The 55,103-nt window shown below is 63.4% G+C and carries 57 protein-coding genes and 1 tRNA gene (2 of these 58 cut by a window edge); 29 read left to right on the top strand and 29 right to left on the bottom strand.

Translation table 11 applies throughout. The annotated features are described in order from the left end of the window. A protein-coding gene (gene purE, locus UP09_RS17290) for a 5-(carboxyamino)imidazole ribonucleotide mutase (RefSeq protein WP_044539449.1) crosses the window boundary here: on the bottom strand, nt 1-265 show its 5' portion. Its footprint begins 224 nt before the window's first position; only the first 265 of its 489 coding nucleotides appear in the window; its start codon is at nt 263-265; its stop codon lies off the left edge, out of view. A 145-nt stretch (nt 266-410) separates the two neighbouring features. Here purE and UP09_RS17285 point away from each other — a divergent pair, with 145 nt between their 5' ends. Further along, the gene (locus UP09_RS17285; protein WP_044539448.1) at nt 411-1,103 is read left to right on the top strand and encodes a GGDEF domain-containing protein; all 693 of its coding nucleotides are present in this window, start codon (nt 411-413) and stop codon (nt 1,101-1,103) included. On the opposite strand, the gene UP09_RS17280 is transcribed toward UP09_RS17285, so the two are convergent. From UP09_RS17280 to UP09_RS17270, 3 genes are all read right to left on the bottom strand, one after another. Further along, the gene (locus UP09_RS17280) at nt 1,100-1,351 is read right to left on the bottom strand and encodes a hypothetical protein (RefSeq protein WP_044539447.1); all 252 of its coding nucleotides are present in this window, start codon (nt 1,349-1,351) and stop codon (nt 1,100-1,102) included. The genes UP09_RS17285 and UP09_RS17280 overlap by 4 nt on opposite strands. Nucleotides 1,352-1,378: 27 nt before the next feature. Beyond that, the gene (locus UP09_RS17275) at nt 1,379-1,588 is read right to left on the bottom strand and encodes a hypothetical protein (protein WP_044539446.1); all 210 of its coding nucleotides are present in this window, start codon (nt 1,586-1,588) and stop codon (nt 1,379-1,381) included. A 190-nt stretch (nt 1,589-1,778) separates the two neighbouring features. Next, complete coding sequence (locus UP09_RS17270) at nt 1,779-1,985, bottom strand: YdcH family protein (RefSeq protein ID WP_029085523.1); 207 nt, start codon at nt 1,983-1,985, stop codon at nt 1,779-1,781. A gap of 241 nt (nt 1,986-2,226) precedes the next feature. Between UP09_RS17270 and UP09_RS37050 the strand changes: the two genes are divergently transcribed. After that, on the top strand, nt 2,227-2,412 hold the full coding sequence (locus UP09_RS37050) for a YdcH family protein (RefSeq protein ID WP_044590242.1): 186 nt from the start codon (nt 2,227-2,229) through the stop codon (nt 2,410-2,412). Between the two features lie 87 nt (nt 2,413-2,499). Here the strand turns inward: UP09_RS37050 and UP09_RS17260 are convergent, their stop codons facing one another. Beyond that, nucleotides 2,500-3,603: an NAD(P)/FAD-dependent oxidoreductase gene (locus UP09_RS17260; protein WP_044539496.1), complete on the bottom strand. Its 1,104-nt coding sequence runs from the start codon at nt 3,601-3,603 to the stop codon at nt 2,500-2,502. 262 nt (nt 3,604-3,865) lie between these two features. On the opposite strand from UP09_RS17260, the gene UP09_RS17255 reads away from it, so the two are divergent. The 3 genes from UP09_RS17255 to UP09_RS17245 all read left to right on the top strand — a co-directional run bounded on the left by UP09_RS17255 (nt 3,866) and on the right by UP09_RS17245 (nt 10,277). Beyond that, nucleotides 3,866-6,556 (top strand): sensor domain-containing protein, encoded by a 2,691-nt coding sequence (locus UP09_RS17255; RefSeq protein WP_044539444.1) that lies wholly within the window; start codon nt 3,866-3,868, stop codon nt 6,554-6,556. 379 nt (nt 6,557-6,935) lie between these two features. Beyond that, nucleotides 6,936-8,459 carry an ABC-F family ATP-binding cassette domain-containing protein gene (locus UP09_RS17250; RefSeq protein WP_044539443.1) on the top strand — a complete coding sequence of 508 codons (1,524 nt, stop codon included), beginning with the start codon at nt 6,936-6,938 and terminating at the stop codon, nt 8,457-8,459. 351 nt (nt 8,460-8,810) lie between these two features. Next, the gene (locus UP09_RS17245) at nt 8,811-10,277 is read left to right on the top strand and encodes a glycerol-3-phosphate dehydrogenase (RefSeq protein WP_044539442.1); all 1,467 of its coding nucleotides are present in this window, start codon (nt 8,811-8,813) and stop codon (nt 10,275-10,277) included. A gap of 6 nt (nt 10,278-10,283) precedes the next feature. On the opposite strand, the gene UP09_RS17240 is transcribed toward UP09_RS17245, so the two are convergent. After that, nucleotides 10,284-11,513 (bottom strand): tetratricopeptide repeat protein, encoded by a 1,230-nt coding sequence (locus UP09_RS17240; protein ID WP_082070178.1) that lies wholly within the window; start codon nt 11,511-11,513, stop codon nt 10,284-10,286. A gap of 294 nt (nt 11,514-11,807) precedes the next feature. On the opposite strand from UP09_RS17240, the gene UP09_RS17235 reads away from it, so the two are divergent. Genes UP09_RS17235 through UP09_RS17220 form a run of 4 tightly spaced genes read left to right on the top strand, consistent with a single transcriptional unit; the run spans nt 11,808 to nt 15,153 of the window. Next, nucleotides 11,808-12,908 carry an ABC transporter ATP-binding protein gene (locus tag UP09_RS17235; protein WP_245302034.1) on the top strand — a complete coding sequence of 367 codons (1,101 nt, stop codon included), beginning with the start codon at nt 11,808-11,810 and terminating at the stop codon, nt 12,906-12,908. Further along, the gene (locus UP09_RS17230; protein WP_044539440.1) at nt 12,905-13,819 is read left to right on the top strand and encodes an ABC transporter permease; all 915 of its coding nucleotides are present in this window, start codon (nt 12,905-12,907) and stop codon (nt 13,817-13,819) included. Before UP09_RS17235 ends, UP09_RS17230 begins: the two co-directional genes overlap by 4 nt. Then, complete coding sequence (locus tag UP09_RS17225) at nt 13,819-14,634, top strand: ABC transporter permease (protein WP_044539439.1); 816 nt, start codon at nt 13,819-13,821, stop codon at nt 14,632-14,634. The genes UP09_RS17230 and UP09_RS17225 overlap by 1 nt, the downstream gene beginning before the upstream one ends. A gap of 15 nt (nt 14,635-14,649) precedes the next feature. Further along, nucleotides 14,650-15,153, top strand: a complete 504-nt coding sequence (locus tag UP09_RS17220) for a DUF6622 family protein (RefSeq protein WP_044539438.1) — start codon at nt 14,650-14,652, stop codon at nt 15,151-15,153. A 12-nt stretch (nt 15,154-15,165) separates the two neighbouring features. Here UP09_RS17220 and UP09_RS17215 read toward each other — a convergent pair whose 3' ends face one another. The 5 genes from UP09_RS17215 to UP09_RS17195 all read right to left on the bottom strand — a co-directional run bounded on the left by UP09_RS17215 (nt 15,166) and on the right by UP09_RS17195 (nt 21,657). After that, nucleotides 15,166-16,155: a hypothetical protein gene (locus UP09_RS17215; RefSeq protein WP_044539437.1), complete on the bottom strand. Its 990-nt coding sequence runs from the start codon at nt 16,153-16,155 to the stop codon at nt 15,166-15,168. Nucleotides 16,156-16,253: 98 nt separating this feature from the next. Beyond that, the gene (locus UP09_RS17210) at nt 16,254-17,105 is read right to left on the bottom strand and encodes a carbohydrate ABC transporter permease (RefSeq protein WP_044539436.1); all 852 of its coding nucleotides are present in this window, start codon (nt 17,103-17,105) and stop codon (nt 16,254-16,256) included. Then, nucleotides 17,102-17,971, bottom strand: a complete 870-nt coding sequence (locus UP09_RS17205; protein ID WP_044539435.1) for a carbohydrate ABC transporter permease — start codon at nt 17,969-17,971, stop codon at nt 17,102-17,104. The genes UP09_RS17210 and UP09_RS17205 overlap by 4 nt, the downstream gene beginning before the upstream one ends. Before the next feature lie 183 nt (nt 17,972-18,154). Beyond that, the gene (locus UP09_RS17200) at nt 18,155-19,540 is read right to left on the bottom strand and encodes an ABC transporter substrate-binding protein (protein ID WP_044539434.1); all 1,386 of its coding nucleotides are present in this window, start codon (nt 19,538-19,540) and stop codon (nt 18,155-18,157) included. A 161-nt stretch (nt 19,541-19,701) separates the two neighbouring features. Then, nucleotides 19,702-21,657: an AsmA family protein gene (locus UP09_RS17195; protein ID WP_044539494.1), complete on the bottom strand. Its 1,956-nt coding sequence runs from the start codon at nt 21,655-21,657 to the stop codon at nt 19,702-19,704. Nucleotides 21,658-21,899: 242 nt separating this feature from the next. Here UP09_RS17195 and UP09_RS17185 point away from each other — a divergent pair, with 242 nt between their 5' ends. From UP09_RS17185 to UP09_RS17175, 3 genes are read left to right on the top strand one after another with little or no spacing between them, the layout of a single operon-like run. Next, nucleotides 21,900-22,607, top strand: a complete 708-nt coding sequence (locus UP09_RS17185) for a CoA transferase subunit A (RefSeq protein ID WP_044539432.1) — start codon at nt 21,900-21,902, stop codon at nt 22,605-22,607. 24 nt (nt 22,608-22,631) lie between these two features. Next, the gene (locus UP09_RS17180) at nt 22,632-23,282 is read left to right on the top strand and encodes a 3-oxoacid CoA-transferase subunit B (protein WP_044539431.1); all 651 of its coding nucleotides are present in this window, start codon (nt 22,632-22,634) and stop codon (nt 23,280-23,282) included. Between the two features lies 1 nt (nt 23,283). Beyond that, nucleotides 23,284-23,928 carry a GNAT family N-acetyltransferase gene (locus tag UP09_RS17175; RefSeq protein ID WP_044539430.1) on the top strand — a complete coding sequence of 215 codons (645 nt, stop codon included), beginning with the start codon at nt 23,284-23,286 and terminating at the stop codon, nt 23,926-23,928. 299 nt (nt 23,929-24,227) lie between these two features. Here UP09_RS17175 and UP09_RS17170 read toward each other — a convergent pair whose 3' ends face one another. Beyond that, on the bottom strand, nt 24,228-25,166 hold the full coding sequence (locus tag UP09_RS17170; RefSeq protein WP_156164641.1) for a threonine/serine dehydratase: 939 nt from the start codon (nt 25,164-25,166) through the stop codon (nt 24,228-24,230). 61 nt (nt 25,167-25,227) lie between these two features. On the opposite strand from UP09_RS17170, the gene UP09_RS17165 reads away from it, so the two are divergent. Then, complete coding sequence (locus UP09_RS17165) at nt 25,228-25,545, top strand: ArsR/SmtB family transcription factor (protein ID WP_044539428.1); 318 nt, start codon at nt 25,228-25,230, stop codon at nt 25,543-25,545. 405 nt (nt 25,546-25,950) lie between these two features. Beyond that, on the top strand, nt 25,951-27,651 hold the full coding sequence (locus tag UP09_RS17160; RefSeq protein ID WP_044539427.1) for a vWA domain-containing protein: 1,701 nt from the start codon (nt 25,951-25,953) through the stop codon (nt 27,649-27,651). Nucleotides 27,652-27,955: 304 nt separating this feature from the next. Here the strand turns inward: UP09_RS17160 and UP09_RS17155 are convergent, their stop codons facing one another. Then, nucleotides 27,956-31,627 carry a PAS domain-containing protein gene (locus tag UP09_RS17155; RefSeq protein WP_044539426.1) on the bottom strand — a complete coding sequence of 1,224 codons (3,672 nt, stop codon included), beginning with the start codon at nt 31,625-31,627 and terminating at the stop codon, nt 27,956-27,958. A 313-nt stretch (nt 31,628-31,940) separates the two neighbouring features. On the opposite strand from UP09_RS17155, the gene UP09_RS17150 reads away from it, so the two are divergent. The 8 genes from UP09_RS17150 (at nt 31,941) to UP09_RS17115 (ending at nt 37,630) form a co-directional block, all read left to right on the top strand. Beyond that, the gene (locus UP09_RS17150) at nt 31,941-32,339 is read left to right on the top strand and encodes a phasin family protein (RefSeq protein ID WP_044539425.1); all 399 of its coding nucleotides are present in this window, start codon (nt 31,941-31,943) and stop codon (nt 32,337-32,339) included. 307 nt (nt 32,340-32,646) lie between these two features. Beyond that, nucleotides 32,647-33,081, top strand: a complete 435-nt coding sequence (locus UP09_RS17145; RefSeq protein ID WP_044539424.1) for a phasin — start codon at nt 32,647-32,649, stop codon at nt 33,079-33,081. A gap of 244 nt (nt 33,082-33,325) precedes the next feature. Further along, nucleotides 33,326-33,402: transfer RNA gene (locus UP09_RS17140), tRNA-His, on the top strand. 315 nt (nt 33,403-33,717) lie between these two features. Then, nucleotides 33,718-34,422, top strand: a complete 705-nt coding sequence (locus tag UP09_RS17135) for a hypothetical protein (protein ID WP_044539423.1) — start codon at nt 33,718-33,720, stop codon at nt 34,420-34,422. A 669-nt stretch (nt 34,423-35,091) separates the two neighbouring features. Continuing rightward, nucleotides 35,092-35,826 carry a hypothetical protein gene (locus tag UP09_RS17130; RefSeq protein ID WP_044539422.1) on the top strand — a complete coding sequence of 245 codons (735 nt, stop codon included), beginning with the start codon at nt 35,092-35,094 and terminating at the stop codon, nt 35,824-35,826. Nucleotides 35,827-35,937: 111 nt separating this feature from the next. Then, nucleotides 35,938-36,285 carry a hypothetical protein gene (locus tag UP09_RS17125; RefSeq protein WP_044539421.1) on the top strand — a complete coding sequence of 116 codons (348 nt, stop codon included), beginning with the start codon at nt 35,938-35,940 and terminating at the stop codon, nt 36,283-36,285. A gap of 168 nt (nt 36,286-36,453) precedes the next feature. Then, nucleotides 36,454-36,774: a hypothetical protein gene (locus UP09_RS17120; RefSeq protein ID WP_044539420.1), complete on the top strand. Its 321-nt coding sequence runs from the start codon at nt 36,454-36,456 to the stop codon at nt 36,772-36,774. A 175-nt stretch (nt 36,775-36,949) separates the two neighbouring features. Further along, nucleotides 36,950-37,630 (top strand): AAA family ATPase, encoded by a 681-nt coding sequence (locus UP09_RS17115; RefSeq protein WP_044539419.1) that lies wholly within the window; start codon nt 36,950-36,952, stop codon nt 37,628-37,630. 192 nt (nt 37,631-37,822) lie between these two features. Here UP09_RS17115 and UP09_RS37680 read toward each other — a convergent pair whose 3' ends face one another. From UP09_RS37680 to UP09_RS17110, 3 genes are all read right to left on the bottom strand, one after another. Further along, entirely contained in the window at nt 37,823-37,975 is a 153-nt protein-coding gene (locus UP09_RS37680; protein ID WP_156164640.1) for a hypothetical protein, read from the bottom strand. A 135-nt stretch (nt 37,976-38,110) separates the two neighbouring features. Beyond that, a complete protein-coding gene (locus tag UP09_RS37675) occupies nt 38,111-38,260 on the bottom strand; it encodes a hypothetical protein (protein WP_156164639.1) in 150 nt (49 codons plus the stop codon). A 115-nt stretch (nt 38,261-38,375) separates the two neighbouring features. Beyond that, complete coding sequence (locus UP09_RS17110; protein WP_044539418.1) at nt 38,376-38,669, bottom strand: DUF4282 domain-containing protein; 294 nt, start codon at nt 38,667-38,669, stop codon at nt 38,376-38,378. A gap of 240 nt (nt 38,670-38,909) precedes the next feature. Between UP09_RS17110 and UP09_RS17105 the strand changes: the two genes are divergently transcribed. The 3 genes from UP09_RS17105 to UP09_RS38160 all read left to right on the top strand — a co-directional run bounded on the left by UP09_RS17105 (nt 38,910) and on the right by UP09_RS38160 (nt 40,179). Further along, entirely contained in the window at nt 38,910-39,368 is a 459-nt protein-coding gene (locus UP09_RS17105; protein ID WP_044539417.1) for a MaoC family dehydratase, read from the top strand. Nucleotides 39,369-39,376: 8 nt separating this feature from the next. Next, nucleotides 39,377-39,859, top strand: coding sequence for a MaoC family dehydratase (locus tag UP09_RS17100; protein ID WP_044539416.1), 483 nt, complete (start codon nt 39,377-39,379; stop codon nt 39,857-39,859). A 176-nt stretch (nt 39,860-40,035) separates the two neighbouring features. Continuing rightward, nucleotides 40,036-40,179 carry a hypothetical protein gene (locus tag UP09_RS38160; RefSeq protein ID WP_044539415.1) on the top strand — a complete coding sequence of 48 codons (144 nt, stop codon included), beginning with the start codon at nt 40,036-40,038 and terminating at the stop codon, nt 40,177-40,179. A 48-nt stretch (nt 40,180-40,227) separates the two neighbouring features. On the opposite strand, the gene UP09_RS38155 is transcribed toward UP09_RS38160, so the two are convergent. The 6 genes from UP09_RS38155 to UP09_RS17070 form a co-directional block, all read right to left on the bottom strand. Then, complete coding sequence (locus UP09_RS38155) at nt 40,228-40,365, bottom strand: hypothetical protein (protein WP_197082685.1); 138 nt, start codon at nt 40,363-40,365, stop codon at nt 40,228-40,230. A 320-nt stretch (nt 40,366-40,685) separates the two neighbouring features. Further along, complete coding sequence (locus tag UP09_RS17090) at nt 40,686-41,105, bottom strand: hypothetical protein (RefSeq protein ID WP_044539414.1); 420 nt, start codon at nt 41,103-41,105, stop codon at nt 40,686-40,688. A 151-nt stretch (nt 41,106-41,256) separates the two neighbouring features. After that, nucleotides 41,257-42,135 carry a hypothetical protein gene (locus tag UP09_RS17085; RefSeq protein WP_044539413.1) on the bottom strand — a complete coding sequence of 293 codons (879 nt, stop codon included), beginning with the start codon at nt 42,133-42,135 and terminating at the stop codon, nt 41,257-41,259. Between the two features lie 289 nt (nt 42,136-42,424). Next, complete coding sequence (locus tag UP09_RS17080; RefSeq protein ID WP_044539412.1) at nt 42,425-42,859, bottom strand: nuclear transport factor 2 family protein; 435 nt, start codon at nt 42,857-42,859, stop codon at nt 42,425-42,427. 198 nt (nt 42,860-43,057) lie between these two features. Beyond that, nucleotides 43,058-43,324 carry a hypothetical protein gene (locus UP09_RS17075; protein ID WP_044539411.1) on the bottom strand — a complete coding sequence of 89 codons (267 nt, stop codon included), beginning with the start codon at nt 43,322-43,324 and terminating at the stop codon, nt 43,058-43,060. Nucleotides 43,325-43,415: 91 nt separating this feature from the next. After that, nucleotides 43,416-43,865 carry a nuclear transport factor 2 family protein gene (locus UP09_RS17070; protein WP_044539410.1) on the bottom strand — a complete coding sequence of 150 codons (450 nt, stop codon included), beginning with the start codon at nt 43,863-43,865 and terminating at the stop codon, nt 43,416-43,418. Nucleotides 43,866-44,176: 311 nt separating this feature from the next. Between UP09_RS17070 and UP09_RS17065 the strand changes: the two genes are divergently transcribed. The 3 genes from UP09_RS17065 (at nt 44,177) to UP09_RS17055 (ending at nt 46,948) form a co-directional block, all read left to right on the top strand. After that, nucleotides 44,177-45,298 carry an alpha/beta fold hydrolase gene (locus UP09_RS17065; protein ID WP_044539409.1) on the top strand — a complete coding sequence of 374 codons (1,122 nt, stop codon included), beginning with the start codon at nt 44,177-44,179 and terminating at the stop codon, nt 45,296-45,298. 73 nt (nt 45,299-45,371) lie between these two features. Next, nucleotides 45,372-45,614, top strand: a complete 243-nt coding sequence (locus tag UP09_RS17060) for a hypothetical protein (protein ID WP_044539408.1) — start codon at nt 45,372-45,374, stop codon at nt 45,612-45,614. A gap of 947 nt (nt 45,615-46,561) precedes the next feature. Next, a complete protein-coding gene (locus UP09_RS17055) occupies nt 46,562-46,948 on the top strand; it encodes a hypothetical protein (protein WP_044539407.1) in 387 nt (128 codons plus the stop codon). Between the two features lie 50 nt (nt 46,949-46,998). Here the strand turns inward: UP09_RS17055 and UP09_RS17050 are convergent, their stop codons facing one another. Both UP09_RS17050 and UP09_RS17045 read right to left on the bottom strand, forming a co-directional pair. Beyond that, nucleotides 46,999-47,280 (bottom strand): hypothetical protein, encoded by a 282-nt coding sequence (locus UP09_RS17050; protein ID WP_044539406.1) that lies wholly within the window; start codon nt 47,278-47,280, stop codon nt 46,999-47,001. A gap of 9 nt (nt 47,281-47,289) precedes the next feature. Next, entirely contained in the window at nt 47,290-48,090 is an 801-nt protein-coding gene (locus UP09_RS17045) for a DpnI domain-containing protein (RefSeq protein ID WP_245302019.1), read from the bottom strand. 36 nt (nt 48,091-48,126) lie between these two features. Here UP09_RS17045 and UP09_RS17040 point away from each other — a divergent pair, with 36 nt between their 5' ends. Continuing rightward, nucleotides 48,127-48,945 (top strand): hypothetical protein, encoded by an 819-nt coding sequence (locus tag UP09_RS17040; protein ID WP_044539405.1) that lies wholly within the window; start codon nt 48,127-48,129, stop codon nt 48,943-48,945. Between the two features lie 88 nt (nt 48,946-49,033). Here UP09_RS17040 and UP09_RS39010 read toward each other — a convergent pair whose 3' ends face one another. The 5 genes from UP09_RS39010 to UP09_RS17020 all read right to left on the bottom strand — a co-directional run. After that, nucleotides 49,034-49,324, bottom strand: coding sequence for an SH3 domain-containing protein (locus UP09_RS39010; RefSeq protein WP_502689060.1), 291 nt, complete (start codon nt 49,322-49,324; stop codon nt 49,034-49,036). A 310-nt stretch (nt 49,325-49,634) separates the two neighbouring features. Beyond that, the gene (gene uvrB, locus UP09_RS17035; RefSeq protein ID WP_044539404.1) at nt 49,635-52,547 is read right to left on the bottom strand and encodes an excinuclease ABC subunit UvrB; all 2,913 of its coding nucleotides are present in this window, start codon (nt 52,545-52,547) and stop codon (nt 49,635-49,637) included. A 305-nt stretch (nt 52,548-52,852) separates the two neighbouring features. Then, the gene (locus UP09_RS37035) at nt 52,853-53,089 is read right to left on the bottom strand and encodes a hypothetical protein (RefSeq protein WP_082070169.1); all 237 of its coding nucleotides are present in this window, start codon (nt 53,087-53,089) and stop codon (nt 52,853-52,855) included. Nucleotides 53,090-53,245: 156 nt separating this feature from the next. Continuing rightward, nucleotides 53,246-54,478: an NAD(P)-binding domain-containing protein gene (locus UP09_RS17025; protein ID WP_044539402.1), complete on the bottom strand. Its 1,233-nt coding sequence runs from the start codon at nt 54,476-54,478 to the stop codon at nt 53,246-53,248. Next, nucleotides 54,468-55,103, bottom strand: the 3' portion of a protein-coding gene (locus tag UP09_RS17020; protein ID WP_044539400.1) for a LysR substrate-binding domain-containing protein. The gene runs 270 nt beyond the window's last position; the window shows 636 of its 906 coding nt (coding positions 271-906); its start codon lies off the right edge, out of view; its stop codon occupies nt 54,468-54,470. Before UP09_RS17020 ends, UP09_RS17025 begins: the two co-directional genes overlap by 11 nt.

Raw genomic sequence — 55,103 nt, 5'->3', positions numbered from 1 at the left:
CGACGGGAACCCCGAACACCGGAAGCTCGGTCAGCGCGGCCGTCATCCCCGGCAGATGCGCAGCGCCGCCGGCGCCGGCGATGATCACCTTGTGGCCGGCGGCCTTGGCCCCCTTGGCGAAGGCATAGAGCCGGTCAGGGGTACGGTGGGCGGAAACGATCCGGGTTTCGCAGGCGACGCCGAGGGCCGCCAGCGTGTCGGCGGCATGGCGCATGGTCTCCCAATCGGACTGGCTTCCCATGATAATGGCGATCGGGGCGGTCATCTCGTCAATTCTGTGCAGGAATCCAAAAACATAGGCCAATTATAGGGGCGGCCCGGGCTTCATCCAAGGCGTGGCAAGGGAGTTAGAATGGACTATCCTGTCTTGGTGAATCCCGGCAAGCCTTCATAAGCAGGCCTCAACAAGGATGCGCATGAAGAAGAAAACCAGGGCGGCCGCCTCCGGGGCTGCAAAAAGGCGGAAAAGCCCCCCAGTCGCGCGCAAACCCGGGTCGGGCCGGGCTGGAACCGCGCCCCCCTCGCGGGCCCCAGCCGCTTCCGACGACAAATCGACGATTCGCCGGTTGCGGACGCAGCTGGCGCGGGCCCAGGCCCGGATCGAGGAGCTGCAGGCCACCGCCGAGACCGACTTCCTGCTCGATATCCCGAACCGGCGCGGCTTCGAGCGTGAGCTCGCGCGCGCGATCGCCTTCATCAAGCGCTACCACGCCAGCGGCGCACTGGTCGTGCTCGACGTCGACCGCCTCAAGCCGATCAACGATGCGTTCGGGCATGCGGCCGGTGACGAGGTGCTGAAAGCGATCGTCGCTGCGGTGTCGCGCCAGACACGTGCCTCCGACGTGTTCGGCCGGCTCGGCGGCGACGAGTTTGCGGTGCTGTTGTGGAATCTCAGCGAGATCGATGCCAGGGCCAAGGCCGCGGCGCTGGAGGAAACGATCGACCATCTGAGCTTCGTGTTCCGTGGCAGCCGCGTCACCGCGGGCGCGTCAGCGGGTGTTGCGATCCTCGGCCCGCATTCCGATATCGAGCGCGCCCTCGATGAGGCCGATCGCGCGATGTATGTGCGCAAGGCGCAACGGCGGCACGAGCCACGAATTTAGAGCGCACTCAAATCGTTCGGCACATTGCCGAAGGCCCGCAGCAGCTTGGCGTCGCCGAATTCGCCGATGGCGGGATCACCGGTGCGGCTGAATGCGACGGCACCGATGCTGCCGGGCATCCGCGACATCAACTCGGCGCGCCGCAGCGCGGTCGCCGAACTCTGGCATTCCTCGGCATTGCCTGCGATCGGCGTGCCGTCATCGTCCTGCATGAACGGCAGCGCCACGTAGTAGGTGACATCGGCCATCGCTCTGCTCCTTAGACTAGCTAGAGGTCATGCGGCGTCGCTCGCCGCATGGGTCGGTGCAGGCACGCGGCCTGCGGTGATCGCCGCCTGCAACTCCTCGAGCTCGCTCTCCAGATATTCGTTGGCCATGATCAGCGCCTTGATGGTGCTGCGCAGGTTGCCGTCGCACATCGCGATCGCTTGATCGCACGCCTGCTCGTAGCGGCTGTTTTCGGGCAGGGAAGACGGTGCGGACATGGCGAAACTCCCTTTTCTGGATTTGGCGGCTGGAAGTTCATGTTCTCCTTTCGTTCCTTTTGAGTCAAGGGCCGAAAAGTGCCTCAGCCGATGTTGCCGCGAACGTGAAGCTGACGGCCGCTGTGGATGACGGGGAAAACATGTGTGCGTGCGACGTGCCGGACCGATCGCCGGAACGCAGGGGCGCGCGTCAGGCGATGATGTCCGGCGTGATCTGGTCTTCGATGAAGGCGATACGATCGCGCAGCTGCAGCTTCCGCTTCTTCAAGCGCTGCAGCATCAGGAGATCGGGCGCCGGTGACTGATGCAGCGCGTCGATCGCGGCGTCGAGGTCGCGGTGCTCTTGTTGCAGACGCGCGAGCTCAGCGTGGAGTTCGCGCTCATCCTGATCGTTCATGGTGTATGTTGACTGATAAGCAAGATGAGGTTGTGACGGACGAAGCGGCCGCCGCTTGCCGAAATATCGTCCCTGCGCGCGCGCCGCGCAAGCTGGATGGGTTCCATACTCACGATTGGTTACAGATAAGATTGAAAACCTGACTGCGGCATTTTGCGTCCCCCATCGACAGCTCCTCCCACTCGTGTACACTCAACAGTCCGGATCGAATCTGAGGTTTAACCCACCGAGGGAGTTCGTAATGGCAATACAGGCGCATCTGGTCGAACTGGAACGCAAGCACAAAATTCTCGAGAACGAATTGCACGAAGCACTCGTGCACCCCTCCGTAGACGACCTGCATATTTGCGAGTTGAAGCGCCGCAAGTTGATGGTCAAGGACGAGATCGAGCGGTTGAGACATACCGCGGTAGAAACGATCCACTAGTCAATCCCCCGCAAAGTTTCCTGGCTCACCTTCGCTGCCGGATGGACGCTAGATCGCCCATCCCCGACAGGTGCATGCTGCATTTGCTCAGAACCCCGCGAGTTCGCCGACATGATCGGCGATCGCAAGCGATGATGTGAGTCCGGGTGACTCGATCCCGAACAGGTTGATCAGGCCGCTGACGCCATGTTCGCGCGGGCCCTGGATCAGAAAATCCTGGGTGGCGACCGCCGGTGGCACGATCTTGGGCCGGATACCCGAATAGCTCGGCATCAGTGCGCCGTCCGGTAGCGTCGGCCAATATTTCCGGATCGCCGGATAGAACCGTTCGGCCCGGGCCGGGTCGACCGCATAATCGACGTGATCGATCCATTCGACGTCGGGACCGAACCGGGCCTGGCCCGCCATGTCGAGGGTGAGGTGTACACCGAGCCCGCCGGGTTCCGGCACCGGGTAGATCAGGTGTGAGAACGGCGCCCGCGCGCTGCAACTGAAGTAATTGCCCTTGGCCAGATAGGCTGTCGGGATCAATTCGATCGGCATGCCCTCGATGCTGCGCGCGACCGCCGATGCTCCGAGCCCGGCGGCGTTAACCATAAGGTCGCACGCGAGCGTCATCGGAGCCTCGCCGCCCGCCTCGATCTCGATCCTGTCGGCCGTGGCTTTCGCGCGCAGCAGCGGGGTGTAGAACGCAAAGGCCGCGCCGGCGTCCTCGGCATCACCGCGTAGCGCCAGCATGTAGGCGTGGCTGTCGATGATTCCGGTCGAGGGCGACAGCAGGGCGGCGTCACAGTTCAGCGCCGGCTCGAGCGCGCGCGCCGCCTCTCCGGACAACAGCTGCATGTCGTCGACGCCATTGGCCGCGGCATGGGAGCGGATCGACTGCAGCTTCTCGGTCTCCTTTGCTATGGTGGCGACGATCAGCTTACCGCAATTCTTGTGAGGGATGCCGTGTTCGGCGCAGTAACGGTACAGCGCGCGCTTGCCGCTGACGCACATCTGCGCCATCAGGCTGCCGGCGCGATAGTAGATGCCGGCATGGATCACCTCGCTGTTCCGCGACGAGGTCACCGTGCCGATCCCTTCCGCCTCCTCGATGACGACAACTTCGCGGCCGGCCTGTGCCAGCCGCCGCGCCACCGCAAGGCCGACCACCCCTGCACCGACGATCACGCAATCAACCCTGTCCATCTCGTCCTTCAGGTCAGACAATTCCGGTGCGACGACCGCCGCCATCGCTCACGATTAGCATCGTTTTGCCCGGCAAGTTCTGTCGAGGTAAGTGTCTGGGTTGTTTCAATTAGTTTCAGAGCCACGTCGCGTTAGTGGACTATTAATCATGTCAGGGCAATTGCCATAAATTGACTTACATTTTCCAGTTGCATCGCAGCGCGTTTACCCGATCCAAACCGCAAAAGTCGGACACTCGGCCACGGAAATCCGCGGGTGACTGATGGCTGGCAGGAAGTGGCAGGCGGGCGGGAAGGATTCGATTCCGGCAAAGGTCGCGCTTTGCCTGATCGCCGTCGTCACGCAATGCAGCATTGCCAGGGCAGCATCCGGCGCGTTTGCGCCGTCGAGCTATCTCGGTGACCTCGATCCCAACCTGATCTGGGAGCTGTTGATCGGCGGCGTGGTGGTCGCCTCCTTCCTCGGTGCGGTCGGGCTCTGGATCCTTTCGGCCCTGCGCAGGGCCAAGCGATCGCAGCTGCGGCGCAATGCGTTCGTTTCCTCGGCCCTCAACCACCTGAACCAGGGCGTCGTGATGACCGACGCGAATATGCGGATCGTGTTTTGCAACGACCGCTATCTCGATATCTACGACCTGTCGCGCGCCGACATTCCGCGCAACATGACCGGGCCCGAGCTTGTGGAGTTGCGCCGCAGCCGCGGTGCCCTCGACATCAGCGTCGGCGATTTCTACGCCAGGGCCGCGGAGCCGGAGGGGCTGGTCACCGAACTGCCGAACGGTAAATCGGTGCTGGTGAAGTATTTCCCGCTGCCGAATGGCGGCTCGGTCGCGACCCATCTGGATTGCACCGACCAGCGCAAGCTGTCGCGCAAGCTCGCCTCGACGACGCAATTTCTCGAATCGGTGCTCGACAACGTCCCGGTCTGCGTCGCGGCAAAGAATATCGAGGACGGCCGTTATATCTTCGCCAACCGCGCGTTCGAGCGCTTCTCGCGCTTCTCGCGCGATCACATCATGGGCAAGCACGCCGACGAGATCTTCCGTGCTGAGACCGCCGCCAGCATCGAGGCCGCCGACCGCGCGGCATTAAATGCGCCGGAGGGTTATCACCGCAGTGAATTCTTCGTCGAGCGCGGTTCCGAGAAACGCATCCTCGCATCCAACCGCGTCATCGCACGTAACGAGGCCGGTGAACCGGAATTCCTGATTGCCCTGTTCGAGGACGTCACCGACCGCCGTTCGCTGTCGCGCGAGCTCGAGAACAACAAGAAGTTCCTCGAGCTCGTGGTCGACAACATCCCGGTCTCGCTGATCGTCGAGCGGGTCAGCGACGGCCGCTATCTGCTGGCCAACCGCAGCGCCGAGACGATCCTCAACCGCCGCCGCGAGGATGCCACGGGCCTGACCGCCGCCGACATCTTCAATCCGCGCGAAGCCAAGCTGATCATCGCCCGCGACGAGGCGGCGATCAAGAAGCGCGGCATGATCGCCGAGGAGCACCCGATTTCGACCAAGGACGGCCTGCGGCTGTTCCTGACCCGCCGCATGACCGTGCTCGACGACAATGGCGAGCCGCAATATCTGATCAAGACCCATGAAGACGTCACCGACCGGCGCCAGACCGAATCGCGCATGGCACACATGGCCTATCATGACGGCCTGACCGATCTGCCGAACCGAGCCGCCTTCCTGCAGGCACTGGCCCAGATGATCGAGGCCTGTGCCGGCACCGACGAGGAGTTCGCCGTGCTCTGCGTCGACCTCGACGGGCTGAAGGAGGTCAACGACGTCTTCGGCCATGCGACGGGCGACAAGGTGCTGATCGAGGTCGCGCAGCGCCTGCAAGCGGTGGCGCGCGGCGGCGTGGTGGCCCGGCTCTCGGGCGACGAATTCGGCCTCATCATTGACGGCAAGCAGCCTGCGGCGGGCATCGCGCTGGCCGAACAGGCGGCCGAGGCGCTGGGGCTGGATTTCACCATTGACAGCAAGTCGGTTCGCACTGGCGTCACCACCGGCATCTCGGTATTCCCGCACAACGGGTCCGACGCAGCTTCGCTGCTTGCCAATGCCGGTGCGGCGCTGTTCCGTGCCAAGGCGAAGTCGCGCGGTACGATCTCGATCTATGAGGCCGAGATGGACCAGCAGATCCGCGATCGTCGGGTGCTGCACCAGGAGTTGTCGGTCGCGATCAAGAACGGCGAATTGTCGCTCTATTACCAGCCGCAGTCCACGGCCGGCGCGACGGTCGCGGCAAGCGAGGCCATTGGTTTCGAGGCGCTGGCGCGCTGGCATCATCCGGTGCGCGGTTTCGTGCCGCCCAGCGACTTCATTCCGCTCGCGGAAGAAAGCGGCCTGATCGTCGAGATGGGCGAGTGGATCCTGCGCGAAGCCTGCCGGGAGGCCGCGTCCTGGACGGTGCCGCTGCAGGTCGCCGTGAACCTGTCGCCGGCGCAATTCACCCATGGCGATCTCGTCGGCCGCGTTCACGCCATCCTGCTCGAGACCGGGCTGGCACCCGATCGGCTCGAGCTCGAAATCACCGAAGGCGTGCTGATCGACGATCTCGACCGTGGCCTGTCGCTGCTGCGCCGGCTGAAGGCGCTCGGCGTACGCATCTCGATGGACGATTTCGGCAGCGGCTATTCCTCGCTGAGCTACCTGCAGGCGTTTCCGTTCGACAAGATCAAGATCGACCGCGCCTTCGTCATCAATCTCGGCCGCAACCCGCAATCGGCCGCGATCGTGCGCGCCGTCATCGATCTCGGCCACGGCCTGGAAATGTCGATCGTCGCCGAGGGCGTCGAGACCGAGGAGCAGCTTGCCTTCCTGTCGGAGGAGGGCTGCGACGCCGTGCAGGGCTACCTGCTCGGCAGGCCCGCGCCGATCGGCCAGTATGCGGCCCTGGTCGGGGGCGGCGGCAATGTCGCGGAGCCGGCGCGCAAGACCGCGTAAGCCCGCGGGACGTGAACCGGCAGAACTTGGGCCGGAACAATCGGAACCAGCGGGCGCTTGCCTTCACGCGCGCGGCTGGCTAACGTTAGACATCATTCAACCGAGAAAGGAGGGCTGCGTCGTGGCAACAAGTTTTCTGCACCACCGCCGGCGTGGCCCCGGTATCGCCCTGCAAATGCGTTTGCAGGGCTGACCAGAGACTTTCTTGCATCTCTTCCTGGTCTGCCCTTCGTGGCCGTGCGGCATCGAGCGTTGATCGTTCGCGCCTGCATTTGAATCATCAGCCGCGCTTCGACACGCACATCCGATGATGGCTGCATGCCCGGGCATGCTGGCACGCCCTCGATGTCGTGATTGCCGGCAAGACCAGAGAACAATCGTGACCATTGTCAACATCCGCAATCTCGGCGTGACGCTGAACGCGCCGCTGTTTTCAGAGCTGAATCTCGTCGTCAATGCCGGCGACCGGATCGGGCTTGTCGCCGCCAACGGCCGCGGCAAATCCACGCTGCTGCGCTGCATCGCCGGCACGATGGAGCCAAACGAAGGCGAGATCACGCGATCGCGCGGGCTCACCATCGGCCATGTCGAGCAGGACGTTCCGTCGACGCTGCTGTATACGCCATTCCATGCCGCGGTGCTTGCGGCGCTCCCCAGGGAGCAGCGCGCAAGCGAAGGCTGGCGGGTCGATGTCGCCCTGCAATCGCTCGAGGTATCAGAGGATTTGTGGGACAGGCCGCTGAAGCAGCTGAGCGGCGGCTGGCTGCGGCTTGCCATGCTCGCCCGCGTCCTGGTGATCGAGCCCGATATGTTGTTGCTCGACGAACCGACCAACCATCTCGACCTTGCCAAAATAGGCCGACTCGAAGCCTGGTTGAATGCATTGCCGCGCGACATGCCGGTTGTGATCGCGAGCCATGACCGCGCCTTTCTCCATGCGACCACGAACCGAACGCTGTTCCTGCGGCCGGAGCGGTCGCAGCTGTTTTCATTGCGCTACACGCAGGCCCGCGCGGCGCTTGACGACATGGACGCTTCGGATGAGCGGCGCCATCTCAGGGACATGAAGACCGTCCGGCAGCTGCGCCAGCAGGCCGCGAAGCTCAACAATCTCGGGATCAATTCCGGCAGCGATCTTCTGCTGTCGAAAACCAAGCAATTGAAGCTGCGTGCCGAGAAACTGGAGGAGACGGCGAAGCCCGCGCATGTCGAACGGTCGGCGGGAGCGATCAGGCTCGCCAATCGCGACACCCATGCCAAGGTTCTGATCAGGCTGAACGACGCCACGATCGCAACGCCGGACGGACGGCTGCTGTTTCGGACCGGCAAGCAGTTCATCTGCAAGGGTGACCGGATCGCGCTGTTGGGAGCGAATGGCGCGGGCAAGACCCGACTGGTCGCGACGCTGCGTCAGGCGATCGAGACCCCCGAGGCCGCATCCGCCGAGATCAAGGCGACAGAGTCGCTGATCCTTGGCTATTGCGACCAGGCGCTCGCCGATCTCAATGACACGGACACTCCGACGCGTACGATCATCGACCGCTTCGATGTCGGCGATCAGCGTGCGCGCGCTCTGCTCGCTGGGGCCGGCCTGTCGATCGAAATGCAGGGCCGTCCGATCGGGCGGCTATCCGGCGGACAAAAGGCCCGTCTCGGGATGCTCCTGCTGCGGCTCATCCAGCCGAACTTCTATCTGCTCGATGAACCGACCAACCATCTCGATATCGAAGGACAGGAGGCGCTGGAGGGCGAATTGATGGAGCATCAGGCCAGTTGCCTGCTGGTGTCCCACGACCGCCAGTTCGTGCGCACGGTGGCAAACCGGTTCTGGGTGATCGAAGGGAGGAAGTTGACCGAAGTCGATGGGCCGGAGCGCTTCTTTGCGTCGGTCGGTGCGGGCTAGCGCCTGATCGAGTCGGGTTGAATAGCCGTCGTGAAGGCGGTGTGCTCCCTATCTCTCCCACTTGCAGGGCTGTGGCAGGGGGCGCGCCGCCAAAATATCGAAAACAACCCCATGCAAAGTAGCCGGCGGCGCCCGGCGTTCGACCAGGTAGCTTGACACGTCGGGCAACTCAGGGCTATTATTCGAATATTCCGAAATTACACAAGCGCGCGCTCGCCCCCGCAAGCGGGAGAAATGGAGTTTGCCACGAGACCGCGCCAGCTGGACTTCATCCGCTCTATCGCCGCGCCTTGACGCAAATTGCGTGCGAATACGTATTCCGTTCGCACGAAAATGCGATAGGCGTTGCGCATGGCGGACTATGATCTTGCGATCATCGGCGGCGGCTTGAACGGCGCGAGCGTGGCTCGTGATGCCGCCGGCCGCGGCTTGCGCGTGATCCTGCTGGAACAGGGCGATCTGGGCTCTGGTGCTTCCTCGGCCTCGCCACGGCTGGTCCATGGCGATCTGGCGGGGCTGGAGCGGCGGGCTTTCCTCCGTGTCCATGCCGCGTTGAAGGAGCGCGATGTGTGGTTGCGCATCGCGCCGCACCTGGTGCGGCCGGCGCGCTTTGCGATCCCGGCGCATGCCGAGGAGCGGCCGCCATGGCAGTTGCGCTCGTGGCTGTTGCTGTACGACCGGCTGGCCTCGCGCAGTGACCTGCCGCGCTCGGCGACCGTGGATGTCACCCACCATCCGGTCGGCAATGCGCTGAAGCGGCCGTTCGGAACCGCGTTCGAGTATTCCGACTGCATCGTCGACGATTCCCGGCTCGTCGTCCTCAACGCCGTCGACGCAGCCGCACGGGGCGCCGATATCCGCACCGGTGCGCGCGTGACGCGCGCCGACCGTGGCACGACCTGGCGGCTGATCGTGATCGATCGCGGCTATCGCCAGGTGATCACGGCGCGATCGCTGGTCAATGCGACCGGCGCGTGGGCCGCCTCCGTCGCGGATACGGTGCTGCGTGTGCCCGCGCCGTCGCTCGGCACCGTGCAGATCAACCAGATCGTGGTGCGCAAATTGTTCGACAGCGACAATGTCTATGTGTTCCAGAACCGCGATGGACGGCTGATCTTCGTCAGCCCCTATGAGCGTGATTTCACCCTGATCGGGTCAGTTGCTCACCCGTTCAAGGGCGATCCGGCTGTCGTCGCGATGGGCGTGCATGATGCCGCCTATCTCTGTGACGCCGCCAATCGCTATTTTCGCGAGCAGATCGCCCCGGTCGATGTGCTGCGGACCGTCTCCGGCGCCAACTCCGTCATCGCACCCGCTCGCCGGCGCATGGCTGATGGGGCGATGACGCTCGATTTCAGGCGCGGCAAGGCGCCGCTGCTCACGATCCTGGGCGGCGACGTCACCACCTCGCGGCGTCGGGCCGAGAAAGCCGTCTCGGAATTCACGCGGTTCTATCCGATGACGCCGCGCTGGACCGCAAAGGCGCCGCTGCCCGGCGGCGATTTCGCGTGGTCCCGCTTCGAGACCGAGGTCGATATCGCGCGCGACCGCTGGCGCTTTCTTGGCGAGGAGCAGGCGCGGCGGTTGGTGGCTGCGTATGGGCTGAACGTCGGCGATATCCTCGGAGATGCGAAGCAGAAGGCCGATCTCGGACCCTTATTCGGCTCTGAACTGACGGGCGCGGAGGTGCGCTATCTCATGCGCAAGGAATGGGCGCGCTTTCCGGATGATGTGCTCTGGCGGCGCTCGAAGCTCGGGCTGACGATGCCGCAAGCCGATCGCGATGCGCTCGCGGCCTTCATGGCGACGGTCCACTGAGCGCAACTATTGCTGTGCGGCCTCCTGCGACCACGCGAGGTCGCGCCGCGACGGACGGCGGTGCAGCCGTTCCGAGATCAGGGCCGTTGCTTGCGCGCCTTGACCGGCGCGAAGGCACGCCACGATGAAGGTGTCTTCCCACAACTCGCGTTGTGCATGGCTGCCCCCGATCCGCACCAGCTCGGGCATCAGCGGCGCGAGGATGCGGACGGCATCGCCGTGATCGCCCGCGGCGAAGGCGGCAATCCCGCGGCAGAGACCGATGGCGGAGGGGCCCGGCGCCAGCTTGCCGTCGGCCTGGCGCGCTTCCATTTCCGCAAGCCGCGTCTGCAGCGCGCCTTCGTTCGTCGTCGCCGCGACCAGCGTGTGATGGACGTCGGCGAAATGCGCGCCGGCTTTTGGGAAATACCCGTTGCCATAGGCGGCGACATCCTGCCAGTGAGGTTCGAGGCCCGTTTTGCCGGCCAGTGACAGCCGCCAGAGCAGTGAGGCCGTATCGGTGTAGATGTTGAGCGGCGGATAGGGGCGTCCCGCCGGCTTGAGGTGACGCTCGTAGATGTCGAGCGCGCCGTCGGCATCGCCTTCTTCCAGCGCGATCAATGCGAGATGCCAGGCGAGGTGGCCCTGCAGGAAGCTGGTGCGCTCATTCGCAGGCAGCCACGCCGACAGGAATGCGTGGCCTTCGCTCCCTTCGCCCTGCTCGAACAGCGCATGCGCCACCGCATGCGCGGCGCTGGCGTTCTCCGGCTTTAGCGCATAACCGCGCTCCGTGATCTTGCGTCCGGAGACGACATCGCCGGCTTCGGTCTTCGACCAGCCGAGATAGGTCAGGAACCACCAGTCGTCGCCATAATCACCGGCGTAGCGTTCGCAGACCGCGAGCCGGGCCGCATCGTGATCGACCCGGCCGGAGAAGGCATAGAGGCCGAAGGCGCCGAGCAGCAGCGACAGGACCTGGGCATCGCGCGGATACTCCGCCAGATGCTGCTCGGCGGCCGTCATGGCTTTCGCGGCCTGGCTCCCGATCACGGATGCCATGATCTCGATATGCTGGCGTTCGCGCGGGCTCGCGGCCGCTGCGAGCTGCCGGGCCGTGGCCGCCTTGGCGCGGGCGTCGGCGCCTTCCATATTGAGCTGATGCACGCGGGCGCGCCCGAGATGGGCCATCGCGAAGTCGGGATCTTCGGCAATCGCCGCCTCAAACGCCGCATCCGCGCCGAGCAGGGCCGCGAGCATACGATCGACGCCGTCAATGTAGTGTGCGGCGGCGCGGTCCGAGGTGGTTGTCAGCGGCAGGCCGTAGCGGTCGAGCTTCATCTGATGTCCTCGCGAATTGGACACGAAGTCTAGCAGAGACGCTGATGGCGACAATATTGCGGGAGTTGTCGCGTGAAGCGGTTGAGCCGGTGCCGATCCACCGCTAGCTTGCGGCCATTGTCGACCGGCGGGGAATCGGGGCTGAAGGACGTGACATCCAGCGAAGCGAGTGTGGAGGCGGCCAAGCCGTTGCCCGAACCGGCCGCGCCCGACATGCCGCTGCTGCGCATCGAGAGCGTGGCCAAATCGTTTGGCAATTTCCGCGCCGTCGACCAGCTCTCGCTCGATATCCGTGCCGGAGAGTTCTTCGCGCTGCTCGGTCCGAGCGGCTGCGGCAAGACCACGCTCTTGCGCATGCTCGCCGGCTTCGAGACGCCGGACGAGGGCCGTATCCTGCTCGGCGGCAAGGACATCGCGCCGGTGCTGCCGCATGAGCGGCCCGTCAACATGATGTTTCAGAACTACGCGCTGTTCCCGCATCTGTCGGTGCGCGACAACATCGCTTTCGGCCTGAAGCGCGCCGGCATGGCGCGCGCTGATATCGCAGCCCGCGTCGCCGAGATGGTCGCTCTCGTCAAGCTTGAGGGCATGGAGAAGCGCAAGCCCGACCAGCTCTCGGGCGGCCAGCGGCAGCGCGTGGCGCTGGCGCGTTCGCTGGCGCGCCGCCCGCAGGTGCTGCTGCTCGACGAGCCGCTGGCTGCGCTCGACAAGAAGTTGCGCGAGAGCACGCAAGGCGAGCTGATGGAGCTGCAGCGCCGGCTCGGCACGACCTTCATCATCGTTACCCACGACCAGGAAGAGGCGATGACGATGGCTGACAGAATAGGGGTGATGGATGCCGGCCGTCTCGCCCAGGTCGCGACGCCACGCAACCTCTACGAGGCGCCGGCCTCGCGCTGGATCGCCGAGTTCGTCGGCGACATCAATCTGTTCAATGGGCAGGTCATGTCGCGCGACCACAGCCGCCTGACGGTTTCGACATCGGAGGCAGGCTCGCTCACGGTCAGCGAGCTGTGGCCGCCGGTGACGAAGGACGTCGTCTGCGTCGCGATCCGGCCGGAGAAAGTGAAGCTGTCGCGTCGTGCGCCGGCCTCGGATGAGGGCGGTTCGCATGGGATCAATCGGCTGGAAGGCGTTGTCGCGGACGTCAATTATCTTGGCGGGGTCACGACCTACAAGGTGAGGCTGGAATCGGGCGCGATGGTGCGCTCGTCGATGGCCAACACCGCCCGGCTCGACGTCGATGCCTATCTGGCCGGGCAGCGCGTGGTGGCGTGGTTCACGGCCGATGATTGCATGGTGCTCGAGCAATGAGCGCGCGCCGCATCTTCGCCCGTCCGGCGCGGCTCGCTGCGATCGCGCCCTATCTCTGGATGGTGCTGTTCTTCCTGGTGCCGTTCGCGTTCGTGCTGAAGATCAGCCTGTCGCAGACCGTGATCGCGCAGCCGCCCTACACGCCAGTGTTTGATCTGACCGAAGGGCGCGAGGCGCTGACTGCTGCCTTTGCGCAATTGTCGTTCGACAATTTCAGGTTGCTGCTCCACGACGACCTCTACATCCTGTCCTATCTGCGCAGCCTCGTCGTCGCCTTGACCTCGACATTGATCCTGCTGCTGATCGGATACCCCATCGCCTGTGGCATGGCGCGGTTGCCGCAGCGCTGGCAGGGCGTGGCGATGATCCTGGTGATCGTGCCGTTCTGGACCTCGTTCCTGATCCGCATCTATGCCTGGATCAACATCCTGCAGCACGATGGACTGCTGAACAAGATTCTGCTGGCGTTGCATATCGTGTCCGCGCCGGTGGTCTGGCTGTCGACCGACAGCGCGATGTATCTCGGGATCGTCTATTCCTATCTGCCGTTCATGATCCTGCCGCTGTATGCGACGCTGTCCAAGATGGATGCCTCGCTGCTGGAGGCCGCCAATGATCTCGGCGCCTCGCCACGGCGCGCGTTCTGGCTGGTGACGTTCCCGCTGTCGCTGCCCGGCGTCGGCGCGGGCGCGCTGCTTTGCTTCATCCCGATTGTCGGCGAGTTCGTGATCCCCGACCTGCTGGCCGGCTCCGACTCGCTGATGATCGGGCAGACGATGTGGCTGGAGTTCTTCACCAACAAGGACTGGCCGGTCGCATCTGCAGCGGCGGTCGCGCTGCTGCTCCTGCTGGTGCCGCCGCTGTTGCTCTATGACCGACTGCAGCGGCGTCAGCTCGAAGGCAATAGCTGATGGCGCACACCGTCACCAGGATCACGCGTTTCAACATGACGTCGCTGGCGCTTGGGTTCGCGTTCCTCTATCTGCCGATCGTCATCCTCGTGATCTATTCCTTCAACGCCTCGCGGCTGGTCACGGTGTGGGGTGGCTGGTCGCTGCGCTGGTACCACGAATTCTTCAACGACCGCGCCATGCTGGAGGCCGCGTGGATGAGCGTCAGCGTCGGCGCGGTATCGGCGACGCTTGCGACCCTGCTCGGTACGTTGGCGGCGCTCGGTCTGGCACGCGGCGAGCGGTTCCGTGGGCGCGCGCTGTTCTCCGGCATGCTGTATTCGCCGTTGGTGATGCCGGAGGTGATCTCCGGCCTGTCGCTGCTGCTGCTGTTCGTGGCGTTGAACGCCGAGCGCGGCTTCTGGACCGTGACGATCGCGCACACCACGCTGACGATGTGCTTTGTCACCGTCATTGTGCAGTCGCGCCTGACCTCGCTCGACCGCAGCCTGGAGGAGGCCGCGATGGACCTCGGCTGCGATCCGGTGCGGGCGTTCCTGCTGGTGACGCTGCCACTGATCGTGCCGGCGATCGTCGCCGGCTGGATGCTGGCCGTCACGCTGTCGCTCGACGATGTCGTGATCGCGAGCTTCACCACCGGCCCCGGTTCGGCGACGCTGCCGATCCGGATCTATTCGGAGGTGCGGCTCGGTGTGAAGCCCGAGATCAACGCGATCTGCACGCTGGTGATCGCGCTGATCGCTGTGATCATCGTGGCCGCCTCGTTCGCCTCGAAGCTGTCGAGTTCGCGGGGCGAGAGCGCCGCGCCGTTGTAAGGGATCGGAGGGTCCATGCAGTTCGCCTACGGGGTGCTGACTCATACGCCGCTCTGGGTGTTCGTGCTGCTCGCCTATCTGGTGTGGCAGGGCTTCAAGGCGATGCAGCCGCGGACGACGACGATCTGGCGGGCGCTGATTGTCCCGGCGGTCTTCATCGTCTGGGGCGTCTCGCGGATCGGGCTGCGGCAGGATAGCGCTTGGCCGCAGATCGCCTGGATCGCGGCGGCGCTGGCGCTGTTGCCGCTGGGCGTGCTGACGCCGCGACCGTTCGAACTGGACCACGCTACGGGGCAGATCACGCGGCCGGGCAGCGTGTTCCCACTGATCCGCAATCTCATCGTGTTCGGTCTGCAATACAGCGTCGCGGTGATCGCCGCCATCGACGTCCATGACCGCCTGCTCGCCGCCATCATCGGCCGCGCGATTTCGGGTGCGACCGCGGGCTACTTCATCGGCTCGACGATCGCGCTGTTGCGCGCTTATTGGCGCAAGCGGCAGCAGGACGCTGCGATTTGACCGTGGCGACGATCACGGTTGTTTACGTCGCCTGGCGGCTTTCGGGCTTGCACCGCGCGGTCGCGGTGCCGCAGTGGCCGTTCGAAGTCCGGCGATCCCGCGAACGCCGTCGCCCACGGCTGCGCCGAGCTGCCGCAGCGCCAGGCTGTTGAGCGGAAACTCGAGCAGGATATGGGTCAGGCTGAGTGCCAGCAGGAACGTGAAACCGAGCGCGTAGTCGTAGAAATACAGCGCGGTCGAACCGGCGCTCGCAGCTCCCACCAATGCCAGCCGTGAGCGCGGGATGTCGGCCCAGCGGATGACGTCGGCTTTGATGAACCAGTTCAGGTAATGGTAGGTGTAGACAAAGGCGAGCAGGCTGGTCAGCCGCGTGTCGAGCTTCAGCCCCGGGATGCCGAACAGCCGGCTCAGCGCCGGGCCGACATTGCCGAAATAGTCCTTTGCTGCGAGCGCAAAGCTCGCGATCCGCACCTCGGCGGTCGGCGGAGCCAGCAGGATCACCGCGATGGCGATGAGATAGGCGACAACCAGCATCGCCTGCGCCGGGCTGCCGGCGCGGTAGGCGCCAAGTGTCATGAAGACCAGCGTGAACAGCGAGACATGGACCAGTGTCGGGATCAGGATGCCGACCACGGCGAACGACGAACCGCTCTCATACATCATGGCGGCCAGCGCGATCGCGACCATGAACAGCAGCATGCTCTCGACCGCGGATTTGGTCGCCGCCAGCATCGCGCAGACGATCAGCGCGGCCCACATCGCGAAGCCGAACCACGCGGCATTGTCGATCAGGGCGGCGGCGACGGCGAGGACGATCAATGCGACGGCGATGCCGCGATGGGGCAGGAAGTAGCTGCGGTCGTGCAGCCACGAGATTTCGGTGAAGTAGTGGGCAGGGCCGAGCACCACATAGGCCAGCAGCAACAGTTCGAACGGGACGAGATAGGCCGCCGCGAACGCGAGCAGCATCAGGCCAAGGTGCATGACGTCGTTGGTCCGCATATCCGGACGTTTCCTTGGCTGGGGCGGCTATCCCCTCGGTCGCCCCGCCGGCATGACAGGTTCAATTATCTCGCCTTCTATCATCCCATTCCGGCCGCTCACGATTTGACCGCGCCGGCGGTCAGGCCGCCGACCATGTAGCGCTTGAAGACGTAATAGATCGCGGCCGGTGGCAGCGCATAGATGAAGCCTGTGGTCATCAGCAGCTCCCACGGCGAGTCGTCGGCGGCGAGGAAGTTGCCGAGCGCAACCGGCAGCGTGATGTCGGTATCCTTCGACAACAGCAGGAACGCGTAGAGATATTCGTTCCAGGCGAGCAGGATCGCATAGGTGCCGACCGCGACCAGCGAGGGCATCATCAGCGGAAGATAGACCAGGCGGAACAGCTGCAGCGTGGTGGCGCCATCCATGGTCGCGGCCTCGTCGAGCTCGACCGGCAGCTTGTCGGAGGCCTGCTTCAGCACCCAGATCGCGTAGGGCGAGGCGATCGTCACCATGGCGAGGATCAGCGACCAGTGATTGTTGAGCAGGCCGTAATTGCCCATGGTGCGGTACATCGGCACGGCGAGGAACGCCGCCGGGATGAAATAGGTGAATAGCGCGAGGTTCATCACGGCGCGGCCGCCCGGCACCTTGAGCCGCGAGATCGAGAACGCGGCGGCGGTCGCGACGAACAGCGTCAGCGCACCGACGGCCAGCGCGATCACGGTCGAATTCCAGAACTGGATCCAGAAATCCCGGAGGAAATAGTGCTCCTGGTAGAACACAATGTGGAAATTATGCAGCGTCGGGTGGTCCGGCCACAGCTTGCCCGCGAACGCATCCTCCTTGGGCGAGATCGCGAACACGAACATGTGGTAGATCGGCACCATGGTCCAGATAAAGACCGGGATGCCGATCAACAGCAGCTTGGCTTCGGTGCCGACGTCGCGGAGGGTGGGCAGCTTCATCGCGACAACCGTTTCATCATGAAATAGATCAGCGGCAACACGAACGGCATCGCGCAGACGATCGAGGCCATCGACAACGAGAGCTGGTCGAGCCGAAGATACCGGATGCCGAGCGTCGACAGCACATGGGTGAGGTCGGCGGGCCCGCCGCCGGTCAGCAGATAGACGCTGTTGAAGTCGCCGAGCGTCCAGATCATCGAGAGCAGCGAGCAGGTGACATAGAGCACCTGCATCGACGGCCAGGTGATGAAGCGGAATTTTTGCCACCAGCTGGCGCCGTCGACATCGGCGGCCTCGAACAGATCGTTGGGAATGGCGAGCCGCCCGGTCATCAGGATCAGGGTCCAGAACGGCAGCGATTTCCAGATATGCACGCCGATCGCCATGGTCAGCGCCACGGTCGGATCGTTCAGCCAGTTCGGCCCGTCATCGCCGGTCAGCTTGAAGATGACCTGGTTGACCATGCCCCATTCGGGATTGAGCATGAAGCGCACCGATAGGATGGTCGGGATCGAGGGCACCGCCCAGGGCAGGATGAACAGCACCGACAGCCATTTGATCCAGCCGCGCTGCTGGATGAAGAAGCCCGACAGGAACAGCGCGACCAGCATCTTGAAGTTGATGCCGATCACCAGGAAGATCAGCGTGTTGACCGCGGCGCGTGCGAAGATCGGATCGTTGTAGAGCGCGACATAGCTTGCCGGATGGCGCGCCAGCCACAGGCCGTAGCAGACCGGATAGACGACGAAGGCGAGGAACACCAGCAGATAGGGCGCAAGCAACACGATGCCCCAGACCTGCGGCGGCGTCAGCCGCGCCGACAGCGGCGGGCTTGGCACGTCGGATGCTGACAGTGTGATCGCCATCGTTGACTCGTCGCCTGTACCTACGCTGTCGTCCCTGCGAAAGCAGGGACCCATAACCACCGGCTTTCGTTGTTGCGCGAAAGCCGATGACCAGTGTCTTTCACCATGTCCGCCGCGGCGTATGGGTCCCTGCTTTCGCAGGGACGACAGAAACATACGTTCGCGGCGGCCGGCATCGTCACCTTACCCCGCGACCTGCTTGATGCGGGCGATCAATTCGTCGACGGCCTTGTCCACCGGCACCTTCTCGCTGACCACGCGGTTCATGGCTTTGGCCCAGACGTTCTCGTTGTTGAGGATGGTGAACTTCCAGTTCTTGGTAAAGTCGAACGGCGCGGTGCCGCCGGTGAACTGGGTCCAGACCGCCTTGCGATGCCGGTCGGCCTGCCAGAACGGGCTGGCCTGGCTGGCCTTGGTCACCGGGAACCAGCGGCCGAGCGCGCCCTCGATATAGGGCCGCACGTTGTCTTCCTCGAGCAGGAAACTGATGAACTGCTTGGCCTCGGCCTTGTTCTTGGCCGCGGTGAAGACCAAACCGGTCTTGACGTCGGAGCGGTACCTGATCGTGGAACCATCCGGCGCCTTGGGGAAGGACGCGGTGATGATGTCGTGCTCATAGGCCTGCTTGCCGGCGGCGCGCTGCGCGTCGGTCAGCGCCGGATTGGTCGAATCCTCGAACCACTTCGCCGCGATCGAAATCGTGAAATTGTGGGTCATCACGATGGTCTTGTTGTGGAAGGCGACGTTGTTGTCCGGGTCTTTCCAGGTCGTGGAGGAGGGCGGCGTGCAGCCCTTGATGTAGGTCTCGGTGTAGTCCGTCAGCGCGTGGATCAGGGCGTCGCGGACCTTGGGATCGTCGACCAGGAGCTTGCCGTCATCGTCGACCAGCTTGACGTGATAGGCGTCCATGAAGGTGTAGAACGACTGGAATGCGTCGGTGGATTCCACGCCCATCGGCTGGCCGACCGCGTAGATGCGCTGGCCGGTGGCCTTGCGGATCGCCGGTTGCACCTTGTCGCACCAGAACGTCCAATAGCCCGTCCAGTCGTTCGGGATGTCGCTCTGCTTGAAGCCGGCCTTCTCCAGCATGTCGCTCCAGATCTGGACATGCATGCTCTGCTGCTTCAGCGGGAAGCCGTAATAGGACCGCTTCTTGGCGACGTTGTCATAGAGCTTCGACGCGTCAAGCGTGTTCTGCACGAACCGATCCTGGATCGGCGTCATGACGTCCGAGAGGTCCTCGAGCTTGCCCTCATAGGCCCATTTGCCCTGTGCCTGCACGTCGTAGGTGTCGGAATAGGCGACATCGGGCACGGTGCCGGAATCGAGCGCGGCGACCGTCTTCGGGATCATGTCCTGGATCGCGTATTGCGACAATTCGACCTTGATGCCGGTCTTGGCTTCGAATTTCTTGATGGTGTCGAGCAGTGCGTCGTCTTCGGATTTGTAAAATCCCTTGCCCCACCAGACGGTGATGGTCTTGCCCTGGGCAAAAGCGGGTGCGGTGGCGGCGAACAGGCCGACGGCTGCGACCGCGAGTGAAAGCGCACCGATAACCTTGGATCTCACGTTGTTCTCCCTTTTCACGCCGGGTTTTTTAACCGGTTGGGTAAAACACTAGCGCATGGCTGTGGCCTGATCCAGATGGCGCAACGACGACTTCTGTAGGGGGGTATCGCGAGCGGCGCGGACGTGCATAGTCGCACCTATGCGGAAAGCGAAGAGCTCGATCAGTTCGACTTCGCATTTTCGGCGGCCGCCGGGGCGCTTGCCGGCGCAGGCGCTGCGGCGTCGGGCGCCGCGGACTTACCGCCGCCGGTGAGGCGCTCGATCACCGAGCGCACCGCATCGCGGGTCTTGCGGTCCTTCACCGCATCGAGCAGCGGCGCCGACGCGGGCGAGCGGCGGATCAGGCTTTCCGGATCGGGGAAGATCAGGGGATCGTCCCACGGACCCTGCACCACGAAGGGCAGATCGAAAGCGTTGCCGCCGGCAGCTGCGGACGTCAGGCTGGCGACGCCCTTGAGGTCATATTCGCGCGCCGGCACTGAAGCCGTGCCGGTCAGCGTGATCTTCGCCGCGGGGCCCTCGACGCGAATGTCATCGGCGGTCGCAACGCCGTCGGAGAATTTCACCGAGAGATTGAGATTGTCATAGGGCGTCGAGCCGGAGCGGAAATTGCCGCCACCCGACAGCGGCCGCCGCTCCAGCCGCTTCAGGAGCTGCTCGACATTGAAGCCCGCGATCGCCCCGTCATGGCCGGTCAGCGTCGCGGTCCCGTCGAGCGATTGCGCCAGTCCAAACGGGCTCGAGCCGGACGCCGTCAGCGAGACGTTGAGGTTGCCGCGCCCCGAAAGCTTGGTGATGCCGAACAATTCGCTGGCGCAGGCCTGCAAATCTACATCGGTGAACTGGAATTGCGCCCTGACGTCGGCGACCGCATCCGAGCGCGCGACCGCGAACGAGCCCTTGGCGATGCCGCCATACATCTGTGCCTCGCCGACGCTGAGCGCCAGCGCGCCGCCGCGCAGATTGGCGCCGAACGCGGTGCGGCCAAGCCTGGACGGGCCGACCGTCACCTTTGCCGCCGACAGCCGCATGTCGAGGTCGGTCGATGACAGCGAGGTCAGGTCGAACAATTGCCTGTTCCAGTCGCGCTGGCCGCTGGCCAGCAGGCGGAAGGTCGAGATGTAGGGCGTGAAGTCGAGATTGCCGGCCGCAAGCGTCGCCTGCAGCGTCTGCCGGCCGTTATTGGCGTAGGTCATCACGCCTTCGGCGACGTTGCCGTCGAGCTCGACATTGACATTGGTGAGCGCGACCGAGCCGCCGACCACATTGGCGCGCGCCTTCAGCGCGAAACGGCCGAAACCGCCACCGCCGCCGGGCGGCTCCTGGCCCATCCAGCGCAGCGCATTGCGCAGCGACGGTGAGTCCATGGTGGCGACGCCTTCCATCATCAGGCTGGTGCGGTTGGCGACGGTTCCGTCGAATGCAATCTTCAGCGGCGCGCTGGCCAGCCGTGCCTTCAGGCCGGAGCGCTCGCCCGACAGCAGGGCTACGAAATCGCTGGCGCTGATCGAGCCGTCGACGCGCTCGCCACGCCAGTCGAACTGGCCGGTTGCGGCAAAAGAGCGCGAGATCGACGGCCAGGCCAGCGACAGGTCGATATCGCCGAGCTGTTCGGAGACGCGGTTGGTCGCGTCCTCGTAGTTCATTTCGCCGTCCTGGATCCGGATCTCGGAGAACGACACCTGGTTCTCGGCGCCTGGCGTCATCGTCCTGGCGATGGTTTCGACAAACGGTGTCCAGTTGCTCTCGCCATTGGCGTCGCGCACCACATGGATATGCGGGCGGAGCATCATGACGTCGGCGATCTCGAACCGCCGCAACATGAGCGGCAGCAGGCGGAGATTTGCAGTCAGCACATCGACCTGCAAAGCGGGGTCGGTGGTATCTGCGCCCTTGAGCCCCACATCATGGAACGAGACATAACTGCCCGGAAACACCGAGACATCGATCGGGCCGTTGACGACGAGGTCGAGCCCGGTGACGGCGCGGATCTGCGCTTCGACGGCGCGTCGCAGCGAGTCCCGGTTGAGGAACCAGGAATTGGCGATCAGGCCAATCAGCGCCAGGCCGAGAACCGCCGCGATCGGCATCCCGAGGCGCTTTATTCCTTGGGCCATGGTCAATGACATGTCCGGATCGGGTTGAAATTGTCGGGTCACGTCGGACACTGCGGGCTGTGCATGGAAGCCGGTGCCAACCCACGCAACTTGAAGGGTTTTCTTGTCGCTTTCAAGGCCATCCTGATGTCGCAGGCGGCCTTCCGTGGCGGCACGGGGGCTGTCATTGACGCACCGCGAAGATTTCGCCTAATAATCCAGCCTGTGTCAGCGGTTCACGCCCTCCATCAGGTATTCGTCGCATGAACAAGGTCTATCCCGACGCCAAGTCGGCACTCGATGGTCTCCTCAAGGACGGCATCATGATCATGTCGGGCGGCTTCGGCCTCTGCGGCATCGCCGAGACCCTGTCGGACGCGATCCGCGACTCCGGCGTGAAGGGGCTGACGGTCATCTCCAACAATGCCGGCGTCGACGGCATCGGCTTGAGCCGGCTCTTGGAAACGCGCCAGATCAAGAAGATGATCTCGTCCTATGTCGGCGAGAACAAGCTGTTCGCCCAGCAATATCTCGCCGGCGAGCTCGAACTCGAGTTCAATCCGCAGGGCACGCTCGCCGAGCGCATCCGCGCCGGCGGCGCCGGCATCCCGGCCTTCTACACCAAGACCGGTGTCGGCACGCTGATCGCCGAAGGCAAGGAAGTGAAGGAATTCGACGGCGAGAAATACATCATGGAGCGCGGCCTGTTCGCCGATGTTGCCATCGTCCACGCCTGGAAGGGCGACACCGCCGGCAACCTCGTCTATCGCAAGACCGCGCGCAACTTTAACCCGATGATGGCGACCGCGGCGAAGGTCACCGTCGCCGAGGTCGAGCACCTGGTGCCGGCCGGCGAGATCGATCCGGACCACATCCATACGCCGGGCATCTTCGTGAAGCGCATTATCGAGGTCGGGACCGGCCACAAGCGGATTGAGTTCCGCAACACTCGCCCGCGCCCCGCAGCTTGATCCGAAACCCGTTAGGAGCCTTCCATGGCCTGGACCCGTGAACAGATGGCCGCCCGCGCTGCCAAGGAGTTGCGCGACGGCTACTACGTCAATCTCGGCATCGGCATCCCGACACTGGTGTCGAACTACATCCCCGACGGCATCGACGTCAGCCTGCAGAGCGAGAACGGCATGCTCGGCATGGGCCCGTTCCCCTATGAGGACGAGGTCGACGCCGATTTGATCAATGCCGGCAAGCAGACCGTCAGCGAATTGCCTGACACCAGCTATTTCTCCTCGGCCGAGTCGTTCGGCATGGTGCGCGGCGGCCATATCGATCTCTCGATCCTCGGCGCCATGCAGGTCGCGCAGAACGGCGACCTCGCCAACTGGATGATCCCCGGCAAGATGGTGAAGGGCATGGGCGGCGCCATGGACCTCGTCGCCGGCGTCAAGCGCGTCGTGGTGGTGATGGAGCATTCCGCCAAGGACGGCGCGAAGCTGCTGAAGCAATGCAACCTGCCGCTGACCGGTGAGAAGGTCGTCGACATGGTCGTCACCGATCTCGCCGTTTTCACCATCGACAAGCACGGCAAGGACGGCATGGCGCTGATCGAGCTCGCCGACGGCGTCACGCTCGACGAGGTCAAGGCCAAGACCGAGGCCGAGTTCCGCGTCGCGCTGAAGAACACCTGAGATGCCAGCGGCGGGACGGACGACGATCCGTCCCGCACGATCCGACGACGCCGCCTTCATCGCCCGCATCATCCTGTCGGCGCAGCGCGGCCCGCTGCCGCGTGGCTGGATCGACATCGCGCTCGATCGGGATGAGCCGGAATGCCTCGCCTTCATCGCGCGGCTCGCCATTGCGCGTCACCGGTCATGGTATCACGTCGCCCATTTCCTGATTGCCGAGGTCGACGGCGTGCCGGCCGCGGCGCTGTGCGCGATGCCGGCATCCGGAACGGTCGTTGCCGCCCGCGCGGCGATCGAGGAGGTGGCGGCAGGGACCGACATCGATGCTGCGGGCGTCCTCCAGCGCGGCGCCTATGCCCGCAATTGCTGGGTTCAGGGCGGCGAGGGCGACTGGCTGATCGAGCACGTCGCGAGAGACAAGGCGTATCGCGGTGGCGGATTGATACAGGAACTGATCGGACACGCGCTCGCCGCCGGCAAGGCCGCTGGCTATGCGCAGGCCTCGATCTCGTTCCTGATCGACAATGTGGCCGCCGAGCGCTGCTATGCCAAAGCGGGCTTTGCATTCGCCGAAGAAAAGCGCGATGCCGCGTTCGAAGCCCTGACCGGCGCGCCGGGCTTCCGAAGGTTTGCGCGGGTGATGTGAGTGGGTGCAAAGGGTGCCGCCGTCGTCCCTGCGAAAGCAGGGACCCATAACCACAGGGTTGTGTTGTTGAGGCGAGCTGTGGCCCCAGCGGTGCGCAACAACACGCGGTGTCGTCGCCGGCTTGTCCGGGCGATCCAGTATTCCAGAGGCAGTTGTGCTTGAGCCGATGAGCCGCGGCGTACTGGGTCGCCCGCTTTCGCGGGCGATGACAGCGGTGGACAAGGCTTGGCATTCTCGCGACATGATTTGTCCGAGCTTTGCATTTCGTTTGCCCTCTCATCTCGTAGAGTGCGCACGGCTCAGCGGCCGAAATTCACCGCCGTGGTGTTGCCGCCGCTGATCACGACGGCGACGCGCTCATTGGCATCGGGCTTGTAGGCGCCCGACAGCAGCGCCGAAAATGCCGCGGCGCCGCCCGGCTCGGCGACGATGCGCAAGCCACGCCACAGCGTCTGCTGCGCCTCGGCAATCGCGTCGTCGGACACCAGAACGGTGCCATGCACATATTTCGCGGCGATCGGATAGACGCGCTCGCCGACCCGCCGCGGCGCCAGCGAATCTGCCGCCAGCCCGCCGGCCTCGGCATCGACCGGATGGCCAGCCGCGAGTGCGCGCGTCAGCGTTGGCGCTGCCGTTGGCTCGACGCCGATCACCTTGACGCGGCCGCCATACCACGCGGCAACGCCTGCGATCAGGCCGCCGCCGCCGACCGCCACCAGCACGGTGTCGATGTCGGGCGCCTGCTGTTCGAGTTCGAGGCCGAGCGTGCCCTGGCCCATGATGGTCTCGTGCTGGTCGAACGCCGGCACCGGCATCGCGCCGCTCTGCTGCGCCCAGACTTCGCTTGCGGCCAGCGCGTCGGCGTAGAGGTCGCCCTCGATCACGAGGTCGGCGCCATAGTCGCGGATGCGCTGCACCTTGGCGGGCGACGACACGGTGGGAATGTAGATCCGCGCCGGCTTGCCGAGCCGCATCGCGGCGTAAGCGGTGGCTGCGCCATGGTTGCCGCCGGATGCCGCGACGACGCCGGCCTTCGGCACGTCGCGCGCCAGCAAATTGGCGAAGGCGCCGCGGGTCTTGAACACGCCGGCATGCTGCAGCAGTTCGAGCTTGAACGTGATTGGATTGGCGGCGAGGCCGAACTCGTCACCCGCGAGCACGACGACCGGGGTCCGCCTGATGTGCGGCCGGATCAGATCAGCGCATCGTTCGATGTCCTGTGGTGTCACCTCGGTCACGGACAGTCTCCTTGCAGACGGGAATGATTGACAGGGATTAGTTATTTAGCTAATTAGCAATATGACTTCATCTCGGGCCAATGTCGAGTCCGCGCTGCGCGCGCTAGCAAGTGATCGCCGGCTGCTGATCCTGGAATGGCTGAAGCGCCCGAAGGCGCATTTCCGCGCCCAGGTCGATGGCGACCTCGTCAAGGACGGGGTTTGCGGCGTGCTGATCGCCGAAAAGCTCGGGGTCAGCCAGCCGACCGTGAGCGAACATCTGAAGATCCTGACCCAGGCCGGGTTCCTGAGCACCAAGCGCGTCAAGCAATGGACCTTCTACAAGCGTGACGAAGCGCAGATCGCGCAGATGAAGACCGCGATCATCGCGAAGGTCTAGAGCGTTTTCGAGCGAAGTGGATAGTGGCTCGGCTCGCCGGATGCGGCGGCGCGTGAGCTGCCGAGTGACGCGCTCGATGCGGCGTGTCGGCTAATGCATGGCACCGTGCAAAGGCATCTCTCTGTGATTACGCTCACACCGAAGGCCGCGGTCGAAACAGTCTGATCGTCATCTGCGCGTTGGGTTAGGCCAAGCGTCCAGACACAAGTTGCGCCGATTGAAGATATTTTTGCGGTTCGTTACGCGGCTCTCCGGCGTTTGTGTCGCGTGAGCAATCCGGCCAAGAAAAAACAAAATCCGGATCGAAGTAGGGCCTCCCTGAGGCAGGGCGCGGGCGATCTCACGACACCGCGCCCTTGCAGTCGTCTTTGCCCTCCGATTGTCTCCATCATCGAGGACCGTTCCGTGATCAAGATTTTTCGCCGCTGTTTCGCTGCAGGCCTGTTGTCGCTGGGCCTGGCTCTGCTCTCATCTCTTGCACCCCATGCCGCGCAGGCCCAGGCGCAGGGGACCGACACCATTCTCGTGCTCGACGCATCAGGCTCGATGTGGGGCCTGGTCGACGGGCAGAGCAAGATCTCTGCAGCCCGCCAGGCGGTCGATTCAATTCTGTCAAAATGGAACCCCGCCGATCGCCTCGGCGTGATGGTCTACGGCCATCGCTCGAAGGGGGATTGCAAGGACATCGAGCTGATGGTGCCGGTCAGCAAGTTCGATCCGGCGAGGATCAAGGCTGCGGTCGACGGCATCAATCCGAAGGGCAAGACGCCGATTGCGGATTCGCTGAAGGCTGCGGCCGCGGCGCTGAAGTCCACCGAGAACAAGGCGACCGTCATCCTGGTGTCCGACGGGATCGAGACCTGCGCGCCGGATCCGTGCGCGGCTGCGGCCGAGCTGAAGAAGTCCGGCATCGGCTTCACCGCCCACGTCATCGGCCTCGACGTCGCCGATCCCCTGGCGAAGAGCCAGCTGCAATGCATCGCGCGCGCCACCTGCGGCGTCTATCTCGATGCAAGCAATGCGTCGAGCCTGACCGGTGCGCTGACCAAGGCGGTGGCGGCGACACAAGGCACCAAGGTCGCAAGCGAGGCGCCGCAGAAGCCTGTGGCCGATCCCTATCTCGGCAAGAACATTCGCGGCGTGGCGCGGCTTGCCGAAGGCCTCGATCCGATCAGCGACGAGGACGTCAACTGGGGCATCTTCAAGCCCGCCGGCGGCGAGAAGGGCGAGCACGTGAACACCTTCTATGGTGCGCCGTTCGCCGACAACATCGCGCCCGGTGATTACATCGTCGAAGTGAGCTACCGGCAGCTCAAGCGTGAGTTTCCGCTCAAGGTAGAGAAGGGCAAGTCGGCCTTGCTCGATGTCATCCTCGATGCCGGCTACGTCACCAGCGAAGGTTCGGTCGCCGGTGGTGCTGCCAAGGTCGATGACGTGGTCTGGCAGGTCACCGACAAGGGCGGCACGCCGATCGCCCAGGAATACGATGCCGTGCCGCGTTTCGTGCTCGCCGCGGGCAGCTACGTCTTGACCCTGACCAAAGGGCAGTCGAAGACCAGCAAGCCGTTCTCGGTCGCCGCCGGCGACTCGAGCAATGTCTCGCTCACGCTCGATGTCGGCAAGCTGATCGTGACCTCTACCTATGCCGAGGGCGGCCCCAGGGTCGAGAAGGACATCGTGGTCGCGGTCCGCCAGCCAGCGAAGGCTGACGGCGACGAGGGCGAGAAGGTTGCGCAGGAATACGATGCCGAGTCGAAGTTCGACCTGCCAAGCGGCAGCTACGATGTGACGGCTGTTGTCGGCGAGGCCAAGGGCACGGCGCGTGCGGAGGTGAAGTCCGGTGCGCCGACCCGGATCAACGTCAACCTCAACGCCGGCGTGATCGGGATCAAGACCGACGGCGCCCAGGAGATCGACATCTACGGTGCCGAGCGCGACATCAATGACGAGCGCAAGCGCGTCTCGGTGAGCTATGAGGCGACCTTCAACGTCGCGCTCGGCGCCGGCGACTATGTCGCGGTCGCGATCTATGCCGACGGCCAGAAGCTGGAAAAGCCGTTCTCGATCGCCGCCGGCAAACGCCAGACGCTGGAGATCAAGCAGTAGGGCGTTGCGATGTTGCTCGGGTATGCCCGTGAAGCTCACCTCTTCCTGTGAGGTGAGCACACTGTCCGGCTCCCTCCCCCTTGTGGGGGAGGGTGGGGAGAGGGGTAGCCCCGGGCGAGATGCGTGACGTTGGATTTCGTTTTCGCAAATCTCGGTCGCGCGTCGTTTCAAGTTTGCGTTGGAGAGAGCGCCCGTGTGGCACCCCTCTCCCTAACCCTCCCCCACAAGGGGGGAGGGAACCCATCTGCCGGTGCGACCCTCACGGTGGAGCGGAGAATGCGGCGGCATCACGCGTGCGCGCCGATCACACCCGCGCGATCGCGTGCGAAAACACGACCTCGATCAGCGTGCCGGAGCGGCCGCCGGTGCGGATCTGGAATTTGGCGCGGTTGGCTTCGACCAGCGCTTTGGTCAGCGACAGGCTGACGCCGCCGGCGCCGGCCTGGTCTGACGGCGCGGGCGCCCGGAACGGCTCCAGCGCGGCGGCGACCTCGTTGTCGTTGAGGCTCTGGCCGGTGTCGCGCACCCGCAGCATCACCTCGCCGAAGTCGGACAATGCGGTCGAGACGATCACCTGGCCGCCGGCATTGGCGAGATGGATCGAGCTGCCGATCAGGTTCAGCGTGATCTGGCGCAGCGCGCGCGCATCCGCGACGACCATCGGCAGCGTGTGTGCCAGCGAAGTGCGGATGATGATGCGCTCGCGATTGGCCTGCGGCTGCATGACCGCGACGCAGCTCTCCACCATCTCGTTGAGGTTCTGGCTGGTGAAGGCGAGATCGAGCTTGCCGGTTTCGATCCGGGAGAGATCGAGCAAATCGTTGACGATCGCGATCACGCGCTCGCCGGAGGCGCGGATGTCCTTCATGTATTCGACATAGCGCTCGTTACCGAGCGCGCCGAAGCGTTCGCCGATCATCACCTCGGCAAAGCCGATGATGGCGTTGAGCGGCGTACGCAGCTCGTGGCTGATCCGCGCCAGCATGTCGGATTTGCCGTTCGCGGCGCGCTCGGTCAGCCGCCGCGCCTCGCGCAATTCGTTCTCGCTTGCCTTGGTCTGCGAGAGATCGCGGAACACGGCGAAGAAGTTCGGCCCGTCGGCGCGGGTGCGGCCCATCGTCACCGACAGCGGAATCAGGCCGCCCTGGCGGACGCGCCCGAGCGTCTCGCGGCCGTGATCGAGCAGGCTGGCAACGCCGGCCGATTTCACGCTGGCGAGATAGTCGAAAACATTGTGCTGGCTTTCCGGCGCGAACAGATCGGCGAGATTGTGCGCGATGAACTCCGCGCCGTCATAGCCGAACAGCGCCTCGGCGCTGCGGTTGCAGGAATGGATGTTGCCCTCGGCATCGAACATGATGATGCCTTCGGCTGCGGTGTCGAGGATCGCGCCGAGCTCTTCGGCGTCGGCGTGGCCGGCCTGCGGTTCTGGCGGCACTGCGATCGGCTCGATCGCTGCTTCCGATGCCGGTGCTGACAGCGCGGCTGCGATCGCGGTGTCCTCGTCATGCGTACGCGAAAAGATCAGCGCCAGCGCGGAATCATTGTCCCAGGAAATGGTGTGCAGCCGCGCTTCCGCAGATACCGATGTGGCTGACGCGTCCGCGGCCTGGTTGGCGGAGATCGTGACTGGCGTGCCGGTGCCGGACGAACTGCTCGCCTGCGAGACGCCGGGTTCGACGAACAGCGCATCGAGCCCGCCGGCGTCTTCCAGCGCGTGCAGACTGTCATAGCCCATGCGCGCGAGGAACGCGTGGTTGGCATAGAGCAGACGGTCGAGCCGGTAGATCAGGATGCCGACCGGCAACAGATCGAGCAGTGCCTTGTCGCGCCTGGCATCGCCGCGCGGCGGCGGCTCGGCCTGCGCCATCCAGCCGGACTTCGGAGTGTCTGGTTGCTCCTCGCGCGGCGGCTCGATTGCGGCGGGCTCCTCAGCGGTCGGCTCGGTTACGGCGTCCGGCTCGGCGATCATCTCCGCGGTAGTGCTGTCGGCGGTTGCCGCGGTCAGTCCCGCCTCGTTCTCCAGCCGCGCCGACAATTGGCGGGCGAGCTCGTTGAAGGCGTTGTTCTCGACCGGCGTCAGCGATGGCGGCCGCGTGTCGCCGCCGGGGCGGAACGGGACCACATTCTGTGGCGTCTCGTTACGCACGTCTTCGCTGATATCTTGGGGCGTTTCCACGGCTTGATCCAGGTCGGGGTGTGAAGTCTCGGATGCTATCGGCTCGAACAATTCCTCGATTGGTGGTTCTGCGTTGGCCTCGGGCGGCTCCGCGACCGGCGGAGGAATTTCGGCCGGCGGCGGCTCGGCGGCGAGCGGCTCGGCGGTAGCGTCTACGACCAGGGCCGTGGGCGCGACGTCAGCCGACAACGGCTGCGGCACCGTTGGGCCGCTGAAGAACTCATAGCGGCGCAACGCGGCGAGTCGCGCAAGCCCGTCGAGGTCGCGACACACACCAAAGCCGCGATAACCGGCGAAAGTCCTGTTGCGGTCGAACACCGGCAGGCCGGCCAATTCGACCGGCAACCGGCCGCCGCCATCGACCGGCCAGGGCAGCGTGATGCCGCTCCAGGTGTCGTGCGTGGCGACCGCCTTCAGCACCCGGCCCTCGGGATCGAGCCCGAAAGCATCAGATATCTCGCTCCAGAGCCGACCAAAGCCGGCCGCGGTGCGGGTGCCGATCAGGCGGGTGAATTCGTCGGAGCCGAGCGAGAAGCGGCCCTCATGGTCCATCTGCCACATGAAGCGCAGCGGAAGCCGCCGTGCAGTCGGCAGGGGCTCGTCCATCCAGGATGGCGCGGGCGGAGCCGGCGGTTCGATAGCGGGCGCATCCGCCACGGTGTAGGGCGAGGGGGCAGGTTCGGGCTGTGGCGCTGATGTCGCCGCGACGGAGGTTGCGGCCTCGTCCTCGACATCGAGCGGCGGCTCTTCGGCTTCCTCTTCGGCCTTCACATCCATCAGCGCCTCGGTCGGTGAGTCCTCGACCACGGGGGCTTCGGGAAGCGCGATGTCGGGATGCGCAGGCGTGGTCTCGGCGGGCTCGGGCTCCGCGTGCGCCTGTTCTGCTGTCGCAGGCGCAGCGTCGACATGAGGCTCGCTGACAACAGGCTCGGGCGCGGTGGGTTCTTCCGCAATCGCTTCCTGCGGAGTCTCCAGCGCGTCGTACAGCGTGAAGGCGGCCGGCGCTTCGGTGGTCAGCGCGGGGGCTTCGTCAGGCGCGATCGGTTGTTCGCTCGCGAGAGCAACTGCCGGTGTCTCTGGCGCGGCCGTCTCCTGCACAATCGCTTCAGGCACGACCGTCGCCGGTTTCGGCTGTGCGACGACATTCGGTGCCGGCTTGATCAGTGCGACCAGCGCGGTGTCGGCGCCGCGGCCGATCCGTTGCAGCACGACGCGGCCGATGCCGATGCTGGCCGCGGCGCGGCCCTGCTTCAGCGCGTCGCTGCGCGCCGCATCGAGGCCGGCTTCTGAAAGATCGTGCAGGCCGAGCAGGGGGCGCGCCGCATCATTGGCGCCGAGCAGCATGCCGTCGCCGCTGAAGGCTGCGACCGGCCGGTCCAGGCCCTGCACCAGCCGCTGCAGCCGCTCAGCCAGCGGCATGACGCGGCCGGTGGCGGTTGCCGCGGCGACCAAAATGCCGTGGCTGCCGTCGGGCAGATCGAGCCGCGCGCAGCTGCAGGTCGCAAGCCCACCGGGCGCAGCACCGAAGCCGCGCAGTCGCTCCAGCCGGATGGCGCCGCCGGCCGCGAGGCTGCCGCCGAGCCGGGCGACCTGGCGGCGATGCAGATCGGCCGGGCCGAAGGCGCGCTTCGCCAGATCGGTGCCGTTGACCGCACCGAACACCTGCGCGCCGACCGGATTGGCCCAGAGGATCCGCGCGCCGTCGGCCGACCACAGCCATGCGGGAAGCGGGCTCGCCGCATGCTCCGCTAGCCTGACGTCACTGAGCGCCTGGATCTGGAATTCCGCATCGTTCATTACGCAGGACTTGACCGCATTGGTTGGGCTTTCTCACCTGCGATGGGCGCAGATACCGGCGGCCAAAGGATGACAGCCTTAACGGTTCGTTAGTATCGCAAGCGCGCGGCGGCAGGTCCACGGCTGTGCCCATCCTGCCCACGGCAAAGGCTGGATAACGTTAACTTGCCTGAACGATCTGCCGCGCTTAGGCGTTGTCGGCGCAAACGGAAACCGGCGACACCACGTCACATCGGCGGTGCGGCGTCGCGGTATAGGCTGGCGCCGGCCGAGGACGTAATCGGCAGGCAGCAACAATCCAGGGAGCACGACCATGAGCGACAACGGACGTGACCATTTCGAGATCCCCAAATTCGAGATCCCCAAGGACATGCGATCGATGGCGGAGGCAAGCTTCGGCCAGGCCCGCCAGGCGTTCGAGAAATTCGTCTCCACCGCACAGGCGACCGCCGGCACGATCGAGGAGCGCAACGCCAGCGTGCGCGCCGGCGCCAAGGACATTTCGAGCAAGGCGCTCGCCTATGCCGAAAAGAACGTGCAGTCCTCGCTGGACTATGCGCAGTCGCTGCTCAAGGCCAAGGATCTGACCGAAGTGATGAAGCTGCACAGCGACTACGTGCAGGGCCAGATGCGTTCGCTCGCCGAACAGGCCAGCGAGATGGGCCAGATCGTCAGCCGTGCCGCGATGGACGCGGTCAAGCCGAAAAGCTGACGCGGGCTGAGATAGAGTTGAGGCGAGCCGAGCCTGCCGCCGGTGCCCCGATACAACCTTGGGGCTGCCAGGATGGAACCTGCATCCGGCGCATTCAAAAGTTGCGGCATTGCAGCGAATTCACGTTGCGTTGCACAAAATTGACATGTTATGGGTGTTTTGTAGGTCATGCCCAACGAAGGGCATTCCCCGTGAACCAAGGCAGCGTGATCCATTTCGACGGCCCCGGTTTCAGTTCCGGGCGTCCGCAGATGGTCACATCGAAGTCACCCCTTTCGAGTCACCCGTTGCGAAGGATTACACGTCAATGACCAACCCGTCCGATCCGTTCTCCGCCTCCGTCATCCCGTTTGAAGTTCCCGAGCAGATGCGCGCCTTCGCCGAAAAAGGCGTCTCGCAGGCCCGCGACAGCTACGCCAAATTCAAGGACGCTGCCGAGACCCACAACTCGACGGTCGAGGCCGTCTTCACCACCGTCAGCAAGGGCTCCAGCGAGTATTCGGCCAAGGTGCTCGAGTTCTTCAAGGCCAACACCACCACCCAGCTCGAATTCGCCCAGTCGCTGTTCTCCGTGAAGTCGCCGACCGAGGCGATGGAGCTGTGGACCTCGCACGCCCGCAAGCAGTTCGAGACCTACGGCGCCCAGGCCAAGGAACTCGCTGAGCTCGGCCAGAAGGTCGCCGCTGAGGCCGCCGAGCCGATCAAGGCCAGCGCCGCGAAGCTCTACAAGCCGGCCGCCTGATTAAGGCCTGCACCACGATTTGCAGAAGGCCCGGGCGGGAATGTCCGGGCCTTTTTGCTGGAAAACGCGTCAAAACAAGCGCCTGGGGCCTGGATTCCGGTCTGATCAGACTCTGAGCCGTGGTTATCCATCGGCGTGAAATGCGGACGGAAAGCCTGCGTTCCGGCCTTGCCAAAGGCGTGCGTTGCACCTAGTTTCCGCCCGAAATCGCCGCCCCCCTTTTAGCGGGGCCGCGTGCCAGGATGCAGTTGTAGCTCAGTTGGTTAGAGCGCCTGTCTGTGGAACAGGAGGTCGGTGGTTCGAGCCCACCCAACTGTACCACTTCGGTTGAATTGCCCTGTATCACCAGCATCTTACTGATAGACCTGACGTGTTGCGCCACCTGGAAAGGTAAAGGCATTGCGGATGGTTGCGTCAAGTCAACAGCACAGCCGCGGACCAGAGAAGCGCCGGTGGACTTCAGCCACAATCGCGTGTGGAGGTGATTTACGTCGTGCGCCGGATACGTTCCCCCGTGATCAGAAGGCAGATTAGCACCCGCTTAAGAGGGAGCCATTCGGTGGCCCTGCGGCAACGCAAGATTTCGGCGAGCGATCCGCCCTACACTCGCGGTGGCTAGAAGACGGTGACGCGCAAATGGCAAAACAAGACAAAACGGACAAGCAGATCTCACTATCGCAGCTCGTGGCGCTTCGTCGTAACGAGGAGCATGAAAGCTATTTTGTTTTGCACAAGTTCGATGATGGCGCGTGGGATTTTGACTACGTCGTTCCTTGGACCAAATCGGCGTGTAATGTTGATGCCAAGCTCATGATTATTGGGCAAGACTGGTCTTCCGAAGAATTTCTTCGTAACCAAAAAAACAACACATCAGATCGTGTCGCCTTGCGGAAGCAATTAGGGCAAGACCCCCACTTGCCAACTAACAAGAACATCAAACGCTGGCTACCGTTTTTCAACACTACATGGGAACAGACCTACGCAACGGACGTGTCAATCTTCATTAAGCCAAAGAAGATGACCGCAAGAGTGCCGATGACTGTACTGAAGCACTGTGCAGACAAGTACACTTTGCCTCAGCTGAGGATCGTGAAGCCTTTTATGGCGATTTGCTTGGGCATCAAGACCTTCAACTCAGTACGACGTGCATTGGGAAAATCGCCAATGCTTCTACGTGAAGCACTGCAGCCGAATGGACACACCAAAGAGCATGGCGTTGAGATTTACGGCGTTCCCCATGCAGGCGGTCTAGGGCTTGCTGCGTACGGAGGACGTGTAGGCGTTGAACCGATCTGGCTGCGACTTGCGGATCGCTACCGGCAAATTTTAGAGGATTCTTGATCGATTCGAGGCTTTTCAGATGCGCGTTGCCGTGGTTGACATTGGAAGTGCCGCCAACATTGGATGGGCGATAGATGCTCCCGAGGCTAGCGGTACAACGCTGAACGAGTTGGTTCGCGTGGTCGCACATGCGCTGGGTAGGGGGCCTGTTGCATTGGGCTTCGAAGCTCCTCAGTTTGTTCCTATGCGTGACGATCCGCTGAAGCTTACGCACGCTCGTTTTGGTGAGGCCGGATCCGGTCAACGACCTAGGCCCTTCTCGGCCGCTGCTGGTTCCTCAGCGCTGGTTACTTCTCTCGTCGTCGTTCCCTACGTGCTCAATGAACTGCGCAAGGATGTCCCAGGCGGACGCATCACGTTCGACTGGACCCGACCTCCTTCCGCCCCGGGCGAGTTACTCTTGTTCGAAGCCTTTGTAAGCGGACAGTCCGACCAAGGCCCTGACCGGCACATGAACGATGCGCGACGCGCGGTCTTCGACTTCAAAGGAGCTATGAAGTCTTCCAGCTCTCGCTCTAGTCACAGCCGCTTTGCAGACCCTAACATTTTCAACCTGCTAGCTGCAGCGGTACTGAGAACCGGTTGGTCGGATGATATCAAGCTGTTGTCGGCTCCGTGTTTGGTCGTTCGGTCAGCTGATCAAACAAGATCACCCCAAGGCAGGGCTGAATGACTCTGGATCAGTACATATCTACTGGCGCCAGCGCCGGGTCGTTCCTTGCAGCGTTCGCTACATTTCTTACCGTGTGGCAGATTGCCAAACAAAGAAAAGCTACGTATCGGCCAGACGTCGTGGTCAAACGCGCACGCGTAATAGTGCTTGAAGAAGACAGGACAGATGATCAGTTCATCGCTCCCTTGCTGAAGTGGAGGCACGATGAGCAAGAAGTTGATAGCCAGCCGAGTTTTCTCGGTCACGATTATTCGCTGCTGCTTGTGAACATCGGACTTGGCGCGGCAACGACCGTCGCGGTCACGTGGGATTTTCCCATGGTGTCGTTTGTTGCCGCGACAGGCATGCTCGCAGTCAACAGTGGTTACCCGGAGAGAATTGAGTTCAAAAATGGAGCGGTCAGCGTAACCAAACCGCAGATAACCTCATACTGGCAAAACCAAAGATACGATCACTTTGACTATCTGGTGCCGGCCTCAATCGATAAGGAACCGGCGAAGCTAGATCTTCCCTCCGCGTATATTCTGGCAGTCGCGACTCGTATGGCTCTTTTTCTCGGAGTTTTGCCGAACTCGGACAGGGAGGAGCCGGACATACCGCCTTTGCAGCTTTTTTTGGAGTTCAATGACATTGCAGGAAGAAGGCACTGCATGAGGTATGAGATTGAATTCCATTGGTTCGTGGCGACCCCCCATGCCTTTGAGGCAGAACTCATTCCTAAGAGAACATAGCCGTCCGGGGTGCGCATCCGAACGCGCTAGTTGTGTTGTGTCCGTGCAGCCCTGCTTGCCATTCCCGCCCCGTTCACCCACTATCCGCCAAATGACGGCCTTGGGGGACGCATGGGGATCATCGGTTCAAGGACTTTTCCGTTCGCGCTGATGCTGGTGATAGGGGGAGCCGTCGCTCTGCTCCCGACCAGGAGCAAGGCCTACACCGACGATCAGCAGCAGGCCTGCACACCGGATGCGTTCCGGCTCTGCAGCTCCGAGATCCCTGACGTCGATCGTGTCACGGTCTGCATGATCCGGAACAAGGCGCAGCTCTCACCTCAATGCAAGGCGTTCTTCCGGCCCGATCCCGAGCCGGAGCGCGTTGCGGCAGAGCCGGCGAGGCGGCCGGTCGCTGCCAAGCGCAAGGTTGCGAAACCGCACAAGGCGAAGAAGCCGGCGAAGCCTGTGGCGAGCTGACGCAGGGCTTGTCCGCGCACTGGATCACGCCGCGGCGATTTCAAGGCCATCGCGCGCGACAGACTGACGCCTTGTGATGCTGTCACGCAGCAACATCTTTTCTCTTTGGTTGTTATCAGCCGAACAGAGTCCGTTCCGCGATGCGCGGCATGGTTGAGGAGAGATCACTTGAGCGCGTTTTACAGACAGGAGATCGATCGGCACTTCGCCTGGTTCGAAGCCAAGCTGCCACCGCGACCGGCGCGGTTTGTCGGCTGGCTGCGCCGGCCGTCGTCGCGCTATGTGCGGATTCCGCTCGCGATCCTGCTGATCGTCGGCGGCATTTTCAGCATCCTGCCGGTGCTCGGGCTCTGGATGCTGCCGCTTGGACTCCTTTTGTTCGCGCAGGATGTGCCGTTCCTGCAGAAGCCGGTTGCGCAACTGCTCGGCTGGGTCGAGCGCAAATGGATCGAACGCGACGCGAAACGTGCCGCAAAACGCGCGCGCTGAGTCAAATCGGGCGTTGAGCGGCTTCCATTTGCGGTTGTGTTATGTGCGGAGTGTGACTCAAAAGCCAAAATGTGCCGGTAATCTTGGCTTCTTTGCGGATTGCAAGAAATTTATCTTTCACGAATCAGCGCGCTGATTCATTTTCGCCTCCTGGGGTCAATCTGGAGGCCAAGGTATGAACGTCATTGTTTTCGCGTCGCGTAAGGGGGGCTCGGGAAAAAGTACCCTGGCTGCCCACCTCGCCGCGCAAGTGCACAAGGCAACGAAGCCCTGTTTGCTGATCGACGCAGATCCGCAGGGCTCGCTGACTCTCTGGCATAAATTGCGCGGCACCAACGAGCCGCCGATCAAGACGGCGGTGAACTCGGTCAGCGGCATCATCGCGCAAGCCAAGCGTGACGGCATCGAGTGGGTGTTCATCGACACGCCGCCGAATCTGTCGGCCGTGGTCGACGACGCCATCAAGAACGCCACCATGGTGATCATTCCGGCGCGGCCCGGCGTGTTCGACGTCAACGCGGTGCAGGAAACGATTCAAAACTGCCGGTCGTCGCGCAAGCCCTATGCGGTCGTGATCAACGGCGCTCCGGCGCAGCGCGATAGCGTCGAAAGCCCGATCGTCGCGATCGCCCGCGAGGCGCTGGCGAAATTCCGCGCGCCGGTGTGGAGCGGCCAGATCACCAACCGCGCCGATCTGTTGATGGCGCTCGGCCACGGCGAAGGCGCCCGCGAATATGATTCGGAAGGCCGCGCCGCCGCCGAGATCAACCGGCTGTGGGCCGCGATCGAACGCTCGATCAAGGCAATCCGCGGCTCGGCATCGGCCTCCGGCGCCATGCACAAGCAGGCGGCGTAACAACGCCGCTGTTGCCTGGACTGACAAACGCGCGGGGTCCGCGCGTTTTTTAGTGCGACGCGTCATTGCGAGCGCAAGCGAAGCAATCCATCGTTCCACACATGCGGAGGAATGGATTGCTTCGCGGAGCTTGTCATCCGGCGGCGCTTTGCGCCGACCGGGTGGCTCGCAATGACGGGGCAGCAGGTGGCTTTACGCCACCATCAGCATGTAGAAAATAATCACCGGCGCCAGGGTCAGGATCACCGACCAGATGCCGACCGCCCACAAAATATCCTGGATCGTAAAGCCCGGCCTATCGGCAATTCCGGACCCTACGGCAATCGAACGCTCCTCAAACTTCACGACGCCCCCGCGTTGTTCTTGTTCGTAATGGGCGCAACGATACGCGAGCGGTTTTAAAATCCCGGCCGCAATTTCGCTCGCATTTGACCACAGGTGCTACCGCCGATTAACCACGGCGGTGCTCCGGCCGCCGCCTCAGGCCGCCAGCAAATGGTAGGTCATGACCGGCGCGAAGCCGATCAGCATGGCCCAGATCGCAAATGACGACACCAGCAGCACGTCATGCACCCGTTGAGCGAGCTCGCTGGATGGATAGCGCGGATTGTGATGGATTTTTGTGATCATTAGTCTCCCCCCAGAGTTGTTTGAGGAGAGAGCAATACGCTGAAAATTTGAAGTTCCGGCTCGCGCCGCCGCTCAACTTGGCGGCGATCCAGTCATCGTGTCTTAACTATCAGCCTTAGCGCGTGCCACCCTGGTCCCTGATCGCGCCGAGATGCTCGTTGATGCGGAACACGATCAGGATGAACTCGGCAACGATGCGCGAGAACACGATGCCGACGATGACGCTGGCGATCGACGCGAGCAACTGGATGAAGCCGACGAACGGGCTGATCGCCATCGTGGAGAGGCTCAACAGGATGCCGGAGATCCCGAACAGCATGATGACGCCGATCACGAGCCAGTAGAACGTCTTGATGATCGTGGGGGTGATGAAACGGTCCCACTGAAACAGATCCTGGAAATCGAACATCGGTGGTTCTCCCGGCAAGCCGAAATTTGATTCGCGTCTCATCCTACTGCGTCATGCCTGGCTTTATCAGGCTGGCTTTATCAGGCCAGCTTTATCAGGCCATCCCGGGGCGCTTGCGTCCCCGCGACCAGCCCCCGAACCGGGCGCCGGCCGGTCAGGGGCGAGCTATGCGAGTGGGCCGGTTGAGATTGCCGTAAATAACGGCCACAATCGGGCTTCCCTCCAGCATATCCTCACCCCATGACCAGTTTGACCTTCGAAGATTTCAAGCCCGGCCGCTTCGGGACGTTTGGCCCGCGCCATGTCACGCGCGAGGAGATCCTCGCCTTTGCCGCCGAATACGACCCGCAGCCGATGCATCTCGACGAGGCGGCGGCGCAGAAATCCATGCTCAAGGGCCTGTCCGGCTCGGGCTGGCACCTCGGCTCGCTGATGATGCGGATGCTGTTCGACGGCTTCATCGGCCGCACCGCCTCGCTCGGCTCGCCCGGCGTCAACGAGATGCGCTGGATGGCGCCGCTGCGTCCGGGCGACGATTTGACGCTTGATGTCGACGTCACCGAAGCCCGCGTCTCGAAGAGCCGCCCGGAGACCGGCATCGTGACCTTCAAGGGCACGATCCGCAACGCGAAGGGCGAGGTGCTGTGCGAGATGGAGTCGCCGATCATCGTAGCCCGCCGTAACGGCGTGAGTAGTTAGAGGACGGCATGCGTTTCTTTGAAGACATCGAGATCGGCGACCGGCGCGACTTCGGTTCGTTCACCTTCACGCCGGAGGACATCAAGCGCTTTGCTGGGCAGTTCGATCCGCAGCGGTTCCACCTCGACGAGGAGGAGGGACGCAAGTCGCTGTTCGGCGGGCTCGCAGCTTCGGGCTGGCACGTCGCCGCTGTGTGCATGAAGCTGCTGGTCGCCGACGGCAAGCGGCAATCGGCAGAGGCCGCTGCGCGCGGCGAGACGGTCGCGGTGTGGGGACCTTCGCCGGGCTTCCGCGAACTGCGCTGGATCCGTCCGGTGCTGTCAGGCGACACCATCAGCTTCTCGAACCAGGTCGAGACCAAGCGGACCTCATCGAGCCGTCCCGAATGGGGCATTTTGCAGGCGCGCAACACCGGCACCAATCAGCGCGGCGAAATGGCGTTCTCGTTCCTCGCGACCGCCTTCGTGCCGCGGCGCAATCCCGGTTCCTGATGTTGCACGCGCGCATCTGATCTGTTGCACGAACGCCATGGTTAGCGGATTACTTCTACGCACCCCTGCGGTTGTGCATTGCGCGGAAGCTATTTTTTGCTAACGCATTCTGAACCTTTGTCCCTGCCTATGGCTTTTGAGCAAGAACCTCAGGGAAAGAACTTCAGGGTGTGACAATGGCAGATCGCAGCGCGCTGAAACTGGTCGGCTTTATCTTCGCAACGGTGACGCTCGTCGTGATGCTGGCCACCGGCCTCGTCGTGAAAGGCTTCGCCGACGGCAATTATTCGTTCGAGACGACCGCGAGCATCAATCGCTGACTCGGTCTCCGATAACTATAGCGCCCGATCGCTGATCAGGGCGCGATCTTAGCGGTTCCAGATCAGCACCATCACCACAGTCACGGCCAGCAGCAATCCGACAAACCGGATCATGATCGTTCCGACACTCTGCTGCGATTGGCGCAGCGGGATGGGATCGGTGTTGTCAGGTCGAACGCTCTGCATGGATTGGGCCCCTAAGACGTGCCGGCCGCCTCGACGGGGCGCCGCTGCTTGGTCGCGGTCTGCGCAACTAAAGTTCAAATCAATGTTGAAAAGTATTGCCCGCGCGGCGTTTCGGCCACGTTAACCGCGGCCATCCGGCGCAAAATAGAGCGTTTTCGAGCGAAGTGGACACCGGTTCGCGTGAAGAAAACGCGTCAAAACAAGAATCTAGAACTTCGGTTCTGATTCAATCAGAACCGAAAGTGCTCTAGTCTTGAAACGAAGCCGCCGCCTCCCGTTCGGGGAGAGGCGGCGGATGTCAGTTTTATAACTGTTTTGGATCAGCTGTTGCGCAGGCCGTCGGCGGCACGCTTCCACTGCGAGACGTTGTCGGCGATCATCCGGGTCGACTTCATCGCGGCCTGGCTGAGCTGGGCATAGCCGGAAATCTCGCGCTGCACGCGCTGGCCTTCGGCATGCAGGAGATCGCGCAGGCTCTCGAGCTCGGAGATCAGCTTCTCGATCTCGGCGAGCGAGGTGCCGGCGACGCGCTGGATCAGCGAGTTGACGTTGTTGACGGTGGCGTCGGTGTTCGGCTCGAGCGGCGCGGTTTCCGGGCTGGTCACCGGCGCCCGGCGCAGATAGGCGATGTCGTTGCGCACGAAGTCGCGGATCCCGGCCTCGACTTCGGTGACCGCGGCGAGATTGCTGTCGACCTCGGTGGTCGGTTCAGCATCAATGGTTTCGGAACGGGCGTTCATCGGCTTTCCCCTGTGTCGCGTAGCGCAGCGCGGCTGTCCCCCGCACGACGAATTGATAGTTGGCACGCCCATGTGGCTTGCGGAATTTGACCGCATCTGGGCCGAGATGCGGCAATGGTTGATCATTCGCGCGACAGGGCTAACGAACCGTTCACCACGTCCGCTTGAAGCCGGCGCTGATGCTCTTGCTGGTCGTCCCCTGCGCGGTCTCGCCGATCGACCCCGACACGGTGACGCCGTCGAGCAGCTTCTGCTCGGCGCCGACCCGGCGCAGCCATTTGTCGTCGAAGGTCGAGGTCTGTCCCGCCGTGATGCTGGTGCCGGTGTCGTTGACGGACAGCTTTGCCGACTGGTCGGCGTCGTAGCTGCGGGTCGGGCGGCTGACGATGCCGGGCACCGGCACCACGCCCTGCTGGGTCATGTTGATGCCGTTCTGCAGCGTGACCGAATAGCTGTCCGACAGCGGCACCTGTTTGCTTAAGGAGGTGCCGATCTTGCTCTGATCGGCGCCCGGATCGATGCGGGCTTCGACCGAGGTCTTGTCCCAGACCGAAGCCACGCCGGGCGCGGTAATCGAAGCCCAGGCCGAGCCGCCGGATTGCGGCAGGCTGCCGCCATTGGCGAGCCTTTCAGACAATTGCTCCGACGTCGTCGTGCCTTGCCTTGCGACCGTCATGTCGGCGCCCACACGCGTATCGAGGAACGGCGAGACCGACTGCTTGACCGACACCGCCGACGTGCCGTTGCCATTGAGGTTGGACGACCAGGCCGGATTGCTGCCGGCGCCGCCATTGACCTTGGCCGCGCCCTTCGGTGCCAGCACCGGCAGGGTCGTCGGATCGGTGTTGAGCTGGCTCCAGTCGAGCTTGCTCTCGTCGATATCCTTCAGGATGTCGACGTCATTGGCGTCGGCCGCGGTCTCAGCCGGCGGCGCGGCCTCTTCGGTCGCCTCGTCAGCTCCGTCTTTAGCAGGAGGTGTTTGGGCAGCAGCCGAAACCGCTATCGCCAAGGTCAAACCGGCCGCCAGCATCGGCAGCCTTGTCCAGCCAAGCAATCTTGCCCAGCCAAATCGTGATGCGAAAGTCATTCCCAGCCCGCGAATTCCAGAGCCGTAATTTGCTGATGTCGTGGTGCGAAATTATGGCGGCTGGATCGTGAGAACCAAGACCTTGAGAACGATGGTTCGCCATGTCCGGGCAGGGGCGCGTTGTCGCGCCGGATGCCCCGTGCCCTTGCGGCCCTTCCCGGGGCTGGCAAAGACGAGCCGCAGGGGACGGGCGAATGCCCGGACATGGCGAAGCTGGAGAGATCGTTGAGCGTTACACCGCCATCCGTGGCAGATGGATGGGATAGCCCACGGTCTGTTCGACGAGGTCGAAAGTGTCGACCAGCACGCGGAAGCTGGTCAGCTTGCTGGCCCTGAACTGCGCGAAATGCGCGATCCGCAGCGAGATCGGCTTGTTGGAGTCCAGCGCCGTCAGCGAATAGCGCATCATCGAGGATGCCGAGTCGACGCCCAGCATGATCGACTCGCGGTCGAAGCGGTGGACCCGCACGTTCTCGCCGATCTGCCGGATCACCTCGAGCACGGCTTCCTTGCCGCGGCGCGCGCCGAAGAAGGGAAACATGTCGATCGGTCCATAGATCGCCCAGTCGACCTCATCGTCGAGCAGGGGCTCAAGGTCATCAAGCTGGCGTTCGTTGATCGCGCGATGCAATGCGCGCGAGAAACGCCAGAGGCTGTGCTCTGTCATTTTCGCTGGTTCCTGAAACTGGATTTCGAGACAGCAACGGGCTTGGGGCGTCAGCGCCGACGCCATGCCAGGTTGCTGCATTTCACTATTACGCCCTCAAATAGGGCAGATCGGCCAAAACGCAATTGCGAATTTTGCATTGCACAATTGCGTGGAATTTTACCGGAATGTGAACGAGCCCCGGGTTTTTACGGCTTTTCAGCGGTCGTGCTGCCGGGCCGGCTGCCGTTCGACCACGATTTCGGCGTCCCTGATCGCGATCACCGCGAACAGCAGGGCGCCGCCGATGCCCCCGATCGCGGCCCCCAGCGGCATGAAGGTGAAGAACACCAGCATGCCGCTATAGCCTTCAAAATCCGTGGTTTTGAAGATTTCGACCCAGGCGAGCCCGGCCCCGATGCCCAGCGCCGCTCCGCCGAGGGCGCCCAATGCAAGGCCAAGCAGCGCCAGCAACGCGATCTTCATGGTGGTTTCAGTTCCGACGCCCGTAACAGGCCCTGTGGTAGGTCGGCGTCGGGTCGATCAGGTTCAAAGCCGGTGCGCAATTTACAACCGCCTAAGTTCCGGTACCCCTCTGGCCCGTCAGCACCTCCGCGACGTCACGTTCCAGCACCTGCTGGACCAGGTCAAAGGTGTCGATGATCTCGCGGATCTCGGCGATCTGGCCGTCGCGCAGGGTGTAGAACACGGCGACGTCGAACTGCACCATCCGCGCATTGTCGCGCTTGCGGAGGAACACCCGTAACTGGGCCGCGACCTTGTCGCGCTCGCAGACCAGGTTCTGCGCCTCGTAGCGCATGTCGGAATAGCGGGTGTGGATGGTGGTCCACATCTGGCGCAGCGCCGCCTTGCCGCGGTGCTGGCCCATATGCGGCAGGATGTCGATCGGAGCATTGGCGAGGAACGCGATGTCGTCGGTGCAGCGATCGAGCGCGCCCTCGATGCCGCCGGCATAATAGACGTCGAGGAAGTTCAGCACGCGCTGTCGGTTCAAATCCTCGCCCATGGTCGACTCCGCCGGTTTCCCCGACCCGCCCCACATTGTGGACCGAACTGGCCCACGATCAACCGGCAAGTGGTTGTTTGATTTTGACGCCGCAGGCCGCGGTTTGGTTCAGCAACCATGGCGTGCAAGCACGGCTGCCATGCGCGAACAAACCGGATCGCGCGAAGGCTCAGGCAACCGCGGCAGGGTCGAATTATTCCATGCCCCGCGGCCGCCAAATCTTTGTTCCGCGGCCTTGCCGGGACCCTTCCGGCACGTATCCTCCGCACCGGAAGGCGGCCGCAGAGAGCCGCCGCAATGGGGAGAGACCAATGATTCGCATCGCCCACCTCGCCGTGGCAGCACTGCTGCTCGCCGGCCCGGCTTCGCTGTTGCCTGCTTTCGCGCATACGCCGCAGCAACCGCCACACCAGCTCTACAATGAGGGTGACCTCAAGCTCGAGAGCGGCGAGGCGATCAAGGATTTTTCGATCTCCTACGTCACCCACGGCACGCTGAATGCGAAGAAGTCCAACGCCATTTTGATGGTGACGGCGATCTCGGGCAATCATCACCGGCTCGATTTCATGATCGGCCCCGGCAAGGCGCTCGACACCGATAAATATTTCATTGTCTGCACCGATGCGATTGGCAACGGCTTCACCACGTCGCCGAGCAATTCGAAGGCGCAGCCGCGCATGCAGTTCCCGAAATTCGTGCTCCGCGACATGGTGGAATCGCAGTGGCGGCTGATGAAGGAGAAGCTCGGCATCGACCGTGTCGTTGCGGTGATCGGCCCGTCGATGGGCGGCATGCAGGCGCTGCAATGGGGCGTCAGCCATCCGGATTACATGGACGCGCTGGTCGCGATCGTGCCGCTTTCGAAGACGCCGGCCTGGTCGGTCGCGGTGATGGAGGCCTCGCGCAAGGCGATCATGAACGATCCGGCGTGGCAGGACGGCAATTACGTAAGCCCGCCGGAGAAGGGCGTGCGGCTGTTCCGCGACATCGTCGCGCTGCTCGCGGCGCGCACGCCCGACATGTATGCCGGGCAGTTCAAGAGCGGCCCCGATGTGCTGCCCTGGATGGAGCAGCAGGAGACCGCGCTGCTGCCGCTGTTCGATGCCAACGACTGGATCTACCAGAGCTGGGCCTATGACCGGCACGATGTCGGCACCACGCCGGGCTTTGGCGGCGACACCGCGAAGGCGCTGGCCGCGATCAAGGCGAAGACGCTGATCATGACCGGCACCAAGGACCTGCTCAATCCCGACTTCGAGCCGAAGGAGATGGGCAAGAACATTGCCGACGTGACGATCAAGACGATCAGCCCCGGCAGCGTGACCGGCCACGCCTCGGCCGGCGGTTTTTTTCCGACGGACGTCGAGTTTCTCAACCGCGAGGCTGGTGCGTTTCTCGACGGCGTGACGGATGGCGGCAAGAAGTTGAACTGAGCCGCAGCAAGGGAGATGGAACCCGCAGGGCGGTTCGACCGTTGATGCGTCAGAATTCCATCGGAGCCGTATCATGAAATCAGTTCTTCTCGCTTCCGCCATTGCCGTCATAGCGTTCACCGCCACGTCTCCCGCCGACGCCAAGGGCTGCATCAAGGGCGCCGTCGTCGGCGGTGTTGCCGGCCACTATGCCGGCCATCACGGCGTCCTCGGCGCCGCCGCCGGCTGCCTCTACGGCCGCCACCACGCCAAGGAGCAGGCCCGCGACCAACAGCAGCAGCAACAGGCTCAGCCGGCGCAGCAGGACAAGCTGTAAAGTGAGGCACAGGACGGTATAGGCGCCGCATACACAGCTGTCGTCCCTGCGAAAGCAGGGACCCATAACCACAGGGTTGTGTTGTTGAAGGAGGCGGTGGCCCCAGCGCGCAAGACAAGGACGAGCGGTGGTTATGGGTCCCGGGTCAAGCCCGGGACGACACCGAATTTGTTGCTCGGTCTGTGAGTCAAGCATCCGCATCCCCGCGACATGATTTGCCCGAGCTTTACTTTCCGTTTCACCCTCTGAATCAAGAGGGCGCAGGGAATGCCGGGTGCACGCTGCACCCGCGGTCCCGTGTGCCAAAGGTAGAAAACAGAGCGCACACGAGCATACAGGTTCAGCGGAGGCACTCCGGCATTCCCTGCGCGATGGGTTACGGCTTATACGTGCTCTCCCCGGCGAAACCGGGCTTTTTTGTCACCGTCGCCAGCAAGACGCTCTCGCGTCTCGCGGACTTTCAACCTGCCTTAGGGGCTCGGGACCACACGACTTCACCGTCCGCCTCATGCGCTCTCGTCAGTTGCGCAATCGACGTCCACCGCATCCCACCGCGCGTTCGTGACGTGCGCACGCCCCTCTCATCGGGTGAGACGGGCATATCTATACACTGAGTTGCAGTTCCTGAAAACCGAAATATTTTCTCTTGAGGGCGTTGACAGGTTTTCGGCTGAGTTGCCCGTCGTGTTGATCTTGTCACAGGTCGTTCCTCCCGTCATTGCGAGGAGCGATAGCGACGAAGCAATCCATCTGTCCATATACGCGGAACGATGGATTGCTTCGCGGAGCCTGTCATCCGGCGGCGCTTCGCGCCGACCGGGTGGCTCGCAATGACGTGGGGGCTGCGTGGTCCCCCGCGCGCGTGACACACATCACGTCGCGCCGTGCTCCGCGCAACTAGCTTGGCGGCATCGGATCATCCTATCGCCTCACAAGGGAACGCCGCCATGAACGCCAACACTGCACCGAAATCACCCGCGCAGAACCGGCTCGAAGGCTTTGCGCTGACCGCCATCTTCCAGGGGCTGCCGACATTTTCCGCCGCCGTGCTGATCCTCAAGGTCGTCGGCGCCCACGAGATCGTCGGCGAACGCGGCGGCGCGGCGATCTTTGTCGTGCTTGCTGCGCTGGTCTATGCCGCCGTCACGCCCTGGCTGGTCTCGAAATTCCCAATCCTGTTCCGGAAGGCCTCCGAGCCGGTGTTCTTCGACGCGAACCTGTCGGTGTCTGACAAAGTCGCGCAGTGGCGAAGCCAGCCGCGGGTCTCGCTGCAACTCGTGACGACCGTGATCATGCTGTCGCTGCTGGCAGTGGCCGTCGCGAGCATCGGCTAGCCCGTCGCGCTGGCGGCGCTTGCCATCGTCCGCCGGTCCACCTTGGATAGCTAGACAAAATCAGTCGATTTCAGAAAGTCCTCAGCCTTCGCGCGCGTCGGAAACCGGCCAAGTTCGCGATAGTCCGGATCATGCTCGGCCGAGTCGGGTGAACGAATAGCGACGAACTCGTCGCCTTCTTGCGCGACAAGCTCAGTCAAGTCTTCGCTGGTGAAGGGCGACATATGCCGTGCGCCGCAATGCGGGCAATCGTCGTCGCACGTGCAAGACCACTCGTCAGTCCAAACTTTCTTGCAGCGCGCACATCGGTAGAGATTCAGAAACCAGGCCATGGCGAACCCTTACGATTTCAGTCGGTAATTGCCTCGCGAAACAAACTCGATGAATCCACGGTCACGCAGATACTGAAGTTGTTGGCGTATCTTCGGCCGGACGTTCTGGTTACCCGGATAGAGATCGCCGAGATGCCGCTCGAACGCATAGACTTCTTCGAGCGTGAATTCATGTTTGCCCAGCGACTCCACGCATTTCATCACATCGAGCAGCCAGCCCCGGGACTCCAGCGACTCGCTTCTGAGGAACAGCGTCTTCTGCCAATCGGCGAGAACCAGCTCCTTGTCCCGAATGACACCGTTCTGGACGATGTGGATTTTTCCCGATTCCGGGACCTGCCCAAGCAGGATGTTGGACCCAATCCACCCGGCGCGCCGCGCGGTTGGCTTCAACGGCTTCCGTTCTTCGATGATATCTTGCACGAAGAAGTGCTTCGGGACGATGAGCAGGTTGACAACCGCGAGCGTCTTCAGATCGTAGTTCATCAACAGAAGATTGGGATTGTTGCTCGCGACAAGGCGCTCGCACTTCGTCTTGTAGGCGCCATCGGCTACCTTGGGACCGAACTTGCCTTTCTGGCTCTTGAGCTCGAACTCCTCGCTGCATGATCCGCACAGAAAATCTGCGACCGGACTGTTGTTCGGAAATTGCGACAACTTCGCATTGCCGCAATGCGGACAGTAAGCCCAAGCCCTGACCCAGGCCTCCGTCCACGTGCGGGCGCTTTGCGAGCCGCTGGTGTAGGTTGATTGGGATTCTTCGAAGCCGAGTTTCGAAGTGATAGGGCGAGCGTTAGTCGTGATATGCAACTAGCGTAACAGTACTTGATCCGTGGGAGAAGTACATTGGGCGAGGCGAAACTCAAGGAAAGTGCCACCAAGAAGTTCACTACACAGTTTCCGATTTGCGCTTTGTGCGGGGGCGATCGGGCAAGCGCGACCCGCGAACACATGCCACCGAAGTCCTTATTTGATCAGTCACACCGTCCGGATCGGTTAGTGATGCCCGCTTGCAACGAATGCAACGGTGGAACGAGTAAGGCCGATCTCACCGCGGCCATGTTGAGCCGATGGAATTACGATAGCCCCGAACAAGAGCGGCGGGATCACAGTCGCTTAGCGAACCAGGTGAGAAAGCAAGCCCCAGAATTGATTGAGGAATGGACGAAGTTGGATCAATTGGATCGAAAAAATGCAATGGAGCATCTCAGAAGCTACGGCGTGATGGTTCCTGATGATGCTGCATTGATGACCATCGGGCCTCAAACAATCAAGCAATTCAATATTTTTGCGCACAAGGCCACGCTTTGCCTCCATTTCGAACATTTTAGGAAGCCACTTTTAAATTCTGGGCGAGTGTCGGCGCATTGGAGAACGAAGGAAGATTTTTCAAAAGACGGGGTACCGGCCGAGCTTCTAGAGATCATGCCAAAATACGGCACGTTGGTGCAGGGCAAATGGAATTCGTCAGAAACATTTGAGTACCGATACGATCTAAATCAAGAGACTGGGTTGTTTGCGTGTTTGGCCCGATTGCGGACAGGTCTGTTCATATCGGGCTTCACGGCGAGTAATGCCGATCTCGTAGCCGGGGAGTCGGACGGCTATTGGATAAAGCCAAACGAGCTGCTTAAGGATCCGGTGCATTTTTCTAAGAAGAACTGAGACAGGGTCTGGTTTGCGTCCCAGTCGATCACCAGCGCTGTGCGGTGATCGCGTAATGTCTAAGTTTGAAATTTGAAGCGGTATTCGCTTATTTCTCAGGATGCAAGATGGGTGCAATTGGCACGGTTTGATCGTCTAGTAGTCCTTGAAGGACATAGCCGATTTTGCTCCCGATCTGGGTTCGGCACCATCCATCGTTGCATTCGCCATAATCTATCAGGCGACCCTTTCGTATCGACCCAATTAATTTGCTCTCCACATCTGGAGCCGATCGCACTTCTAATCTAGTGGTCGCAATGGCTGCCCTGTCTCCGAATGCCGCTGCACTTGAAACGCCAAAGGCTATTGAAGCGAACGCTACAATGGTCACGGGACGCATTGACATGGCGACTCCTTGTGTAGGTCTCGCTTCCTCGATCCACCTGAAGGGAAATCTTGCATGCTTGCCACCAAGCACTCTACAGGTTGTGGAACAAATGCCAAGAGGTCCTAAAGGCGAGAAGCGACCTGAGACACTACCGACGATCGGCGCGGACGTTAGCGCATTGCGCGACGTCGTCAGCGTGTCGAAGATGATATCGAGTGCATCGGTGACCGCGATGCCGACCACAGCGGCCTGTGGCGCTGTAGTGACCGCCGCGAGTCGGAGCTTCCGCAGGACGGCGAGAAGCTCGGCGCGCGTCATGGCTTTACCGCTTCTTCCAACCGCCCCGATGCCCCGGCGCGCCGCCGCTGGAGCGTGGCGAAGGCCCGAACTCCGGCCCCGACTGCCGCGAGTCGGTCGGCTGGATGATCCGGCTGGTGCTGCCGAACGGCTTTGCAGGAAGCGCGCCGCCGTCGCGGAAGGGCAGGGATTCTGGGCCGTGCATTTCGTCGAGATCGGGTTTGTGAACCCTTGAGCCTGACTTGCCGCCGCGGCTTGCCTTGACTGATGTCGCCGCGGCCTTGTTCTTCAGCGCGCTGACCGGCAGGTTCGCGGCCTCGCCGTATTTCTTGGTGCCGGCATAGGCGCCGGCCTTGCCTTGCACGGTGCGCTGTTTCGCGGTGGGGTCGTCGACCACGGCCAACTCGGTAGCGCGCAGGCGCTTGACTTCGTCGCGCAGCCGCGCGGCTTCCTCGAAGTTCAGGTCGGCAGCGGCTTCGCGCATCCGGGTTTCGAGATCGCCCAGCACGGCCTCGAAATTATGGCCGATGCTGATGACGTCGTCGGCCATGCCGCCGTCGCCGATCTCGACCAGCACGTGGTCGCGCTCGTAGACGCTGTTCATGATGTCGCCGATCGATTTCTTGATGCTCTCCGGCGTGATGCCATGTTCGGTATTGTATTCGACCTGCTTCTCGCGGCGGCGGTCGGTCTCGGCGATGGCGCGCTCCATCGAACCCGTGATGTGATCGGCATAGAGGATCACCTTGCCGTCGACGTTGCGTGCGGCGCGGCCGATGGTCTGGATCAGCGAGGTCTCGCTGCGCAGAAAGCCTTCCTTGTCGGCGTCGAGGATCGCGACCAGCGCGCATTCGGGAATGTCGAGGCCCTCGCGCAGCAGGTTGATGCCGACCAGCGCGTCGAACGCGCCGAGGCGGAGATCCCGGATGATCTCGATGCGCTCGATGGTGTCGATGTCAGAGTGCATGTAGCGGACGCGGATGCCCTGCTCGTGCAGATATTCGGTGAGGTCTTCCGCCATCCGCTTTGTCAGCACCGTGACCAGGCTGCGATAGCCGGCCTGTGCGGTGGCGCGGACTTCGCCGACGAGATCGTCGACCTGGGTGCGCGCCGGGCGAATATTGACGGGAGGATCGATCAGCCCGGTCGGGCGGATCACCTGCTCGACGAACACGCCGCCGGCCTCGTTGATCTCCCAGCCGCTCGGCGTCGCCGACACCGCGACCGTCTGCGGCCGCATCATGTCCCATTCCTCGAAACGGAGCGGGCGGTTGTCCATGCAGGAGGGCAGGCGGAAGCCGTACTCAGCCAGCGTCGCCTTGCGGCGGAAGTCGCCTTTGAACATGCCGCCGATCTGCGGCACGGTGACGTGGCTCTCGTCGGCGAACACCAGCGCATTGTCGGGCACATATTCGAACAGCGTCGGCGGCGGCTCGCCGGGGCGGCGGCCCGTCAAATAGCGCGAATAGTTCTCGATGCCGGCGCAGCTTCCGGTCGCTTCCATCATCTCGAGGTCGAAAGTGGTGCGCTGCTCCAGCCGCTGCGCTTCCAGCAGCCGGCCCTGGTTGTTCAGTTCGTCGAGCCGCAGCTTCAGCTCCGACTTGATCGACTTGATCGCCTGCACCAAGGTCGGCCGCGGCGTCACATAGTGCGAATTGGCGTAGATCTTGATGAATTCGAGTTCGTCCTGCTTGTGGCCGGTGAGCGGATCGAACTCCTCGATATTTTCGACGGTGTCGCCGAACAGGTTCACGCGCCAGGCGCGGTCCTCATAATGCGCCGGGAAGATGTCGATGACGTCGCCGCGGACGCGGAAGGTGCCGCGGGTGAAATCGGCCTGGGTGCGTTTGTACTGGAGCGCCACGAGGTCGGCGATCAATTGCCGCTGGTCGATGCGTTCGCCCTTCTTCAGCGCAAACGTCATCGCGGTGTAGGTCTCGACCGAGCCGATACCGTAGATGCAGGACACCGACGCCACGATGATGACGTCGTCGCGCTCCAGCAGGGCGCGGGTGGCCGAATGGCGCATGCGGTCGATCTGCTCGTTGATCGACGAATCCTTCTCGATATAGGTGTCGGTCCGCGGCACATAGGCCTCGGGCTGGTAGTAGTCATAGTACGAGACGAAATACTCGACGGCGTTGTCGGGGAAGAAGCTCTTGAACTCGCCGTAGAGCTGCGCCGCCAGCGTCTTGTTCGGCGCCAGGATGATGGCGGGCCGCTGCGTCGCCTCGATCACCTGGGCCATGGTGTAGGTCTTGCCCGAGCCGGTGACGCCGAGCAGCACCTGGGTGCGGTCGTTGCGTTTGATGCCCTCGACCAATTCCTTGATCGCGGTCGGCTGGTCGCCCTTCGGCTCGTATTCGGACTTGATTACGAACGGCTGGCCGCCTTCGGATTTCTCCGGGCGTGGCGGCCGGTGTGGCGTCCACACCTGCGTCGAGCCGTCATCCTTGCGGAACTCGGGGCGGCCCTCGCGGATCAGGTCCTCCAGCGCGTCCGCGGTCGCCTTGACGCCGAACGCCTCCATCTTGCTACGCGGCGGCCGCGCCAGCGATTCGTCGTCATCCTCGGCGGTGGGCAGGCCGAGCTGCCGCGCCAGTTCGGGATCAAGCGTCGGGATCGTGGCCGAGGTACCGTAATTCGCCTGGGGCGCCTCGTCGAAACCGGCGGCATCGCGCTTGGCGACGTCCTCGCCGGTGTCGCGCGTCGACGCCCGCGCGCGATGGGCGGCGGCCTCGCCACCCGCACGGCGGTCCCAGGAATTGTCCGGCGGCGGCTGCAATCCGGTGCCGGAACCCATGCCGGCATCGCCGCGGTTGATCGCGGGATTCAGCAGCTCGGCCAGCGCCGGCCCGATCGGTTGGACGTCGGGCCGGTGAGCTTTGGATTTGGGGGTTTTGCCGGGCTTTTTCGGAGTGCTTGGTGTCTTCGCCATGCCCCGAATATGGGACGAGTCCGGCAGCGAGAAAAGGGCAAAGGGGGCAAGGATATGGGCCTGGCGCCCCGCTGGCAGCAATTGTCAGCAGGGCAGCCGTCGTGCGCGTCAGGCGCGCGGCTTATCGACGATATCGAGGTGGATTCCGCCGCAACCGTCGCACTGCAGGGTCCAGTATTCGGCAGCACGGCCGGGAATCACGCGCAGCACGGCGAGTTCGGCCTGGCAGTCCGGGCAATTGGTTCTGATCTGCGTCGCCGGGGCAGCTTCGCATCGGGGGACGACAGCGACGACGGCGTTGCCGATCAGGCCGAAACCTGGGCTGACGACATTGTCTTGCCACTGCGTTGCCGGAACCGGTCGATCTGCGTCTTCGCGTCCGTGATCGCTGCATCCCGATCGGACCACGCAAAGCCGATGTCGAGCGTCGGAAACGAAATGCCATCGATGACGACCGGCCTTTGATCGGTACGTTGAATCCTGGCGTGCCATTGCCCTGTTCCCACTTCAAACGACGAGATTTCAAAACCGCCGTAAATCATCTGCGACCTCGAAATTTCCAGCCTCGGGGATCGAACCACGCACGTGGGACGCCAAGTGTGAATGAGTTCACACAGCGCCATTTTTATTTGTGCGGAGCAGTGGAATCTAGCTTTTGAGCATGATCTTTTCGGAAAACCGGTGCCCACTTTTCCGGATCATGCGTAGAGGCGGCCCGCGATGTGATCGGCCAGATCGGCGGCGTCGTCGCCGACGCCTGACAGGAACGAGGATTTCATCTTCGACAACCATTGCAGGCCGAGGAAATACAGGCCCGGTATCTCGGAGATGCCGCGGCGGTGTCTGGGATCGCCGTTCGCGTCCAGCACCGGTATCTCGATCCAGCCGAGATCGAGGCCGTAGCCGGTGGCCCAGATCACGGCGCCGATGCCCTCGGCGCTGAGATCGAGACGGTGCAACGGCTCGGTGAGGCACGGCGGATCAGGCAGTTGGGCGCGGGCTGTGGGATCGTCGGGGTAATCGAGGCTGTGCGCACTCACAAAGTCATCCACCACGCCGAGGAACGTCGCGTAGGCGGCATCGCCATTGGCGATGCTCTCGGCCAGATCGGGCGCAATCGCGATCACGCCATCGCGCGCCGCCGTGATGCGGCCGAGCAGCGTGATGCCATCGGCGGCGAAGCGGCGGAAGTCGATGGTGTGGCCGCCATCGGCGCCCGAGATCACCGGCAGCAGGCGCGTCGGGCCGCGCAGCTCGACCGGGGTCTGGTCGATGCCGATATCGGCCAGCCATCGGAACAGGTCGCGCCCGCGATAGCGGCGCGGCAGCCGGCTGTGGCGGCCGACCGACAGGAAAACGCGGCGGCCGGCGCGCCGCAGCTCCTCGGCGATCTGTGCGCCCGAGGCGCCGGCGCCGATCACCAGCACCGCGCCGTCAGGCAGCTGCGCGGGATTTTTGTAATCGCTGGCGTGGACCTGGAACAGGCCGGGATGGTCGCGCAGCAAATCGGGCCGCAGCGGCCGCTGATAGGGGCCGGTGGCGACCACGACGTTTCGCGCGGCGATGCCGCCGTCCGCGATGTCGGCGATGAAGCCGTCAGCATCGTCGCTGCGCCGCAGCCGGGTCACCGCGACGCCGCAGCGGATCGGCGGCGCGACGAAGGCCGCGTAGTCCTCGATGAATTTGACGATGGCTGGGACCGCAGAGAAGCCGTCGGGATCGCCGTGTGGAAATGCAAACTCCGGCAACCGCACCGACCAGTTCGGAAACTGGAACGTCAAGCCGTCCCAGCGTTCGCTGCGCCAGCGCTCGGCGATGCGATGCCGTTCCAGCACGAGATGCGCGATGCCGCGCTGCGTCAGCCGGTGGCTCATGGTGAGGCCGGCCTGGCCGCCGCCGATCACCAGCGTATCGACGCGCTCAACCGGCACTGCGCGCTCCCTTGCCGCGCGCGGCGGGCTCGGTTGCGGCACGGATGATCCAGCGCCGGAACGCGGCGAAGTCGCGCTGATCGGCGTGGAAGCCGCGATAGACCAGGTACCAGCGCATCCCCTTCGGCACGCTGAGCGCAAACGGCGCCACCAGCCGGCCGGCGGCGAGGTCGTCGTCGATATAGGGCCGGATGCCCATCGCGATGCCGAGGCCGTCGACCGCGGCCTGCAGCGCCTGGCCGTAGAACTGGAATTCGGGTCCGCGCGCGGTGACGCGCGGCACGCCGGCGGCCTTCAGCCATGACGGCCAGTCGTCGGGCGAATGCGCGACGCGGATCAGGCTCGGGCCCTTCAGGTCGGCGGGGCGCTTCAATCCATTGGCAAGCCGCGCCGTGCACACCGGCAACAGGTCGGCCGCGAACAGCGGCTCGGCGACCAGGCCCGGCCATTGCCCGTCGCCGAGCTGGATGCCGCAGCTCCAGTCGTCGCCGAACGGCGCCTGCATGCCGCCGGTGGTGATGCGAACCTCGATATCGGGCTCCGCTTTGCGGAATTCGGCGAGGTGCGGGATCATCCATTTCATTGCGAATGTGGGCCCGACGCCGACAGTGAGCACGCGCGCGCT

The sequence above is a fragment of the Bradyrhizobium sp. LTSP885 genome, from assembly GCF_000938305.1.
Classification (GTDB): Bacteria; Pseudomonadota; Alphaproteobacteria; order Rhizobiales; family Xanthobacteraceae; genus Bradyrhizobium.
This window is presented reverse-complemented; position numbering and strand designations above follow the sequence as displayed.

What these genes read in the sequence shown, in the direction of transcription:
- UP09_RS17225 (WP_044539439.1), top strand. Translation starts at nt 13,819, where the DNA reads ATGGCGCACACCGTCACCAGGATCACGCGTTTCAACATGACGTCGCTG.
- UP09_RS17110 (WP_044539418.1), bottom strand. Translation starts at nt 38,669, where the DNA reads ATGTTCGATTTCCAGGATCTGTTTCAGTGGGACCGTTTCATCACCCCC.
- UP09_RS17240 (WP_082070178.1), bottom strand. Translation starts at nt 11,513, where the DNA reads ATGCTCGCGGCCCTGCTCGGCGCGGATGCGGCGTTTGAGGCGGCGATT.
- UP09_RS17230 (WP_044539440.1), top strand. Translation starts at nt 12,905, where the DNA reads ATGAGCGCGCGCCGCATCTTCGCCCGTCCGGCGCGGCTCGCTGCGATC.
- UP09_RS17180 (WP_044539431.1), top strand. Translation starts at nt 22,632, where the DNA reads ATGGCCTGGACCCGTGAACAGATGGCCGCCCGCGCTGCCAAGGAGTTG.
- UP09_RS17235 (WP_245302034.1), top strand. Translation starts at nt 11,808, where the DNA reads ATGCCGCTGCTGCGCATCGAGAGCGTGGCCAAATCGTTTGGCAATTTC.
- UP09_RS17135 (WP_044539423.1), top strand. Translation starts at nt 33,718, where the DNA reads ATGGCAAAACAAGACAAAACGGACAAGCAGATCTCACTATCGCAGCTC.
- UP09_RS17175 (WP_044539430.1), top strand. Translation starts at nt 23,284, where the DNA reads ATGCCAGCGGCGGGACGGACGACGATCCGTCCCGCACGATCCGACGAC.
- UP09_RS17270 (WP_029085523.1), bottom strand. Translation starts at nt 1,985, where the DNA reads ATGAACGATCAGGATGAGCGCGAACTCCACGCTGAGCTCGCGCGTCTG.
- UP09_RS17260 (WP_044539496.1), bottom strand. Translation starts at nt 3,603, where the DNA reads ATGGACAGGGTTGATTGCGTGATCGTCGGTGCAGGGGTGGTCGGCCTT.
- UP09_RS37050 (WP_044590242.1), top strand. Translation starts at nt 2,227, where the DNA reads ATGGCAATACAGGCGCATCTGGTCGAACTGGAACGCAAGCACAAAATT.
- UP09_RS37035 (WP_082070169.1), bottom strand. Translation starts at nt 53,089, where the DNA reads ATGATTTACGGCGGTTTTGAAATCTCGTCGTTTGAAGTGGGAACAGGG.
- UP09_RS17055 (WP_044539407.1), top strand. Translation starts at nt 46,562, where the DNA reads ATGAACGCCAACACTGCACCGAAATCACCCGCGCAGAACCGGCTCGAA.
- UP09_RS17050 (WP_044539406.1), bottom strand. Translation starts at nt 47,280, where the DNA reads ATGGCCTGGTTTCTGAATCTCTACCGATGTGCGCGCTGCAAGAAAGTT.
- UP09_RS17065 (WP_044539409.1), top strand. Translation starts at nt 44,177, where the DNA reads ATGATTCGCATCGCCCACCTCGCCGTGGCAGCACTGCTGCTCGCCGGC.
- UP09_RS17255 (WP_044539444.1), top strand. Translation starts at nt 3,866, where the DNA reads ATGGCTGGCAGGAAGTGGCAGGCGGGCGGGAAGGATTCGATTCCGGCA.
- UP09_RS17280 (WP_044539447.1), bottom strand. Translation starts at nt 1,351, where the DNA reads ATGGCCGATGTCACCTACTACGTGGCGCTGCCGTTCATGCAGGACGAT.
- UP09_RS17105 (WP_044539417.1), top strand. Translation starts at nt 38,910, where the DNA reads ATGACCAGTTTGACCTTCGAAGATTTCAAGCCCGGCCGCTTCGGGACG.
- UP09_RS17155 (WP_044539426.1), bottom strand. Translation starts at nt 31,627, where the DNA reads ATGAACGATGCGGAATTCCAGATCCAGGCGCTCAGTGACGTCAGGCTA.
- UP09_RS17245 (WP_044539442.1), top strand. Translation starts at nt 8,811, where the DNA reads ATGGCGGACTATGATCTTGCGATCATCGGCGGCGGCTTGAACGGCGCG.
- UP09_RS17275 (WP_044539446.1), bottom strand. Translation starts at nt 1,588, where the DNA reads ATGTCCGCACCGTCTTCCCTGCCCGAAAACAGCCGCTACGAGCAGGCG.
- UP09_RS17195 (WP_044539494.1), bottom strand. Translation starts at nt 21,657, where the DNA reads ATGGCCCAAGGAATAAAGCGCCTCGGGATGCCGATCGCGGCGGTTCTC.
- UP09_RS17220 (WP_044539438.1), top strand. Translation starts at nt 14,650, where the DNA reads ATGCAGTTCGCCTACGGGGTGCTGACTCATACGCCGCTCTGGGTGTTC.
- UP09_RS38160 (WP_044539415.1), top strand. Translation starts at nt 40,036, where the DNA reads ATGGCAGATCGCAGCGCGCTGAAACTGGTCGGCTTTATCTTCGCAACG.
- UP09_RS17185 (WP_044539432.1), top strand. Translation starts at nt 21,900, where the DNA reads ATGAACAAGGTCTATCCCGACGCCAAGTCGGCACTCGATGGTCTCCTC.
- UP09_RS17145 (WP_044539424.1), top strand. Translation starts at nt 32,647, where the DNA reads ATGACCAACCCGTCCGATCCGTTCTCCGCCTCCGTCATCCCGTTTGAA.
- UP09_RS17205 (WP_044539435.1), bottom strand. Translation starts at nt 17,971, where the DNA reads ATGGCGATCACACTGTCAGCATCCGACGTGCCAAGCCCGCCGCTGTCG.
- UP09_RS17080 (WP_044539412.1), bottom strand. Translation starts at nt 42,859, where the DNA reads ATGACAGAGCACAGCCTCTGGCGTTTCTCGCGCGCATTGCATCGCGCG.
- uvrB (WP_044539404.1), bottom strand. Translation starts at nt 52,547, where the DNA reads ATGGCGAAGACACCAAGCACTCCGAAAAAGCCCGGCAAAACCCCCAAA.
- UP09_RS17215 (WP_044539437.1), bottom strand. Translation starts at nt 16,155, where the DNA reads ATGCGGACCAACGACGTCATGCACCTTGGCCTGATGCTGCTCGCGTTC.
- UP09_RS17100 (WP_044539416.1), top strand. Translation starts at nt 39,377, where the DNA reads ATGCGTTTCTTTGAAGACATCGAGATCGGCGACCGGCGCGACTTCGGT.
- UP09_RS17060 (WP_044539408.1), top strand. Translation starts at nt 45,372, where the DNA reads ATGAAATCAGTTCTTCTCGCTTCCGCCATTGCCGTCATAGCGTTCACC.
- UP09_RS17150 (WP_044539425.1), top strand. Translation starts at nt 31,941, where the DNA reads ATGAGCGACAACGGACGTGACCATTTCGAGATCCCCAAATTCGAGATC.
- UP09_RS17125 (WP_044539421.1), top strand. Translation starts at nt 35,938, where the DNA reads ATGGGGATCATCGGTTCAAGGACTTTTCCGTTCGCGCTGATGCTGGTG.
- UP09_RS38155 (WP_197082685.1), bottom strand. Translation starts at nt 40,365, where the DNA reads ATGCAGAGCGTTCGACCTGACAACACCGATCCCATCCCGCTGCGCCAA.
- UP09_RS17165 (WP_044539428.1), top strand. Translation starts at nt 25,228, where the DNA reads ATGACTTCATCTCGGGCCAATGTCGAGTCCGCGCTGCGCGCGCTAGCA.
- UP09_RS39010 (WP_502689060.1), bottom strand. Translation starts at nt 49,324, where the DNA reads ATGCGTCCCGTGACCATTGTAGCGTTCGCTTCAATAGCCTTTGGCGTT.
- UP09_RS17210 (WP_044539436.1), bottom strand. Translation starts at nt 17,105, where the DNA reads ATGAAGCTGCCCACCCTCCGCGACGTCGGCACCGAAGCCAAGCTGCTG.
- UP09_RS17090 (WP_044539414.1), bottom strand. Translation starts at nt 41,105, where the DNA reads ATGAACGCCCGTTCCGAAACCATTGATGCTGAACCGACCACCGAGGTC.
- UP09_RS17075 (WP_044539411.1), bottom strand. Translation starts at nt 43,324, where the DNA reads ATGAAGATCGCGTTGCTGGCGCTGCTTGGCCTTGCATTGGGCGCCCTC.
- UP09_RS17070 (WP_044539410.1), bottom strand. Translation starts at nt 43,865, where the DNA reads ATGGGCGAGGATTTGAACCGACAGCGCGTGCTGAACTTCCTCGACGTC.
- UP09_RS17285 (WP_044539448.1), top strand. Translation starts at nt 411, where the DNA reads ATGCGCATGAAGAAGAAAACCAGGGCGGCCGCCTCCGGGGCTGCAAAA.
- UP09_RS37675 (WP_156164639.1), bottom strand. Translation starts at nt 38,260, where the DNA reads ATGATCACAAAAATCCATCACAATCCGCGCTATCCATCCAGCGAGCTC.
- UP09_RS17115 (WP_044539419.1), top strand. Translation starts at nt 36,950, where the DNA reads ATGAACGTCATTGTTTTCGCGTCGCGTAAGGGGGGCTCGGGAAAAAGT.
- UP09_RS17130 (WP_044539422.1), top strand. Translation starts at nt 35,092, where the DNA reads ATGACTCTGGATCAGTACATATCTACTGGCGCCAGCGCCGGGTCGTTC.
- UP09_RS17085 (WP_044539413.1), bottom strand. Translation starts at nt 42,135, where the DNA reads ATGCTGGCGGCCGGTTTGACCTTGGCGATAGCGGTTTCGGCTGCTGCC.